Consider the following 57671-nt stretch of genomic DNA (forward strand, 5'->3'; position numbering starts at 1 on the left):
CTCCTGGTGATACCGCTGGTCGTGTACGGCATGAAGGCACTCAGCAGGCTCCAGGTGTGGACCACGCCGCTGTGGCTGCTGCTGATGGTGGGACCGCTGCTCTATCTGGTGAGCACCGACCCGGACTCGGTGCACCGCTTCCTGACGTACGAGGGAACCGGCGGCGACGGCGCGATCAGCATCGGCCCGGTGCTGCTGGGAGCAGGAGTGTGCCTCTCGCTGATCGCCCAGATCGGCGAGCAGATCGACTACTTGCGCTTCATGCCGCCCAAGACGCCCGGCAACCGTGTCTCGTGGTGGGCGGCGGTGCTCACCGCAGGGCCCGGCTGGGTGGTGCTGGGGGCGCTCAAGCAGGCCGCGGGCGTCTTCCTCGCCGTGTACGTACTCGCGGAAGTGGGCCCCGCCGCAGCCACGGAACCCATCGAGCAGTTCCGTGGCGCGTTCAGCGCGATGCTGCCGCCGTGGCTGGTGATTCCCGTCGCCGTGGTCCTCGTCGTCATCAGCCAGGTGAAGATCAACGTCACGAACGCCTACTCGGGATCTCTTGCGTGGACCAACTCCTTCACCAGGGTCACCGGGCGCTATCCGGGCCGGCTCGTCTTCGTCCTGGTCAACCTCGCCATAGCGCTGACACTGATGGAGGCCGACATGTTCAGCTTCCTCAACGCCATCCTGGGCTTCTACTCGAACTGCGCCATCGCGTGGGTCGTCACCGTCGCCACCGACATCACCGTCAACAAGTACCTGCTCCGGCTCTCCCCGAAGACACCGGAGTTCAGGCGCGGCATGCTGCACGCGGCCAACCCGGTGGGTCTCGTCGCGTTCGGCGCGGCGTCCGGACTGTCCATCGCTCTGTACTTCCATGCGTTCGGCGACGCCCTGCAGCCGTATTCACCCCTTGCCGCAGCGCTCATCGCCTTCGTCCTGACACCTGTGACGGCCCTCCTCACCAGGGGCCGCTACTACCTGCGCCGCACCGACGACGGCATCGCCGAACCGCGCCAGGACAAGGACGGCAACCCCAGCGCCGTCGCCTACCGGTGCCACGTGTGCGGGCAGCAGTACGAACGCCCGGACGTGACCGCCTGCCCGTCCCATGACGCTGTCGTCTGCTCCCTGTGCCTCGCAACGGACAGGGCCGGCGACCACGTCCTCGCTCCGGCCACGCCGGCCCGCGGCGCCGCCGTCGATACGTGACGGCTCGGCCCTCGCACCGTTAACGCCGCTGAAATGCTCCCGGCATAGCCTGTCTTGACCTGCGGGCCGCATGCCGGCGTAGGAGAGGCGGGAAGGCGGGGAGTGGAGACTATGCAGCTGACACCGCACGAGCAGGAACGTCTGCTCATCCATGTCGCCGCCGACGTCGCCGCGCGTCGGAAGGAGCGCGGCGTACGGCTCAACCACCCGGAGGCCGTCGCGCTGATCACCTCGCACGTACTGGAGGGGGCAAGGGACGGCCGGTCCGTCACCGAGCTGATGGATTCGGGACGCGAAGTCCTCAGCCGTGACGACGTCATGGAGGGAGTGCCCGAGATGCTGGGCGACGTGCAGGTCGAGGCCACCTTTCCGGACGGAACGAAGCTGGTCACGGTCCACCGGCCCGTCCCCTGACCTGAACCGGGCGAGAGCGGAAGGAGCGTCGTTACGTGATACCGGGAGAGATCCTCCACTGTGACGGCCCGGTGAGGCTCAATGAGGGCGCCGGCGTCACCCGGCTCACCGTCCTCAACACAGCCGACCGGCCCGTACAAGTCGGCTCGCACTACCACTTCGCGGAGGCCAACCCCGGGCTCGACTTCGACAGGGCCGCCGCGCACGGCAGGCGCCTCGCCGTCGCGGCGGGAACGGCCGTACGGTTCGAGCCCGGCGTCCCTGTCGACGTCACGCTCGTCCCGCTCGGCGGCCGGCGCGTGGTCGCCGGACTGCGCGGTGAGACCGGCGGACCGCTCGGTGGCGGCGAGGCGGCGGAGGGGGGAGATACCGGTGACCGATGAGGGTTGCGTGCTTCCCCGCACCGTCTACGCGGACCTGTTCGGTCCCACCATCGGCGACAGGGTCCGGCTCGCCGACACCGATCTCCTCGTCGAGGTCGAGGAGGACCGCTGCGGAGGTCCGGGACGGGCGGGGGACGAGGCCGTCTTCGGAGGCGGCAAGGTCATCCGCGAGTCCATGGGCCAGGCGCGCACGACACGTGCCGAAGGTGCGCCCGACACCGTGGTGACCGGTGCCCTGGTACTCGACCACTGGGGCGTGATCAAGGCGGATGTCGGCATCCGGGACGGCCGGATCACGGTGCTTGCCAAGGCCGGGAACCCCGACACCATGGACGGCGTGCACCCCGGCCTCGTCATCGGGCCGGAAACCGAGATCATCGCCGGCAACGGCAGGATCCTCACCGCGGGCGGCGTCGACGCCCATGTCCACTTCGTCTGCCCGCAACTGGTCGACGAGGCACTGGCCTCCGGAGTCACGACGCTGCTCGGCGGTGGCACGGGACCGGCGGAGGGCACCAAGGCGACCACGATCACGCCCGGTCCGTGGCACCTTGCGCGAACCTTCGCCGCCCTGGACGACTTCCCCGTCAACGTGGCGCTGCTGGGCAAGGGGAACACCGTCTCGCGAGAGGCGCTGCACAGCCAACTGCGGGGCGGCGCCGCAGGGTTCAAGATCCACGAGGACTGGGGAGCGACTCCTGCGGCCATCGATGCGTGCCTCGCTGTCTGTGAGGAGACCGGCTCCCAGCTCGCCATCCACACGGACACGCTCAACGAAGCAGGCTTCGTCGCAGACACCCTGGGCGCGATCGCGGGCCGCGGCATTCACGCGTATCACACCGAGGGCGCGGGAGGAGGCCACGCCCCCGACATCATCACAGTCGTGGGCCATCCGAACGTGCTGCCGTCGTCGACGAACCCGACCAGGCCGCACACCGTCAACACGGTCGACGAACACCTCGACATGCTGATGGTCTGCCACCATCTCAACCCTGCCGTCCCCGAGGACCTCGCCTTCGCCGAGTCCCGCATCAGGCCGTCCACCATCGCCGCCGAGGACGTGCTGCACGACATGGGCGCCATCTCGATCATCTCCTCCGACTCCCAGGCCATGGGCCGGATCGGTGAAGTGATACTGCGCACCTGGCAGACCGCTCACGTGATGAAGCGCCGACGCGGAGCCCTTCCCGGCGACGGCCGCTCCGACAACGCGCGTGCCCGTCGCTACGTCGCCAAATACACCATCAATCCCGCCGTCGCGCAGGGACTCGATGCCGAGATCGGTTCCGTCGAGCCGGGCAAGCTGGCGGACTTGGTGCTGTGGGAGCCTGCCTTCTTCGGTGTGAAGCCTCACCTCGTCCTGAAGGGCGGGCAGATCGCCTACGCGCAGATGGGGGACGCCAACGCGTCCATTCCGACGCCCCAACCCGTGCTGCCCCGGCCCATGTTCGGAGCCACGGGCCGCGCTCCCGCAGCGAACTCGCTCAACTTTGCGAACGCGGCGGCTCTGGAGGACGGGCTGCCGGAACGGCTCGGCCTCGGCAAGCAGTTCGTCGCCGCCCGCAACACCCGTGCTGTGACCAAGGCGGACATGCATGGCAACGATGCGCTACCCGACGTCGCCGTCGATCCCGACACCTTCACCGTCAGCATCGACGGCGAAGCCGTCGACCCGGCGCCGGCCGAGGAACTGCCCATGGCCCAGCGCTACTTCCTCTTCTGACGCGGCCGGCCCGGAGGGATGCGCCCATGACCTGCACAGCAACGACCAGACCACCGGCCAGGGCCGTGGAATGACCACCGCCGCCCTCCTCGTCCTCGCGGACGGGCGCTTCCCCTCAGGAGCACACGCGCACTCCGGCGGCGCGGAGGCCGCGGTGCGGGCCGGCCGCATCGTCGACTCCGCCACGCTCGCGGACTTCTGCCGGGGCCGCCTGCACACGTCGGGCCTGGTCGCCTCGGCCCTCGCCGCTGCCGCCGCCGGCGGTCACGACCCCCTCGTACTGGATGAGGCGGCCGACGCCCGTACTCCATCGCCGGCCCTGCGCCGTACGTCCCGCAAGCTCGGTCGCCAGTTGATGCGGGCAGGGCGGGCGGCCTGGCCGTCAGCGGCGCTCGACGACCTGGCACAGGCACGGCCGGGCGGTGCACACCAGCCCGTGGTACTCGGCCTCGTGGCCCTCGCCGCGGGGCTCACTCCCCTGGAGGCCGCCCACGCCGCCGCATACGAGGCGGTCTCGGCGCCGGCCACCGCGGCGGTGAGGCTGCTCGGCCTCGACCCCTTCGAAGCCTCTGCGGTGCTCGCCCGGCTCGCGTCGGCCGTCACCGGGATCGCCGGCGAGGCGGCACGAGCCGCACGCGGACACATCGGCCAACTCCCCGCAGCCGCCGCACCGCTGCTGGAGATCACGGCGGAGGACCACGCCAACTGGCCGGTACGTCTCTTCGCTTCGTAGATCCTCCCCGGCCGTGCGCGACGGCTCCCCGCCCCACGCCCCGCGCCCAGGGCGCCGATGAGCCACTCCGCAGTCAGCACCCGACGTCACTCGAAAGGCAGGGCCATTGCCATGCACGTTGATCAGCCCGTCCGGATCCCGCACCGGCACACCCACAGCGCCGAGCCGGACAGCGCCGCGCTCGTCCACCGCAGCGGGGCTCGCCGGGCCCTGCGCATCGGCCTCGGCGGGCCCGTCGGCTCGGGGAAGACCGCCACCGTGGCGGCGCTGTGCCGGGCTCTGCGCCGCGAGTTCTCACTCGCCGTGGTCACGAACGACATCTACACGCGGGAGGACGCGGCATTCCTGCTGCGCGCGGCCGTGCTGCCGTCCGAGCGGATCGCCGCCGTCGAGACCGGCGCGTGCCCGCACACAGCAATCCGGGACGACATCTCCGCCAACCTGGAAGCCGTGGAGGGCCTGGAGCAGGCCGCGGCCTCCGGCGGCGGCCTCGACCTGGTACTCGTCGAGTCGGGCGGTGACAACCTCACGGCCACCTTCTCCAGGGGGCTCGTCGACGCCCAGATCTTCGTCATCGACGTGGCCGCCGGCGACGACATCCCCCGCAAGGGCGGCCCCGGGATCACTGCTGCGGACCTCCTCGTGGTCAACAAGACGGACCTCGCCCCGTACGTCGGTTCCGACCTTGCCGCCATGGCCCGCGACGCGGAGGCACAACGGGGCAGCCGTCCCGTCGTGTTCACCTCGCTGAAGGCCGAGGACGGCGTGGCCGCGGTCGCCGACTGGACACGTGCCCGACTCGCGGCCTGGAAGCAGGAGACGGCAACCGCGTGAGCCGCGTTACAGGCGAGACCGGCACAAGGACGGCGGTCGCGGGAGGCCGCGCGGGAGCCGGCGCACTGCCGCTTCGCGCCTCCGCCGTGCGCGGCGGTGCCCGTGTCACAGCTGTCGCGGACGGCCGCGGTGGTACCGCCGTCCCGTTGGCCGGCGGTACGGGACCGCTCACCCCGCGTCTCACACGACCTGCGGACGACGGTGCGGCAGGTGAAGCACGAGTCACCCTCGTCGGCGCGATGAGCGCCCCGCTCGGCGGCGACCGGCTGACTCTGGACGTGCGGGTGGAAGCCGGTGCCAGACTCCGGATGGACACCGCCGCGGCCACCATCGCACTGCCTGGCCGCGGCGGTGACGCCGCCCACTACGACATTCGTCTCACCGTCGGCGAGCACGCACATCTGCGATGGCTGCCCGAACCTGTCATCTCGGCCTCGCGCAGTGACCTGCGCCAGACCGTCCACGTCGACCTCGCGCTCACTGCCTGCCTGGAACTGCGGGAGATCTCCGTGCTGGGGCGCACCGGTGAGGAACCGGGCCGTCTCAGCACCAGGCTCACCGTGAACCGCTGCGGCCGGCCTCTCCTCGACCAGCAACTCGACACCGGCGCGGGCGCGGCCGGGTGGGAGAGCGGTGCCGTGCTGGGCGGGCACCGGGCCGTAGGACAGCTGCTCGTCGTCGACCCGGAGCTGTCCGAGGAGCCCGCACCGCCGTGCCTGCCGGGTCCCGACGCCGTCGCCACCCCGCTGGACGGGCCCGCAGTGCTCGTCACCGCGCTCGGTGCGGACGCCCTGGCAGTGCTGCCGCTGCTGAAACGGCCCCCGACGGCTGCCGACTGACCGGCGCTCCGCGCCGCCGGTTCCGCGGGACCCGGTCGGGTCCGTCCCGCAAGCGTGCGCGGCCGCCGTCAGAACTCGGAGTTGATGACCGCCTCCACCAGCACCTTTCCTTCCGTCGTCAGCCGGACTTCCTCGGCGCCGCGGTCCATGACGGCGAGGCCGCGCTCCTCCAGGGAGCGGAACCGGCCGTGCCAGGGCTCCTCGAACAGTGAGGCCCCGGGGAAGCGCTGCCTGTGCAGCCGGTCGCTGAGGGGGCTCAGCGTGGAGAGGGCCATCTTGACCGCCCTCGCCTCCTGCGCCTCCTCACTGAAGCGGGTCACCGATCCCAGCGGGACCCGGCCCGCCTCGACGGCCTCGGAGTAGCGCTTCCAGTTCACGTCGGTGATCGCTTCCGAGGTGCGGCAGCTGGAGCTGCCGCCCAGGCCGATGGCGACTTCGGCCTCCTGCTTGTCCTGGTCGACCATGATGGCCTTCCACTTCTCCGGGCCCTTGCCGTCCTGCGCGAAGTACATGGTGGGCTGTTCCCGGTATCCGCAGCTCTCGAGGCCCTCGGTGAGCACCTCGCGCATCTGGTACTGCTCGCCGAGAGTCGGCCACCGGTGGCCGTTCTCGACCAACTTGGCGCGGTAGTCGGGCAGTTGCCAGGCGGCGGGCTGCACTCCGGCCACTCCGGTCCTGGTGTCGCTGTAGGACTTCAGATGGAGCTTCGTGCAGACGACCGCGGTCAGTTCGTTCTCGACGACGATGTCGAGGTCCCGGCGCACGCTGTCGACGGTCTGGTCGAGCAGCCCGTACATCAGGTCGATGCTGGTCCAGTCGAAGCCGGTGCGCTGGGCGTTGCGTACGAAGTCCACGCACATCTGCGCGGTGTGCTCCCGGCCGCACTGCTCCAGCACCGGGTCGTCGAAGGACTGCACGCCGCTGCTCAGTTTCGTGCAGCCGAGCCCGGCGAGCAGTTCCAGCTTCTCGGGTGTGAAGGTGCTGGGGTCGCCCTCGAAGCGGATCGCCGTCTCCGGCGTGAAGTTGAAGTTCTCCTTGTAGAAGTCGAGCAGAGCGCGGATGGCGTCCGGCGGCAGCAGGGAGGGGGTGCCGCCGAAGACGTTGAACTCCCCGATCGGTGCCGATGCCAGGTTCGGCACCTCACGCAGCCACAGCCGCGCCTCGCGGATGTTCCAGTCGACCCACTGCCGGGCCTTGCTGTCGGCGACCTCCGGCGCTCCCTTGACGAGCACCACGGGGTACTGGCAGAAGCGGCACCGGTAGGCGCAGGTGGGGATGTAGGACCACAGGTGGATCGGTGCCGTGCCGGCGAGCTGCTCGTCGAGGTCGGCGAGGAAGTCCGCCGGCGTGTGGTCCGGGATGTTGCCGGGGAAGACGTGCGCGCCGAAGGGGTCCTCGGTCACGTACTCCAGGAGATGCCTGTTCTCGGGGGCGGCCAGCGTCTCCAGCACCGACGGTACGGGGTGGCCCGGGTCGGTCTGCCGCAGCGAGGCGACGGAGTCCTCGTAGGTCTGCCTGTGTCCGATCTGCATCAGAAGACACCTCCGTTCCCGAAGTAGTTGTGCGCCTCGCCGGATTCGCGGTCCTCGCAGTAGTACTTCACGAACTCCGTGAACCGTTCCGGCGGTACGTCCCGGAAGCATTCCGGCAGCGGCGGCGGATGGCCGATGTCCTCGCCGACGGTGGCGCGCAGCCGGGCGAATATCTCGTCGGCGAACTCGAAGTACAGCCGGTAGGACGGCGTCTTGTACGAGTGGATGGGCGTGAAGTCGACGACCCGCATCTCGTCCTTGATCTCGGCGATGCGCCTCCCGAGCCGTTCGGCGAGCGACGGGCCGAAGAACTCGATGACGGCGCGGTCGTCGAGGAGGGAGGGAGTGAGCAGCACGGGCAGGACGGTGTTCTTCGGCGTGAAGTCCTTGACGGAGAACTCCCATGCCTGCTGGGCCTGTTGCTCGGTGAGGTCGACGGCGGGAGCTGCGCCTCCGGCCCCCTCGGCGGGTTCCTGCACACGGATGTCGCGCATCACGATGATCCCGTCCGATCCGTAGGCGCGTCCGGTGATCACCTCGTCGATGGCGTGGTTGACCCGGCGGGGGTTGATCTCCACCCGTGAGGCCGGGACGTAGGTGATGTCCTCCCCCGAGCCGCGCACGAGAATCCCGAAGTCCCAGTCGTCGGAGAGGTGGTTGACGAACTTTCCGTCCTGGAGCTGGTAGAAGATCTCGACGCCTCCGACCTTCTCGTACGCGTCGCGGTCGACGGCGAAGCCCTTCCCGTCGGGGAACCCCCCGAAGAGGGCGAACGTCACGGCGCGGCAGCGCAGCGTGCGCTGGATGGCGTCCCACAGCCGGGGCCTCCCGGTGAAGTGCTCCGGCTCGTAGTAGTAGTCGCACACGCCGATGGCGGCCTTGCCCGAGTCCATCGCCGTCAGCAGCTCCCACAGCCACCGCGCGTCGACGCGGCAGTCGGCGTCGGCGGAGACGAGGTAGAAGCGCTGCTCCCCGTCGGACGATTCGCGCCGGGCGCTGCGCCGCGACGCGAAGTCCATGCCGGTCTTCCGCGCGCAGGCAACGCCCTGTTCGGGCTCGGGGATGACGTACAGGGCCAGTTCGGGATGTTCGGCGGCGAAGCGGCGTGCGACGCGCACCGTCTCGTCGGTGGAGTTGTTGTCCACCAGCACGACCTCGTACAGGGACTTGTCCAGCGGGCCGTCCGGACCGCGCTGCCCCCACAGCGAGTCGAGCACCGACGGCAGGTTCTCCGCCTCGTTGTAGACGGGGAGCACGACGCTCATCCTGGTCCGCTCCCCCATGGGCGGCAGTGTGAGCTCGCCGACGACTTCGCCGGCACGGTCCGCGCCGAAGTGCTCCTTGCCGAGCGTGTGGTTGAAGTCCGCCATCTCCTCGCGCTTCCTTTCGTCCAGGATGAGCTCGGCCACGCTGTCCACGAAGGCCGGCGTGGGCAGGTCGCCGTCGGTGAGCTCCATGACGGGCGCGCGGAATCCCTTGTCGCCGTACACCGTGTCGTAGAGCTGGTAGCGGGTGGTCAGGTACGGGACGCGCGACGCGATCGCCTCACCGATCGGGTTCCCGTAGCTCTCGTAGTCGTAGGAGGTCAGGAACGAGGCCAGATCGGCGTGGGCGAGCAGGTCGCGCACCGAGTAGCCGTCGCCGCGTGCCGCTGCGATGTCGGCCTCGTGGGGCGCGAGCGGTCCACCGAAGACGACGCGGTCGCCGACGCCGAGCGAGTCGGCGAGGCGCACGAGCCGCGTGTGTTCCTCCGGGGACTCCCCCGTGTCGCCCGCGACGAAGAGGTGGACGTCGGCGCGGTCCGCGAGCCGGGCCACCAGGTGGACGTCCCGGTCGATCCGCTTCTGCGGGATGATCCTGGTGAAGCGGGCGATCAGCGGCGCGTCCGGGGGAATCCCGAAGTCGCGGCGGAAAGCCGCCCGTTGGCGGTCCCGGATGTCATCGTGGCGTGGCACGGCCGGGATGTGCGTGAAGGTGTTGGGCAGGACGTCGATGTTCTCCAGGCCCGGCACCCATTCGAGGGTTCTCCTGCGCGCCTCCTCGTGCAGCGCGATGTAGCGGATGTACGGCGAGTTCACGGGCGCGACGGTGCCGGGGTACGGAAAGGTGCCGTACTTGGCGATGCCTGGTTCGCTCTGCCACATCAGGTCGTGGTCGCGCCACAGGACGAAACGGCCCAGCCTGTGACGCAGCCCGTAGCGTTCGATGGCCGAGCGGAGCGCCATGGTGTACGTGATGTTCTCGGGCAGCGTCCCGTTCTCCACCAGCACGGCGGAGACACCGAGGCCCTCCCAGGTCTCCACGATCCTCTCGCTGATCGCCTCGGCCGCGGCGTTCACCCGCGGCAGCAGATGTCCGCCGGCACCTTCCTGAACGCATTCGCGCAGAACGTCGGAGACGAACTGCTGGTCGTAGCCGGGGATTTCCCGGAGACCCTCGATCCGGTCGAGGCGTATCCAATGCGGAAGCTGCGCCGCTTCGTCTCTGTAGGGCCGGAAGAACGCGTTCTTGTCCGCTTTGATGTCGTAACCGAGATCGAGATGCACCCGGTAGCCCTGTTCCCGGAAGTGCCGCGCGGTCTTGACGAATTCCACCACCACGCCGGAGATCGGAGTGGCGTCGAACGATATTCCCCACAACACGGTCATGGACTCGCGTACTCCTGCCGTTGTGTGCCGCTCTGCCCGGGTACGCCGCAACCGCCTGGGAACTCACGGCGGAATGCGCGCCCCGACGAGCAACTACCCTTCGCGGGAGCGGGAGAAGACCAGGACTCACTCGTTTTCCAGGCGTTGGAACGCGGATGCCAATAACCTGACCGCCCGCCGCCTGAAGACTCGTCACCGACGGAGGAGGAATCGCGTGGTCTCCCACCGCGCCGCTGTGGCTGTGGTGTTCGTCGTCAACGGCGCCCTTTACGGCGCCTGGGCAGCCCGGGTCCCCGCGCTCGCCGCTCAGGTGGACGCGCAGCCCGGCGGTCTCGGCCTCGCGCTCCTCGGGCCCGGCATCGCCATGATCGTCACCGCGCCGCTCGCAGCACGTGCCTGCGCCGCCCGGGGGGCACGGTTCGTCATCGCGGCGGCGCTGACGTCGGCCTGTCTGGTGCTGCCGCTGGTGGGCCTGACCGGATCGCCGCTCACGCTCGGCCTGGCGCTGGCCGCCCTCGGCGGCCTGATGGGCACCGTCGACGTGGCGATGAACGTTGCCGCCGTCGCCGTCGTCCGGGAGACGGACCGGCCGCTGATGCCGTTCTTCCACGCGGGGTTCAGCGCGGGCGGGCTGCTCGGGTCCCTGAGTGCCGCTCTTGCCGCCGCGCTGACGGTGCCGCCCGCCTGGCACTTCTGCGTGGTGGCGGCCGTGGGTCTGCCGGCGCTGCTCGTCACCGGGCGCGCGCTGCCCGGGGAACGGCCGGAGCCGCATCAGCGGACCGGGGGCAGCTTCCGCGGCGTCGTCGTCCGCGGGCGGCTGTGGCTGCTCGCGGCGGTGGCACTGTGTGCAGCGGTGGCCGAAGGCGTGTGCGCCGAGTGGTCCGCGCTCTTCCTGGTGCGCGAACGCGCCGTCACGGAATCCGTCGCGGCGACAGCCTTCTCGGTGTTCTCCGTGACGATGGCCGCGACCAGGCTCGTCGGGGAACGCGTGGAGAAGCGGTTCGGGCCGCACCGCGTGCTCGCGTGCAGCGGACTCGTGGCGGCGTTCGGGCTGACGGCCGGGGCGGTGATCCCCGCCGGTGCAGTGGCCTACGCCGGGTTCGCGCTCGCAGGCGCGGGCCTGGCGTTCTGCTTCCCCACCGCGATGGCACTCGCCGGGGACGCGGGCCGCCGCGAGGACGGCAGCGGCGGCGAGCGTGAGCTGGGCTTCGTCACGACGATCGCCTACGCGGGACTGCTCGGCGGGCCTCCGCTGGTCGGCGGCATCGCCTCGATGACGGATCTCACCGTCTCGATGGGACTCGTGGGCCTGCTGGCCGCGCTGATCACGCCGGCGGCCCTCGCGGCGCGGGAGCGGGAAGCCCCGCGTTCCGCAGGTCCGGAGCGCACCGCACCGGACCTGCAGAAGGCGGTCCGGGGCGGCGACGGGCCGGCTTGACCCCCATCGCCCGTCGGCTCCGGCGCGGCCGGCCCGTCGCAGCCGGACGCCCGGTGCACGCGCTTGGACGCCCCCGGGCCCTTGCCACGGGGTGTCATCCGGTTCCGGACTCCGTGCCGCATGCTCTCAGATCGGGCTCCACTTCTGGCTGTCGTCCCCTGAGCACTCCCACAGCTGGAGATGCTGGCCGCTGCGGACGTCGCCGTCCCGCACCGCCACGCACTTGTCCGCCTGCGGGTTGACCAGATCGCTCCCCTCGCTGAGACGGAACTGCTGCGCCGGATTGCCGCTGCAGTAGGCGAGTTGGATCACGGTTCCGTTCTCGGACGACCCGTTGGCGACGTCCATGCACAGACCCAGGGCCCGCACCGTGCCGTCGTCCGCGAACCTCCACCGCATCGAGGAAGCGCCCGAGCAGGTGCGGATCTCCAGGAACATGCCGTCGCGGGCCTGGCCGTCGGGGACGTTGATGCACTGGTCCGAGTTGTGGTTCCGGATCTGCACCGTCCCGCCGGAGCCGTTGCCCCCTCCGGAACCATCGGGCGGTCCGTCCCCGGCGGGCGGGGGCTTGCCGTCACCTTCCCGGGGAGGGCGGTCCTTGTCGCCGTCACCGCGGGAGCCGTCGTGCGAACTGCCGCCCGGGGACTTGCTCTTGTCCGGGTCCCTGTCCTCGTCCCTGCCCGGCGTCGACGACTCCTCCGGGGACGGGGCGTGGCCGGGCGCGTCGTTCTCCTGCCCGCCCTGCCACTCGGGGGCGGCTCCGGGGCCCGAGCCGGATATCTCGCCGCGATCGTCGCTGCCGTAGAGGAGATACCCGCCGGTCGACAGCCCGACGAGGGCCAGGGCGGCGACGGCGGCGAGTACGGCCGCGCGTCCCCGGCCGGCCGTCGGGGCCGCAGGTGCCGGGCTGCGCGAACCCGCGGGCACGATCGTGGGGTTCACCGTGGTGACGACACGGCTGACGCCGTCCTCGTCGTCCTCCTCCGCCGCCGTTGAGGCCTGCTCCTCCCCTTTCTCCGCGCGCTGCTGGTCTTCCTGATCCTGCAATGAGGCAGACGTGTCCTCCGAGTCGTGCGCCGGGCCGGCTGATTCCTCGGGGCCGAAATCGTCCTGCTGCCGTTCATCACGGGAACCGGTCATCGCGTCCTCTCGGTCAGGACTGGGCTGAAAGGAAGGAGTGGCCTTGCTCTTTCCGAATCCGGCGGCCCGCCCGCACATTTCGTGACGCGACGGTCGCGGCGGCCGGGGCGTCGGAGCATCACCTTCGCTCCGCGCACACGGATATTCCGTACACCGATGGCGCACGGAAGGCCGGGGACTCAGGTCGTGACGTCCCGGGGGATCTGCGGCCGCAGGGGCGCGGGTTGCCCGCCCGCCTCCAGTCAACAGGGAATCGGCGGGCGCGTGAAAGCTCTTCACGGAAGAAACCGTCCGGAACGTGGGGGGATGGTCCGGCGAATTCCCGTGAATTCCCGGACGGTGAACTCGCTTTTCGCATCGAGGTTTTTGTGCGGCATGTCCTTCCATGTCCGTGCGAACAGCCTCGCGTTACCGGCGACCGGTCGGCGACCGCTGCCGCCCGCGACTCGCCGTCCACGCCCGCCCGCCCGCACCGGCGCAAGCGTGACTCCGGCCGGCCGCGTCACGAAAGACCGCCCGGCAGCGGTGCTTTCCGGCCGAGATGAGACGGCCGGGAAGCACGCGGACCGGCATCTCCGCAGCTCAGGAAGAAGTTTCCGGTTGAACGACAACCGATTTGCCCTACATGACGGACACAGGCGGGAGACCCGGATATTCGGGTCGACCTGGACCTATCCCCTTCCGGTCACGCTCCGCAGTTCGTGCGTCGACCGAAAGTGATCGATCGACGTGCGTTCTCGTCCAGCTTGCGTCAGAGTCCTGTCCGTCCGATATACGAGATCCCAACGCAAGGAGTGTTCGATATGCGGTTCAGCGTCAAGATTCTGGGGACGGCGGCCACGGTCGCGGCTGGTTGCCTCGCCGGCCTCGGAGGCGGTGTCGCGCACGCGGACTCCGTCGGCGCGGACAGCGTCTACGCACCGTCGGCACTCGTCCTGACCGTCGGCAAGGGCCCGGACGCGGCGAGCGCCGCCGTCCAGCGTGCCGTGGTGCTGAACTGCGCCCCGAAGCCGAGCGGCAGTCACCCCGTCGCCGCCCGGGCCTGCGCCGACGTGAACGCCGTGGGCGGCCGGTTCCAGGAGCTCGTGGCCTCGGGTACTCCCGGGATGTGCACGAGGATCTGGGACCCGGTCGTCGTCACCACGGACGGCGTGTGGAAGGGACAGCGGGTGGCCTGGCAGCACACCTTCGCCAACTCGTGCACGCAGAAGGCGGGCGGGAGTGTCTTCGACTTCTGATCCCCGGGAGTCGGGGAGCCGGCCGGCGGACCCGACGGCCGCCGCCGACTGATCGGACCCCAGCTGCCGTGCGGTGGAAGGGAGTTCACCCTTGCGGTCACCCTTCCACCGCCGGGCATGCCGGGGCCTCGGCCACGGGCCCCCGGGCCCCGGCCGGAGTGCGGTCCGTCCCCGGTCCGCCGGGAAGCCGGGAAGCCGGGAAGCCGGGAAGCCGGGCCGGGCTCAACGCAGCGGGCTTGAGGGCGACGCCCGCCCAGACGGGGATGGTGGTCCCGTCCAGCACGCCGCGGTCGCCGGCCTCGATCCGGACCGGGTCGGGACGCCAGTGCTGCGGGGCCCGGAGGCCGGGGTCGACGAATTCCAGGCCGTGTGCGCATGCGGTGGCGGCCATGCCGGCGACGACCGTCCGGGCGCTCCGCCGCCCCAACGACGTGACCAGGGCCACTGTTCGCCGCGCCGCCCGGCCGGGTAGGCACTCCGCCGGCCTTCCCCAGGAGTCCCGGCTGACCCGGCACGGAGAGAGATCCAGTGATCACCCCTCGCCAGCTGCCCCCGCCACGGCGCGAGTTCACCGCTCCGAGGCAGGTCTGGTATGCGGCCTTCGGCTCCAACATGCACCTCTCCCGCCTCAGTTGCTACCTGCGCGGCGGCAGACCCGAGGGTGGGCTCCGGGCGCAGCCCGGCTGCCGTGACCCGCGACCCCCGGAGCGCGCGTTGCCGGTCATGCTTCCGGGCGAGCTGTACTTCGCGCTCGAGTCGCCGGTGTGGACGGGGGGTTCGGCTTTCTACGACCCCGCCGGCGAGGGACGTACCGCCGCCCGCGCCTGGCTCGTCACGGCCGGGCAGTTCTCCGACATCGCCGCCCAGGAGATGCGCCACGAGCCGGGCACGGACCTGGATCTGCGGGAGGTCCTCTCCTGCGGCAGGGACGAGATGGGCCCGGGGCGGTACGAGACGCTGGTGTGTGCGGGCGTCATCGACGACCGTCCCGTTCTGACGTTCACCGCCCCCTGGGGACGCGAGAGCGTCGAGGGGAATCCGCCGGCCGGCGCCTATCTCCGGCATCTGGCGTCCGGACTGGCCGAGTCGCACGGCTGGTCGTCAGACCGCATCGCCGGATACCTCGCCACGCGCCGGGGAGCGGAGGGGCACTGGAGCCGGGAGGCTGTCGCCGGGCTCCTGGAATCACCGTCGGACGACGCCGTACGGAGCTGACCGCCCGCCTCGGAACGGCGGCCGCCGACCGCCGGTCCTACGGGCGGGAGGCGATGCTTCCTGGACGAGCGCGGACCTGCGGCGTACGGGCGCTCCGCCCGGCGCACCCGCAATCGCCCTGGGAACTGCCGTGAACCGGCCTGAAGTTGAGGGGCTCGGATCATGGCGCATACGTTCCGGTGACTGATGGGCGGCTCCGCCTCGCCGCCACTGCGACCGACTGGCCGGTTCCTGTCGCAGCGCGCCCGTAATTCGCGCAGCCACGCCGGTCATTCCTTTCCGGCCCGGGAAGAACGCGTTTCTGGTTCTGCGGCACTCAATGACCCGGCGGACCCTGCCGATTCGCAATGCCTTCGCTCAGTTCGTGGGTCACCGATGCCGGGCGGAACGGCTGCGCGTACCGGCGTCGCGAGTCGTAGTCATCACCGTGACGCCGAGCGGCCCGCGCACGGGGCCCGCCGTTGTCGCCGCCCCGGCCGCCCGGGCCGGGGTCGCGCGAGGGCACGCGCACCGGACCGTCCGGCCATGTCCCGTCACCTGCTGCGGAGTCGACGGCACCCGGCCACGGCCTCCTGCGCGGGCACGCGCCATGCGGCCCCGGATCGCGGCGGCTGCGCACCCGGGACACAGCTCGCCCCGAAGCACGCTCTGCGGTCGGGAAGATGCCCGTGATCCAGGGGATTCGGTGTGTGCGACTCGGCCGGCAATTCACTGCCGCCCCATGGCAGTTGGGACATGAGGCGGCAGCCCGGCAGATGTGCTGAGGCGCGTGACGGATTCAGCCGAGCAGACCGTCGAGATGGGGCAGGCTGTGGTCGAGACGCTTCCGCTTGGCCAGCAGATAGCGGTGGTTCTCCTTGTTCGGAGGAATCAGCAGTGGTATGCGCTCGGCGATTGTTATGCCATTTGCCTCGAGGGCGTCCCGCTTTCTGGGATTGTTCGACAGGAGACGCACGGACTCCACGCCCAGATCGTTGAGGATTTCGACGGCGATTGTGTAATCGCGGTCATCGACCGGAAGACCGAGGGCGAGATTGGCCTCAACCGTGTCGAGCCCCTCGGCCTGCTGAAGATGCATGGCTTTCAGCTTCGCCAGCAGACCGATTCCCCGGCCTTCGTGGCCCTGGATGTAGACGAGGATGCCGGAACCGTCCGCGACCATCATCCGCATCGCCGCGCCCAGTTGGTCTCCGCACTCGCAGTGGTTCGACCCGAACACCTCGCCGGTCAGGCACTCCGAATGCACGCGGGTGAGTGCGCCGTGAGGCGCAATGTCGCCGTGCACGAGCGCGACTTGCTCCTGGTTGGTACGGCGGTCCATGTATCCGATGGCTCGGAATTCTCCATGGACCGTGGGCAGCCGGGCCTCCACCACCCTCTCGACAGCGGCGGTTTGCCGCGGGGAGCCGTTCACAGAGAGTTCCTGGTACGCCATGCGCCGAGCATACCCGCCGTTCACCTGCCCATCGGTTTTTTTAGAAGAATCCACAACCGGGTTGCGTGCAGGTGGAATTGATTGCAGAGAGTCGAGGCGAGTGTGTGCCTTACCGGGCATTTCGTCTTCCATCGCGCCGGATCAGCCTCCGTTCCCGCCAGTCGCGGGAGAGCCTCCGCCCCGTGACGCCACGGCGAGTTCGAGGGCGCCTTCGGCGATGACAGGCAGTGTGCGCACGTGCCACAGCCAGGCGATGTCCCGCCCGAAGGACCACACCAGAGCCGACAGCGCACCGCCTGCCACGAATACCGCAACCGGTCCGGGCACCAGTCCGGATCCGGCCACAACCAGTGCGATGCCCTGGAGAGCTGCGACCGTCTTGCGGGCCCGGCTCGGCGGCAACGGCCCGCGCAGCCAAGGCAGCACCCGCTGTGCGGCGAGGAACGCGTACCGGATGGCACCGATGGCCAGCACCCACATGCCCACGAACAGGCCGACGTAGACGCTGAGTACGAATATCAGGAACGCGTCGACCTCCATGTCGAAACGCGCGCCGAGTGCCGAGGCCGTCCCCGTGCGCCGGGCCACCAGCCCGTCCACCGCGTCGAGTACGAGCGCGACGCTGGCCACGACCGCGACGACGACCATGGAGGCGTCCCGCCCCTGGTCCGCCACGAGCGCGGCCGTGCCCCCGGCGAGTGCCGCCCTGCTCAGCGTCACCAGGTCCGCCGGCCCCAGCGAATCCTTCCCCGAACGCAGCAGGATGAGGCAGACGGTCGCGCCGCACGCCGTTCCGACGACCCAGCCCACCGGTCCGAGTCCGCTCACGCCCCACAGCACTCCCAGGAGCACCAACTGCCCGGCCATTCCGATCGAAATCTGCAGTTTCAGCTGGTCAGTGGCCCGGTCGTCCTGCCTGTGCTGGTTGCCCATCACGCCTCCAGGAGCATATGGCGGAGTCGAAGGGGGCTGATTATGGTACGAGTGGGCTCTGAGATGTGAAGGCTTAGCAGTTGTCGCCATACCCGGAGGACACATAGATGGAGCGCACCGCCCACGCGTACTGGCTGCGCTCCCCGGGTTCGGGCGAGATCCGTACCGTGACCCTGGACCCGCCCGGGCCCGCCGAAGTCCTCGTCCGTACGCTCTTTTCGGGCGTCAGCCGCGGAACGGAGACCCTCGTCTTCGACGGCCGGGTGCCGGAGAGCCAGTACGGCGTGATGCGGGCGCCCTTCCAGGAGGGCGAGTTCCCCGGGCCGGTGAAGTACGGGTACCTCAACGTCGGCGTCGTCGAGGAGTGCGGAGCGGACGCGGACCCCGGGTTGACGGGCCGCACGGTCTTCTGCCTCTACCCCCACCAGACGCGGTACGTGGTGCCGGCGGATGCCGTGACGCCCGTACCGGAGCCGGTGCCCGCGAGGCGTGCGGTGCTCGCCGGAACGGTGGAGACGGCGGTGAACGCCGTGTGGGACGCCGCTCCCTCGCTGGGCGACCGGATCGCCGTCGTCGGTGCCGGAATGGTGGGCTCCTGCGTGGCCTCCGTGCTCTCCCGGTTCCCCGCCGCACGCGTGGAGCTGATCGACGCCGATCCGGGACGGAAAGCCGTCGCCGAAGCGCTCGGCGTCCCCTTCGCCCTGCCCGCGGAAGCCACCGGGGAGTGCGACATCGTCGTGCACGCCAGCGCATCCCAGGAGGGACTCACCAGGTCGCTCGAACTGCTCGCACCGGACGGGGAGATCATCGAACTCAGCTGGTACGGCGACCGCCGGATCAGCATCCCGCTGGGAGAGGCCTTCCACTCGCGCCGGCTCGCGCTGCGCAGCAGCCAGGTGGGCGCGCTGCCGCCGGCGCGCCGGGCCCGCCGCACCTTCGCCGACCGGATGGCACTCGCGCTCGATCTCCTCGCCGATCCCGCGCTGGAGGCGCTTCTCACCGGCGAATCCCGGTTCGCCGAACTGCCCGAGGTGATGCCGCGCATCGCGGACGGGCGGCTGCCCGCCCTGTGCCACCTCGTCACCTATGACGGCGCCGACGCCGGCCGGACGCGGGCCGGCTGAACGGAACCCCCGGCCGGACACCAGGAACCGCCCGTACACGGACGTACGGGGACGCACAGGCACGTACAGGAAAGTGAGCCGATGTACAGCATCACCGTTCGTGACCACATGATGATCGCCCACAGCTTCCGTGGTGACGTCTTCGGCCCGGCACAGCGCCTGCACGGTGCCACGTTCGTCGTCGACGCCACGTTCCGGCGCTCCGAACTCGACGCCGACGGCATCGTCGTGGACATCGGCGCCGCCACGCAGGAGCTCAGCTCCGTTCTCGCGGACCTCAACTACCGCAACCTCGACGAGGAACCCGACTTCGCCGGGGTCAACACCTCGACGGAGATGCTGGCCAGGGTCGTCGCCGACCGGATCGCCGGGAGGATCGAGGCGGGGGCACTGGGTGAGGGCGCCCGCGGCCTGGAGGGGCTCGTCGTGACGCTGCACGAATCGCATGTCGCATGGGCGAGCTACGAGCGGTCGCTTTGAGCGGTGAGGCCGGCCCGTCCGCACGGCCCGTCCATGTGGTGATGCCCGGGGACGTCGGCGATCCGCGGTCCGTCAGCGGCGGCAACAACTACGACCTGCGCATCTGCCGGGAGCTGGTAGCGGCGGGAACGCCCGTGCACCAGCGGGTCGTCGGGGGGACGTGGCCGCGGCCCGGCAGGGCGGCGCGTGAGGAACTCGGCGCCCTGCTGGCGGAGTTGCCCGACGGGGCGGTCGCACTGATCGACGGGCTGGTCGCCTGCGGCGTCCCCGACGTGGTCGTGCCGCACGCGGGCAGGCTGCGTCTTGCGGTGCTGGTGCACCTGCCGCTCGCGGACGAGACGGGCCTCGCCCCCGCGGAGGCGGCGGAACTCGAGCACCTGGAGCGGCGGACCCTGCACGCCGCGGCCGCCGTCGTCGTGACCAGCGACTGGGCGGCGCACGAGGTCGCCGCACGGCACGGACTGGAGGCGGCACGCGTCCACTCCGTACTGCCCGGCACCGACCCGGCACCGCTCGCACGGGGCACGGACGGCGCCTCGCGGCTGCTGTGCGTGGCGGCGCTCACGCCGCGCAAGGGCCAGGATCTGCTGGTCGACGCGCTCGGCGGCGTCCGCGGCCTTCCCTGGACCTGCGAGCTGACCGGCCCGCTGGACCGTGCCCCCGGGTTCGTCGCGGAGGTGCGCCGCCGCATCGCCGCCAACGGGCTGACCGGGCGGGTGCGGCTGACCGGTCCGCGGCAGGGCGGTGAACTCGCCGCCGCCTACGACTCCGCGGATCTCTTCGTGCTCGCGTCCCACACGGAGACCTACGGCATGGTGCTCACCGAGGCGCTCGCCCGTGGCATCCCGGTGCTCGCCACCGAGGCGGGTGCTGTTCCCCGCACCGTCGGCACCGCACCCGACGGGAGCATTCCCGGCATTCTCGTCCCCCCGCGCGACGCCGCAGCGCTAACCGCTGCGCTCCGCGGATGGCTGGAAGATCCCGGAATTCGTTCGCATCTGACAACATCCGCCCGCGGGCGGCGCGCCAAGCTGCAAGGTTGGGCCGAAAGCTCTCGTCAGCTGGCCAGGGTGCTGGAGCGCCTTCGGCTCGAATAACGGAGTGGCGCTTGAACACTGTCGGCTCGCCCCGCTACGCCCCCGAGTGGCTCGCGCTGCGCGAGGACGCGGACACCCGCGCCCGCTCCGAGCAACTCCTCGGCCCCCTGCGCGACTTCCTCGCGCGGACCACCGCGCCGGGCGGTCTGCTGACAGTCCACGATCTGGGGTGCGGCACGGGTTCGATGGGCCGCTGGCTCGCCTCCCGGCTGAACGGGCCGCAGCGCTGGTTCATGCACGACCGCGACCCGGCCCTGCTGGAGAACATCGCCGCCCGGATGCCGCGGGAGGCCGCGGACGGCAGCCCGCTCGAAGTGGTGCCGCAGCAGCGGGACATCACACGTCTCACCGGCGACGACCTGGCCGGCACCTCGCTGGTGACGGCTTCGGCGCTGCTGGACCTGCTGACCGCCGACGAACTGGAGTCGCTGGCGGCGAGCTGCGCATCGGCCGGCTGCGCGGTGCTGCTGGCCCTGTCCGTGGAAGGGCACGTGGAGATCGAGCCGTCCGATCCGCTGGACGAGGAGTTCGCCGCGGCCTTCGACGCCCACCAGCGCCGCACCGACGGCGGGCGCCGGCTGCTCGGACCGGACGCCGTCGAAGCGGCGACGGCGGCCTTCGAGCGCAACGGCGCCACCGTGCTCACGCACTCCAGCCCGTGGCGGCTCGGCCCCGACGACAGCGGGCTGACCGCGCAGTGGCTGCTGGGCTGGGTCGCGGCGGCGTGCGCGCAGGAGCCGTCGCTGGAGGCCTCCAGCGAGGAGTACATGCGGCGCAGACTCGACGCGTGCGAGGCGGGTTCGCTGCGGGCCGTGGTCCACCACCGCGACCTGCTGGCGCTGCCCGCGAACCCGGCCGGGACCGACGCGACATGAAGGGCACTCTCTGGCGCCGTCTGCGCGCCCCCATAGCACTGATCATCCTCGGTGTGGTCGTCCACCGTCTGGGAACCTCCGCGCTGCTGGGGGCCCTTGACCGCATCGACGCACAGGCCGTCGTGATCACCTTCGTCCTCAGCGTCCCCGCGACCGTCTTCAGCGCATGGCGGTGGCGCCTCGTGGCGGGCCGCCTCGGGATCAGTCTGCCGCTGCGCACGGCCGTGGCCGACTACTACCAGGCGCTCTTCCTCAACGCGACGCTGCCCTCGGGCGTACTGGGCGACGTGCACCGCGCCGTCCGCAACGGCCGCGAGGCCGGCGACGTCGGACGGGGCGTGCGCGCGGTGATATTGGAGCGCACCGCGGGACAGGCCGTCATCGTGGCGGCGGGTGTCGTGGTGCTGGTGGCGGCGACCCCGCCCCTTCCGGTGCTGGACGCCCTCGAACTGCCGCTCGCCACGGCCGCTCTCGCGGTGGGCGCGGTGGCGGCCGTCGCCGGGGCTTTCCTCGCGGGACGTGGCGGGCGCGCCGCGAAGTGGCGGCGCGACCTGGGGGTCTTCTTCGCCGACGCGAGGACGGCGCTGTTCGCCCGTGCAAGCTGGCCGGGCGTGCTGGCCCTGTCCGTCCTCGCCCTGGCCGGGCACCTGGGGCTCTTCCTCGCCTCGGCGCGGGTGGCCGGTTCCTCCGCGCCGCTCACCGCGCTGGTGACGCCGCTGCTGATGGCACTGCTGGTGATGGCACTGCCCGTCAACGTCGGCGGGTGGGGCCCCCGTGAAGGCATGTGTGCGCTGGCGTTCGGCGCGGCGGGTCTGGGGGCGGCCCAGGGCCTGGCCTCCGCGGTGGTGTACGGGGCGCTGGCGCTGCTGTCCAGCCTGCCGGGGGCCGGTGTGCTGGCCTGCCGCCTCCTGGCGGCGCGGCGTTCAGGCCGTGCCGTCGAGGAGGTCCAGGAGGTCGAGTTCGAAGAGCATGTCCGCGCCGAGGCGGAAGGCACGGGTCCGGGGCCGCAGGGCCTCCCCCATCCGTACGGGCCCTGGGAAGCGGAGCCCGGGTACGCCGTCTCCGAGGAGAACCGGCGCGACCGTGACGTACAGCCGGTGCAGCACTTCCGCCCGGAGGAACCCGGACACCGTCGCGCCGCCACCCTCGACAAGTATCCGGCCAAGGCCGCGGCGGGCAAGGGTCTCCAGTACTAGCCGCGGCTCGAACCCCGCCTCGCCGCAGGGGAGTTCGAGGACCTCCTCGTCACCCCGCCCGGCCGCGGCGGAGCCGGCGTCCGCGCCGACGAGCCGCAGCGTCCGTGCCTGTCCGTCGGTGAAGACCCGCGCGCCCGGCGTCCGGTTCCCCGCTCGGCCGCGCGGATCGAGCACGACGCGCACGGGGTTGGTGCCGGCGCAGGCACGCACCGTCAACTGCGGGTCGTCGGCGATCGTGGTACCCGCCCCGACGAGGACCGCGTCGCACAGGGCCCGCAACCGGTGCAGATGGAGGCGGTCCTCCTCCCCGGTGACGTAGTTGGAGTGGCCGGTGCGTGTGGCGATGAAGCCGTCGACGCTCTGGCCGAGCTGGGCGAAGGCGAAGGCTGAACCGCCCAGGCAGAGCGGGGTGTAGAGCGATGCGAGGGTGCCGGCCTCGCAGGAGGCGGGCAGGCGCCAGCGCCACACACCGTCCTCGCCCTGTACGAGCCCCGTCCGCTCCGCCTCCGGGACCGTGCGCACAGCCAGCAGCTTCTCCCATGCCGCTTCGGCTCCCAGAACGGCACCGCCGGCGCCGTCGTCGCCGCCGCGGGGTATGTGCGCCTCGGACTGGGCCCGCGCGGGCCGGTCCGCCGCCGTCACCACGACTCCAGGACGCGCAGATGACCGGCGAAGGCGGCGGTGAGCGCCGTGAGCACCGCGTCGCCCTTGCGTTCCGTGGCGAGCGAGGGCCTGCCGACCACGCCGGAGGCGGTGTAAGGGCCGAGCCCGAGTGTGTGCAGGTGCCTGCGGTCGTCGCTGATCAGGTCCGCCTTCTCGTATCCCTCGCGTACGCAGTCGGGCCGGGTGTGCAGCAGGATCGACGTCTCCAGTTCCCCGGCGTGCATGTCGCTGCGCGCGGGGGTCTCGATGCCGGCCTCGGCGGAGGCCTCCTCCCAGTCCGCGGCGACGGGGAAGAGCGCCATGTGGTGCCCCTCGGCGGTGGCCTCCTGCACGATGTTGCGCAGCACGTAGTTGCCGCCGTGGCCGTTCACCAGCACCAGACCGGGCACGCCCGAGCGCCGCAGCGAATGCGCGATGTCCCGTACGACGGCGCCGAGGGTGCCGGCCGTGATGCTGACGGTGCCCGGCCAGCGCGAGTGCTCCTGCGAGCAGGAGACCGTCAGCGGCGGAAGCGGCTGCACCGGGTACGCGGCGGCGACGCGTTCGGCCACGGAGCAGGCGATGAGCGTGTCCGTCGACAGGGGCAGGTACGGCCCGTGCTGTTCATAGCTGCCGACGGGCAGAAGAGCCACCGTGGCCTTGCGGTCGGCCGCGTCGCCGGTGGTCTCCGTCGGGAGCGCGCGGACGGCGTGGGCGGGGGTGTCCATGGGTGGTCGTTTCCTCCGGTGCGGTGCGCCGGGCGCGGCGCCGCTCGCGAGCGGCGCGCGCGACGGCTGGTCGTGCGCCGCGATCACGCTTCCACAGAATCCGCACAGCCACCAGTCCGGGTGGCCGGGCAGCCGCGCCGGCTGCCCCTCAGCCCGTCCGGTCGGGCACGACCGGGACGCGCCGGGTCATCAACCGCACGTGCTGCGGACCGAGTTCGGAGACGCTTGTGACACCGAGCAGCTTCATGGTGCGCTCGACCTCGGCGGAGAGGATGCCGATGGCGTGGGCCACTCCCGCTTCGCCTCCGGCCATGAGCCCGTAGAGATAGGCCCGGCCGACGAGCGCGAAGTCCGCTCCCAGGGCCAGCGCCGCCACGATGTCGCCGCCGTTCATGATCCCCGTGTCCAGCATGACGGTGCCCCGCTCCCCCACCGCCTCGGCGATGCCGGGCAGCAGGTGCAGCGGGACGGGCGCCCGGTCCAGCTGGCGGCCGCCGTGGTTGGAGACGATCACGCCGTCCGCGCCGTGCGCCATGACGGTTTCGGCGTCGCGCACGGTCTGGATGCCCTTCACGAGGATCGGGCCGTCCCACACCTCCCGTATCCAGTCCAGGTCGTCGAAGGTGACGGTCGGGTCGTAGAGCTTGCTGACGAGCTCGGTCAGGGCGCCGTGGCCGTCCTTGTCGAAGGCGAAGGTGTAGGGCTCGGTGGTCAGGAAGTTCAGCCACCACTCCCACCGGTACGACGCGTCGAGGAACGTCCTGAGCGTCAGCTGGGGCGGGATCGTCATGCCGTTGCGCAGGTCGCGGACACGGTTGCCGTTGACGGGCACGTCGACGGTGACGATGAGCGCCTCGTAGCCCGCGGCCTTGGCGTTCGCCACGAGCTCGCGCGAGAGGTCGCGGTCCCTCCACAGGTAGAGCTGGAACCACTTGCGGGCCGACGGCGCCGTCTCGGCGACCTGCTCGATCGAGGTGGTGCCCACCGTCGACAGCGCGTACGGGATCCCCGCCCGCTCGGCCGCCGCGACGACGGCCCGTTCGCCCGCGGAGTGCATCATGCGTGTGAACCCGGTGGGCGCCAGGCCGAAGGGCAGCTGAGAGCATCCGCCGAGCACCGTCGTGGAGGTGTCGGCGCTCTCGACGTTGCGCAGCACGCCCGGCCTGAACTCCAGGTCCTCGAAGGCCTCCCGGGCGCGGCGCACCCCGACTTCGCCGTCGGCGGCGCCATCGGTGTAGTCGAACGGGCCCGCCGGTGTGCGGCGCTTCGCGATGCGCCGCAGGTCCCAGATGGTGTGGGCGTCGGCGAGCCTGCGCTCCACGGCACCGCGGTGCCGGGTCTTCAGCTTCAGCAGGGGCGCCAGGTCCTTGGGGCGCGGGAGTCGCCGTTCGAGTCGGGTCATGTGGCTGCTCTCCGTGTGGTGCCGGTGGTGCTGTTGCCGCCCGCGGCGGATGCCGCGGCTGTCTGTGAAGTGCCCGCGTCCTCGATGCCGCCGCGTGCGGATTCCGCCGTGGTGTCCTCGCCGTCGAGCAGCAGGACCACCTTGCCCGGCACGGCCGGGTCGGCGGCGGTCTCCATGGCCTCGACCGCGTCACGCAGCGGGAAGGTCCGGGTGATGACGGCCTCCGGACGGCCGGAGGCCGCGAGCATGGCCAGGGCTGTGCCGAGTTCGTGCTCGAAGCGGAAGGTGCCGCGCACTTCGATCTCCTTCGCGACCACGGGACCGAAGGGGACCTTGACCGTCCCCGCGGGCGTGGTGCCCAGCTGGACCATCACGCCCCGTCTGCGGATCGCGTCCATCACGGCCGCGGGCGCGGAGGGGGCGCCCGACGCCTCGACGACGACGTCGAAGTGCTCGGCGGGCTCCCGGCCCGCCAGGACGGTGGTGGAGGCCCCGGCACGCTCGGCGATGCGCAGCTGCGGTTCACGGATGTCGCACGCCCACACCTCCTCGGCGCCCCAGGCCGCGGCGGCTCCCGCGGTCAGTGCCCCGATCGGGCCGGCGCCGTTGACGAGGACGCGGGCACCGGCGACACCGCCCGCCCGGCGAAGGGCGTGCAACGCCACCGCCAGGGGTTCCGCCAGTACGGCTCTGGAGAGGGGCAGTTGCGCCGGCAGGACGTGCAGCCGGCCGGAGGGGACGGCCAGTTGCCCGGTGAAGCCGCCCTGCTTGTGGGGGAATGTGGCAGCGGACCCCAAGTACCGTGTGTCGCGGCAGACTTGGGGATGGCCCTCGCGGCACTCCTGGCACATCCCGCACGAGGTGCCGGGGTGGACGGCCACGGGAGTCCCGGGGCGGAGCCGCCCCGCAGGGTCCTCGGCGACGCGTCCCACGACTTCGTGGCCGAGGGCGAGCGGCTCACGCACCGCGGAGGAACCCACCGCGCCCTCGCGGTAGTAGTGCAGGTCCGAGCCGCAGATGCCGCCGTGCGTCATCGCCACCAGCACCTCGCCCGGCTGCGGAACGGGAGCGGGACGGTCCTCGACCCGCAGGTCGCCCGCGCCGTGCACGACCACCGTCCGCACCGCTCACCTCCTTCGCTCCACCCTGCGCGGCTTCGCCGCATCCGTTCCGGCTGGGCCCCGCTCTCCCGTCGGTGGACGGCCTGCCGTCCATGGCGCGTGCTGTCCGCGGCCCCGGCTCTGCCTGCCTGCCTGCCTGCCTGCCTGTCTGCCTGTCTGTCTGTCTGTCTGTCTGTCTGTCTGTCAACTGTCCTCTGCCGTCTACGGGCTCTGCGTACCCCGGGCTCCAACGCCGTCCCCTCCCGGCGAGGTCGCGCCCGCCGGCGTCGCGTGCGCCGCCGGGGCCGGTGGTGCGGGCGCGCCCGGAGGCGGGCCGCCGCCGCACACCGCGCGGAGGGCCGCGGCCGGTCCCCCGCTCTCCAAGAGGTCCAGCAGTTCGGCGACCTGCTCCACGAACTCGCCCTGCTCCGCGATCTGCTGACCCAGTACCGCCTGGTCGCACAGGGACGCCCGCGCCAGGCTCCGGGCGCGCTGCGCGCTGCCGCCCGCGCCTCCGGTCCGCCCGGCCAGTGCTCGTATCCGCTCACCGTTCGGGTCCACCGGCACTCCGGTACGGCCGGCGTCCAGCTGCTCCGGGTACGCGGTGCAGCGCAGCCATGCGGCGACTGTCAGGGCGAGCGCGGCCGGAACGCGGCCACGCTCCAGATGCCACAGGGCGGCCCCGGGCACACGCTGGGCGAGCTTCAGCGACCCGTCGGCGCCGACCTGCGTGGTGCGGTGGGCCAGCCGGCGGTTCGCGAACCGCTCGCCCAACTGCTCGCGGTAGGCGGCCACATCGAAGCCGTCGGGAAGCGTGAGCGTGGGCTCGTACTCGTCGCCGAGCAGGCGCACCGCACGGGCGATCGCCGGGTCGACGGCGGCGTCGGCGATGAGGGAGCGGCCGGTCAGCAGTCCGAGGTAGGCGAGGAGCGAGTGACTGCCGTTCAGCAGCCGCACCTTGACCGTCTCGTAGTCGTGCACGCGGTCCGTCATGACCGCACCTGCCCTGTCCCAGGCGGGCCGTCCGGCAGCGAAGCGGTCGCGCATCACCCACATCCGGAACGGCTCGGCGGGCACGGGCACCTCGTCCTGGTGGCCCGCTTCGGCGGCCAGGCGTCTGTGGACGTCGGTCGTCGCGGGCACGATGCGGTCCACCATGGTGTCCGGGCAGGTCACCGACTCGTCGAGATAGCCGAGGAGTTCGGCTCCGTCCTGGAGCGGCAGGGCGGCGGCGAAGTCGCGCAGCAGTCCCGCCAGGGTGGTGCCGTTGGCTGTGATGTTGTCGCAGCTGAGCAGAGTCACCGGGGCGCCCGACTCGCGTGCGCGGCGCAGCAGTCCGGCGGCGAGCCGTCCGATCGTGCTGCGGGGCGCGGCTCCCCCGTCGAGGTCGCCGCGGATCCCCGGCGCGTCCAGGTCGAGACGACGGGTGAGGGGACTGATGTCGTACCCCTTCTCGGTGACCGTCAATGACAAGACGCCGGTGCGCGGATCGGCGATCTCCCGCGTCACCCGGTGCGGTTCGTCCGCGGCCACGAACGCGTCGGTGATGCTTGCCACTTGGCGTACGGAGGTCTGCTCGGGGCCGAGCGTGACCACGCTGTAGCGCATCCGCTGACGGTGCAGCGCTTCGACGACGTGGCGGCTGCTGCCGGCGACGCCGGTGATCTCCCAGCGGTCACCGGAGAGCCCGGCGTCCTCGGTGCACAGCGCCTGGTGGGCCCGGTGGAAGTTGCCCAGACCCAGGTGCAGGATGCGGGGCGCACCGCCCTGTGCGCTCAAGAGCCCTCCCCCGCCGGGTACTTCGGTGACCAGCCGATGCGGCGGCCGGTGTCCCTCCCGTGCTCAAACAGGACGTCTCCGGCGGCGGCGTCCGAGAGGTGTCGTACCTCCGCGTGCGCGGTCATGCCCCTCCTCGCGTCTGCCGCTTCCGCAAATTCCGGCTCCCGGAATGGGATTCCGTGATCTAGAATCCTGCCGCAACCTATGGAGAGTCCCTGGTGGTGTCAATGCCTTCTGCCGGCCCGGCTTCGTCCGACTCCCCTGTCAGCGGCGGGGAGTTCCCACGCCCTGCCTCCGGCGGGGAGACGCAGGGCCCTCCCGCCGGCGGGCACGTCCCCGGTCCCGGCACCACCGGCGGGCAGGCCCCTTCGGGCGACGGAGCCGCCCCGCGACGGCTGCTCCGGCTGATCGACGCGCTCTGCTCGGCCCAGGTGCCCGTCCCGCTCGCCGCACTCGCCGCCTCCGCGGGCCTGTCGAAACCGACCGCGCACAGGTTGCTGCGTGTGCTCACCGAAGAGGGGTGGGCCGTCGCTCACGAGGGCGGCAACTACAGCATCGGTCCCGCCGTGCGCGCCCTGGGCGCGGCCATCGCCGGCTCGGGAAGCCGCGACAGCATCGAGCGAGTGATCGTCGAACTCCAGAAAGAGGTACGCCAGACCGTCCATGTGGGGGTGCGCAGCGGCGACCGCATCATCTACACGCACAAGGTCGAGGGGGACCAGCCGTTCGCAATGGCCTCACGGGTGGGCATGTACCAGCCGCTGCACTCCACGGCGATCGGGAAGTGCATCCTGTCCGGCCTGGACGCCGGGGCACTGGACGCACTGGTCGAGCGAGCGGGCCTCGGACGCCGCACCGACGCCACGATCACCACGCGGGCCGCCCTGGACGAGGAGCTCGCGCGCGTGCGGGAGGAGGGCTTCGCGCTGGACGAGGAGGAGAACGAGGCCAACGTGCGATGCATCGCCGTCCCCCTGCACACCACGGGCCGGCAGGTGGTCGGCGCCGTCAGCATCTCGACGGTGACCTTCGTGGTGGCGCGCGAGGAGGTGCTGGCGCTGCGCGGCGCGCTGACGCGGACGGCGCACAGGCTGGAGCCGCTCTTCGGCAGCTGAGTCCCGACAGGGGAACCATGTGTCCGACGGCCCCCTGGAGCGGGTACACATCGCACCCCGGCCCGGTTCCCACGCGCGGGCTGTAACCACCGATCCGGCTGCTTGCGGAGGCCCCCCATGACCCCGTCCGAGACGAATACGGAGAAGGCCGTGTGGCGGGAGCGCGGCGCCCCGCTCCTTGCCCCGTCGGGCAGCGGGCCGCTGAACGGCCTGCGCCTCGCGGTGAAGGACGTGTACGCGATCGCCGGGCAGCGCATCGGCGCGGGCAATCCCGACTTCCTCGACGAGGCGGGACCGGAGACCACGCACGCGTGGGCCGTCGCCGCGCTCCTCGACGCGGGTGCCGAGATCACCGGCATCGCGCAGACCGACGAGCTGACCTACAGCCTCGACGGCACCAACCCCCACTACGGCACCCCGCCCAACCCCCAGGCTCCCGACCGCATTCCGGGCGGTTCCTCCAGCGGCCCGGCCGCCGCCGTCGCGCTCCACGACGCGGACGCCGGGCTCGGCACCGACACCGCCGGCTCGATCCGCGTACCGTCCTCCTACTGCGGGCTGTACGGCATGCGCCCCACCCACGGAGCCGTTCCCGTCACGGGAATGCTGCCGCTGGCCCCCGACTTCGACACCGTCGCCTGGCTCGCACACGACGCCTCGACGCTGGCCCGGGTCGGCGACGTGCTGCTGCCCGAAGTGGACGGGGCGCAGGACCCGGGCCCCTTCCGCACCCTGCTCGTCTCGCCGGACCTCGCCGCCCCGGCCGAGCCCCGGGTGCGCGAGGCGTTCGCGTCGGCCGCCGCTGGGCTGGCGGTCCGGCTCGGACTGCGCAGGCAGGAGTGGGCCTTCGGCGGCGACCCGGAGGAGCGTGCGACCGCCTTCTCCGTCGCCCAGGCCGTGCAGGTGTGGGAGAGCGACGGGGAGTGGGTCTGCGCGCACCCCGGCTCGCTCGGGCCGGAGGTGGCGCGCCGTTTCTCCTGGGCGTCCGGAATCGGCAGGGAACGCGCGGCACGGGCACGCGAGTCCGTGAGGACGACGGCCCGCGCGCTGCGCGCGGCCCTCTCCCCCGGGACGGTACTGGTGCTGCCTGCGGCGCCCGGCCCGGCCCCGATGAGGGACTCGGGCGCAGAGGAGCGCGACGCGGTCAGGAGCGCGGCCCTTCAGCTCACCTGTCTGGCGTCGGGGGCCGGACTGCCGTCCCTGGTGCTTCCCCGCATGACGGCCGGGGGTCTGCCCGTAGGCCTCTGCCTGGTCGCGGGCCCCGGCAGCGACCGCGCGCTGCTGGACCTCGCGGTCGCCGAGAGCCGCCGGTGATCCCGGCGAGCACCCCCGGGTGCGGCGCATGCCGCCGGGGGCGCCCCCGCACCACGGCCCGGCGCGGGGCGGAGCCCCCTGTGACGCCGGTGCCCGGGCCTACGGCGTTCCGGGCACCGCTTCCGCGCCTTCCATGGCCTCCCGGCGCAGTTCGACCTTGCGCACCTTGCCGCTGACCGTCATGGGGAACTCCGTCATGACGCGCAGGTAGCGCGGGATCTTGTAGTGCGCCAGCCGGCCCTCGCAGAACGCGGCGATCTCTTCCCGCGTGGGCGGGTCGCCGGCCTCGTTCGGGATCACGCAGGCCAGGATCTCCTCTCCGAACCGTTCGTCGGGCACGCCGACCACCTGCACGTCGGAGACCTTGGGGTGGGTGTAGAGGAACTCCTCGATCTCGCGGGGATAGACGTTCTCCCCTCCCCGGATGATCATGTCCTTGATGCGTCCCGTGATGGCCACGTACCCGTCCTCGCGCATCACCGCGAGGTCGCCGGTGTGCATCCAGCGGCTCGGGTCGATGACCTGATCGGTCTGCTCCTGGTCCTCCCAGTACCCGAGCATCACCGAGTAGCCGCGGGTGCACAGCTCCCCCGGCTCACCCCGCGGAAGCGTCACGCCGCTGTCCGGGTCGATGACCTTCACCTCCAGGTGCGGGAGGACCCTGCCGACGGTCTCCGTGCGCCGCTCCACGTCGTCGTCGGTGCGGGTCTGGGTGGAGACCGGTGACGTCTCGGTCATGCCGTAGCAGATCGCCACCTCCTCCATGTGCATCTCGGCGACGACCCGCTTCATGACCTCGACGGGGCACGGCGAGCCGGCCATGATGCCGGTACGGAGCGAGCCGAGGTCGTAGTCCGCGAAGTCGGGCAGTCCGAGCTCGGCGATGAACATGGTGGGCACCCCGTACAGGGAGGTGCACCGCTCGTCCTGCACCGCCTGCAGCGTGGCGGCCGGCTCGAAGCTGGGCGCGGGGATGACGACGCAGGCACCGTGGCTGGTGGCGGCGAGGTTGCCCATCACCATGCCGAAGCAGTGGTAGAAGGGCACCGGCAGGCACACCCGGTCCTGCTCGGTGTAGCCCAGCAACTCGCCGACGAAGTAACCGTTGTTGAGGATGTTGTGGTGCGAGAGGGTCGCACCCTTCGGGAAGCCCGTCGTCCCCGAGGTGTACTGGATGTTCACCGGGTCGTCACAGCTCAACTTGGCTTCCGCGGCCCGCAGTTGTTCTTCGGTGATCTCGTTGCCGGCGTTGAACAGCACTTCCCAGTAGGGCGTGCCGATGTGGACGGTCTCCAGCAGCTGCGGGCATTCGCAGGCCACATCACGTGCCATGGCGCGGTAGTCGCTCGTCTTGTACTCCGTGGACGCGACAAGCAGGCGCACCCCCGACTGACGCAGTACATAGGCCAGTTCATGTGTACGGTACGCCGGGTTGATGTTGACCATCACGGCACCGATGCGCGCCGTCGCGTACTGGACGAGCAGCCACTCCGGGCAGTTGACGGCCCAGATGCCCACCCGGTCACCCTTGCCGATGCCGCGCGCCAGCAGCCCTCGCGCGAGCTGGTCGACATCGGCGACGAACTGCGCGTACGTCCAGCGCCTGCCCTCACGGACGTCGACGAGGGCCTCACGGTCGGGGTACGCGGCAGCGTTCCGGTCGAGGTTGCGGCCGATCGTCTCACCGAGCAGCGGCGTGGTGGCGGTCCCGCTCGTGTACGAGAGCGCCGTGGAATCTGCGGTCACCGGGACCTCCTCGTCCTTGAGCCATCGCCTTAGCATCGTGTGTGAGTGATCTGCGCCTCACCACCCCCGAACGGGGGTGACGTCGTGCGGGGAACGCGAGAGGGGACTGCGATGACGGATCCGGCCGAATCGGGCGCGATACGGGCGGCGCTGTCCAGGCTGCGGCGCAACACGGAGATCCCGGTGGCCTTCGCGGGCATGACCGGCGAGGGACGCGGGTTCCGCATCACCGAGATGACCGGCACCACCACGCAGGCCCTGCGCGGCCTGGCGATCGCGCCGGGCAACGGGCTCGGCGGCAAGGCCGTCGCGCTTGCCAGGCCCGCCTCCGTCACCGACTACCACTCCTCGCGTGTGATCAGCCACGAGTACGACGCCGCCGTGGCCGCGGAAGGGCTGCGTTCGGTGCTGGCGGTGCCCGTCGTGGTACGCCGCCGAGTGCGCGGCGTGGTGTACGCGGCGCTTCGGGAGTCGCTGGCGCTCGGCGACCGCGCCCTGGACACCGCCTCCGACGCCGTACGGGAGCTGGAGCAGACCCTCGCCGTCCGCGAGGAGGCGCAGCGGCTGACCCAGGCGCGCCAGGCTCCCGTCGACGACCCCCGCGCCTGGGAGGAGGTGCGGGAGGCACACGCCGAACTGCGCACTCTCGCCCACCGGTTGCCCGAGGGCGAGCTCCGGCAGGAACTGCTCGACGCCTGCGGCCGGCTGGCGACGGCGTGCGGGCCGCAGAGGTCACCAAAGGGCGCGGCGGAGGCGGTCTCGCTCACCCCCCGGGAAGTGGACGTGGTCTCCTGCGTCGCCGGCGGCGGGACGAACGCCGCTGTGGCCGCACGGACCGGGCTGAAGCCGGAGACCGTGAAGGCCTATCTCCGATCCGCCATGCGGAAGTTGGGCACACATACGCGGATGGAGACGGTGGTGGCCGCGCGCCGCTCGGGCATCATTCCCTGACGCCGGGTCCCGAGGGAGCCGCCCTGGTGGCCGGTGCGTGACCGTCCCGACGTCCGCGCGCCGTCCGGCTCACTCGCGGCCTGCCGTCGCCGGGCCGTTCAGCCGCGCACGGCGTGCAGCACGAGGATCGCAAGATCGTCCTCGACCGGCTCCGTTCCGAAGTCGTGCGCGGCCTGGCGCACCCGCTCCGCCACCGCCATCGCCCCCATGCCTCCGCAGGTGGCCAGGATCTGCGCGAGCCCGTCGCCGTCGTCCAACTGCCGCTGCCCGCTGCGCCGTTCGGTGACGCCGTCGGTGACGCACAGCAGTGTCTCCCCCGGCCTCAGATCGAAGCCGTAGGCCGAGAACTCGGTGCCCTCGTCGATGCCCAGCAGAATCTGCGACTCCACCACGGGCGTCACGCCGTCCTCGGACAGCTTCAGCGGCGCCGGATGTCCGGCGCTGGCGACGGAGCAGTGCGCCCCGCCCCTCTCCATGTCCGGCTCCAGCTCCCCGTAGACGAGGCTGAGGAAGCGCGGCTGCGCGCTCTCGCCTCCCACGGCCACGGCCTCGGCTCCCTCCTCGGCCATGGCGGCGTTGAGTCTGCCGAGCACGGACTCCACTCCGTGGCCCTCCCGCGCGAGCAGCCGGACGAGATGCCTGGTCAGCCCGGTCACGGACATCGCCTCCGGGTCCTTGCCCTGCACATCGCCGAGCAGGAAGGACCACCGGTTGTCTCCCATGGGAAAGAGGTCGTAGAAGTCGCCGCCGACGGTCTGGCCCAGGGCGTGCGGCTCGTAGACGATCGCCGTCTCCACGCCGGGCAGGCTGGCCAGCGACGGGGGCAGCTGTCTGCGCTGGAGCGCCCGGCTGATGCTGGTCTGGCGCGCGTACTGGCGGGCGGTGACCACGGCCTGTGCCACGCGGCGCGCGACATCCTCGACCGTCCGCGCCACGGAGTCCGTCATCTCCGTCGGCCCTGACCTGCCGATCACCAGCGAGCCCAGACAGGCGCCGCCCGCGACGAGGGAGAACGCCAGCGCCGAACCGCCCCTCCCGGACTCGTCGACGCTCTCCGGCCAGGGCCAGGGGATGCCCACGGTGCGCAGGCCGGCGGGCGGCGGTTCCGCCTCCATGGCGTAGCGCAGCGCGTCGACCTTGCGCTCGTCGACGTCCCACACGCGGGACAGGCGCATCCCGCCGGTCTCGTCGGTCAGCCACACGGCGCACCAGTCGGCCAGCCTCGGCACGAGGAGCTGCCCGGCCAGTGCGGCGACCATGTCCTCGTCCAGCTGCCCCGAAAGCAGCTCGCTCGCCTCGGCCAGGAACGCGCCGCCGCGGTCGGCCCACTCCGCGGTGCGACGGCGGTCGGCCTGCCCGGATGAGGAGAAGATCTCCGCGGCCTCCAGTTCGCGGTGCATCGCCTCGCTGAGCGACCCGGACGGCTTGCCGACCATCTCGGAGACGGCCAGGCGGAACCACACGACCTTCTCGGTGCGCCGGTAGGTCACCCCCCAGGACTGGGCCAGGGCCCCCACGATCTGGAGCCCGAGGCCCCGGCCTCCGCGTCCTGCCGCGGTCTCGCCGGTGACCCGGCCGGTGGGCTGTCTGTCCACCACCTCGACCAGCACCGCCGCGATCTCCACCGGTCCGCTCGCCTCGGTGGGATCGTCCGGCCCGGGCGGGTCCGTCTCGATGCCGCAAGCGACCTCGATCCGGGTTCCGGCGTGCATGAGGGCGTTGCTCACGAGTTCGCTGACGAGGAGCTCCGCATCGTCGGCCAGGCGCTCGGTCACCGACCCCGGGGTCACGCTCGCCCGTGCCCACTTCTCGATCTCCGAACGCACGAGCGCACGAGCCGTCGAGGGTGCGAGCTGGCCTGTTGGCAGGGCTCTGCGCGACTCGGGATCGCTCAGGCCGGCTGACGGCAGTCGCACAAGCCACTCCTGACTCGGCTGTCTCTGCAATAAAGCCTCTACAATAGGATAAAGCTACACATCCAGGATGCTTGGGATGGGATGCCATGGACGACCCCCAGGGCCAGCCGATACGTGAGGCGGACCTGCGTCGCCTGCTGGGAGCCATGAGGTCTCTCAACGACGGCGACTTCTCGGCGCGTGCGGCGACCGAGAGCGAAGGAGTTCTGGGCGAGGTGGCGGGGGTCTTCAACCAGATCGTCACGCGGAACGAACATCTGGCCACGGAACTGAGGCGCGTACGCCGGGCCGTCGCCAAAGAAGGCCACCTCGACGAGCGGATCTCGGCAAGCCCGGGTCCGGGCTCATGGGCCACCAACGTCGACGAGACGAACCAGCTCATCGAAGCTCTGGGGACCCCTGTGACGAAGGCGACCAGGGTGCTGGAGGCAATCGCCGACGGGGACCTGACGCAACACATGGAGCGGCACAACGGCAAGCACGGCGACCTCGGGCGGCTGGACAGCGGCCTGAACCGTCTCGTGGACCAGCTCTCCATGTTCACCGGAGAGGTCACCCGAGTCGCCCGTGAGGTCGGCACCGAAGGAAACCTCGGCGGCCGTGCGGACGTCGGGGACCTGTCGGGCGACTGGCGCCGCGTGACCGAGGCCATCAACGACATGGCGGAGCGGCTCACCGGGCAGGTGCGCGACATCGCCGGCGTGACGACGGCGGTCGCACGCGGTGACCTGACGCAGAAGGTCATGGTCGAGACCTCGGGTGAGCTGCTGGAGCTGAAGCTCACCGTGAACACCATGGTCGACCAGCTCTCCGCCTTCGCCGACGAGGTCACACGCGTCGCACGCGAAGTCGGCACCGAAGGAAACCTCGGCGGACAGGCCGAGGTGCGGGGTCTGTCCGGGGCGTGGCGTGATCTCACGGACAACGTCAACCTCATGGCCTCCAACCTGACCTCGCAGGTGCGCAACATCGCCCAGGTCTCCACGGCCGTCGCGCAAGGTGACCTCAGCAAGAAGATCACCGTCGACGCGAAGGGCGAGATCCTCCAGCTGATGAGCACCGTGAACACCACGGTCGACCAGCTCTCCGCCTTCGCCGACGAGGTCACACGCGTCGCACGCGAAGTCGGCACCGAAGGAAACCTCGGCGGACAGGCCGAGGTGCGGGGCGTCTCCGGTGTGTGGCGCGACCTGACGGACAACGTCAACCTCATGGCCTCCAACCTGACCTCGCAGGTGCGCAGCATCGCCCAGGTCGCGACCGCTGTGGCGCAGGGCGACCTCAGTCAGAAGATCACCGTCGACGCGAAGGGCGAGATCCTCCAGCTGAAGACCACCCTCAACACGATGGTCGACCAGCTCTCGGACTTCGCCGACGAAGTCACACGCGTCGCACGCGAGGTCGGCACCGAGGGAAACCTGGGCAGGCAGGCTCAGGTCAGGGACGTCTCCGGCGTGTGGAAGGACCTCACCGACAGCGTCAACTCCATGGCGCTGAACCTGACGTCGCAGGTGCGCAGCATCGCCCAGGTGACCACCGCGGTCGCCAACGGAGACCTCTCCAAGAAGATCGACGTCGACGCACGCGGCGAGATCCTGGAGCTGAAGGACACCGTCAACACGATGGTCCACCAGCTGCGGGCGTTCTCGGACGAGGTCACACGCGTCGCACGCGAGGTCGGCACCGAGGGCAACCTCGGCGGCCGCGCACAGGTCCACGGTGTCTCCGGCGTGTGGAAGGACCTCACCGACAACGTCAACTTCATGACCACGAACCTGACGTCGCAGGTCCGCAACATCGCCCAGGTCGCAACGGCGGTCGCCAACGGAGACCTCTCCAAGAAGATCGACGTCGACGCACGCGGCGAGTTCCTGGAGCTGAAGACCACCCTCAACACGATGGTCGACACGCTCTCCTCCTTCTCCTCGGAGGTCACCCGCGTCGCCCGCGAGGTCGGCAGCGAGGGCCAGCTGGGAGGCCAGGCACGCGTCGAGGGCGTCTACGGCACCTGGAAGGGACTGACGACGAGCGTCAACGAGCTCGCCCTGAACCTGACCACGCAGGTCCGTGCGATCGCCGAGGTCGCAAGCGCCGTCACCCAGGGCGACATGTCCCGCTCCATCCAGGTCGACGCCCGCGGCGAGGTGGCGGAGCTGAAGGACAACGTCAACGTCATGGTCGCCAACCTGCGCGAGACCACCCGCACCAAGGACTGGCTGGAGTCGAACCTGACCCGTATCGCCGGCCTGATGCAGGGACAGCGGGACCTGGTCGAGGTCGCCGACCTGATCCTGCGGGAGCTGACGCCGCTGGTGAACGCCCAGGCCGGCGCGTTCTTCCTGGTCGGCTCCGGAGGGAAGCCCGGCGAGGAGCTGGAGTACATCGCCGGCTACGGCACCAGCGGCCGGGAGGACCCGGGCGGGCCCGACTCCCCGCTGCGCGGTTTGATATCCCAGGCGGTCGCCGAGAAGAAGCGCATCCTCATCGAGGACGCCCCGCCGGACTACGTGAGGGTGGAGTCGGGCCTGGGCTCGGCGCCCGCGGCGAACATCCTCATCCTGCCGATCCTCTTCGAGGACAGGGCACTCGGTGTGATCGAGGTCGCCTCGTTCAGCAAGTTCAACGAGATCTACCTGACCTTCATCGACCAGTTCGTGCACACCATCGGCGTCTCGATCAACACGATCCTGGCCAACGCCCGTACGGAGGTTCTGCTCTCCGAGTCGCAGCGGCTGACCAAGGAGCTGCGCCAGCGGTCGGACGAACTGCAGCGCACCAACGCCGAACTCGAGGACAAGGCGGCGCTGCTCGCGACGTCGTCCCAGTACAAGTCCGAGTTCCTGGCGAACATGTCGCACGAGCTGCGCACCCCGCTGAACTCGCTGCTCATCCTGGCGCGGCTGCTCGCCGACAACCCCGACGGCAGGCTCTCCGAGCAGGAGGTGGACTTCGCCACCACGATCTACCGCTCGGGATCGGACCTGCTCCAGCTCATCAACGACATCCTCGACCTGTCGAAGGTCGAGGCCGGACGGATGGACGTGCGGCCGCGTTCGCTGCCGCTGACGAAGCTGCTGGACTACGTGCACGCGACGTTCCGGCCGATGACGATCGACCGCGGGCTGGGGTTCGAGATCGCGGTCGGCGAGAACGTGCCGCGCGAGCTGTACTCCGACGAGCAGCGCATCCAGCAGGTGCTGCGCAACCTCCTGTCCAACGCCGTGAAGTTCACCTCGTCCGGCGGCATCGAACTGCGCGTGGAGCGCGTCGCGGACAAGGCCTTCGACGAGGCGACGCTCCGCGATGCGGAGTCCGTGCTCGCCTTCTCCGTCAAGGACACCGGAAGCGGCATCCCTCCGGAGAAGCTGTCCGTGATCTTCGAGGCGTTCCAGCAGTCCGACGGCACCACGAGCCGCCGGTACGGCGGGACCGGCCTCGGGCTGTCGATCAGCCGGGAGATCGCGGGGCTGCTCGGCGGTCGGATCGACGTCGAGAGCCAGGAGGGCGTGGGCTCGCGCTTCACCCTCTTGATCCCGTCGGTCTACCCGGGCAGCGGGCCCATGGGCCCGCCGGAACGCGTGACGGCGCCCGCGAGTCTCAGCAGCCGCGACATCGAGGGCGGCACAGCGGTCGCATCGGCTCCGCCGCCGGCCGCACTGCCCGAGCCGGAGCCGCTCGGCCCGGCCGGTGGCGCGACGCCCGCGGAGCCGGAGACGGCGCCGCCCACCCGTCCCGTGGAACCGGAACGGCCGGAGAGGGCCGAGCCGGCGAAGCCCCGGGACGCGGGCGAGGCACCGGCACCGCCGACTCCCACGGCATGGCCCGAGCCGTCCGCACCGGCCTCCGAGGCGTCACCGCGGGTGGAGACCGTGGGGCCCGAGCGTCCCTCGGCCACCGAACCGCGGGCGGCGGAGGGCCACGAGGAGACCTGGCCGGAGACGACGCAGCTCAAGCAGTGGCTGGGCGGGGAGCGCGGCCAGGTGCTGGCGGGGACCAACGTGCTCATCGTCGACGACGACATCCGGAACGTCTTCGCCCTCACCCATGTGCTGGGACGCGTGGGCATCTCCGTGAAGTACGCCGAGAACGGCCGCGAAGGCCTGGACGTGCTGGACCGTTCGCCCGAGGTGTCGGTCGTCCTGATGGACATCATGATGCCGGAGATGAACGGCTACGAGGCGATCCAGAAGATCCGGCGCACACCGCGCCTGGCGGGCCTGCCCGTCATCGCGCTCACCGCGAAGGCCATGTCCGGCGACAGCAAGAAGGCGCTCGACGCGGGCGCCGACCTCTACGTCGCCAAGCCCGTGGACCTCGACGAACTGCTGCAGTCCATCTACGACCTGCTCAAGCAGAGCCACGGGGCGCAGCCGCCGAGCGGAGGCGCCACGGCCCCGGCCGCGCCGCCCCGGGCGGCACCGAGGACGGCGGCGGATCCGAACGGGTCCGGACCGGCACACGAATCCCCCGAGGAATCCACGGAGCAAGGCGCGGAGCCGCACGGCACAGCCTCGCCGGACGGCACCGGCGCCCGGGAGCACCACATCGGTTCTCGCGGGGACGGCACCGGCACCGAACCGCGGGACGGATGACATGAGCGCCGCGGTGCCCGACCGGTCCAGCATCCTGATCGTGGACGACATGGAGGAGAACCTGGTCGCGCTGGAGGCCGTACTCGGCCCGCTGGACCAGCAGTTGGTGACGGCGCGCTCCGGTGAGGACGCGCTCAAGGCGATGCTCCGCCAGGACTTCGCCGTGGTGCTGCTCGACGTGCTCATGCCGGGGATGGACGGGTTCGAGACCGCGGGCAACATCAAGCGTCTGGACCAGACGAAGGACGTGCCGATCATCCTCCTGACCGGCACCGACGTGGACGCGGACTACGCCTACCGCGGATACTCGCTGGGCGCCGCCGACTTCCTCTCCAAGCCCATCGATCCGTGGGTACTGCGCACGAAGGTCAACGTCTTTCTCGACCTGGACCGCAAGAACCGTCAACTCGCCGTCCAGGCCGAACAATTGCGACGTCTCCTGGTCGCCGAGCACTCGCCCCGCGCCGGCGGCCAGGGCACCGCGGCCGCAGACGGACCGCTGGAGGGCACCCGGCCGGAGGACATGGGAACCGGCAGAAGCGCAGCCGAGCAGCTCGCACACATCACGGAGATGCTCGTGCAGATCGAGATGATGCTCAGGGACGGCGAGAACGCCGCGTCGGCCGAGTTCGCCGGCCGCATCGCGGAGCTGGAGAAGTCCGTACGCCGGCTGGGGTCGGCGAGCGGGAACGCCGTCTGAGGAGCAGCCGCGCGGGAGGCACCCCGCACGACTGCTCCTGTTCCACTTGCTCTGCGGCTTTCCCCGCTCTGTGTTCTTCCTGTGCTGCGCCTTGCTTCCTGCTCTCTCCGTGAGGCCCGTCAGGCCCGTTCGGCCGCGCGACGGGGCACCTCGGCCGGCGCCTCGGTGCTCCCTCCCGCGGGCAGTCCGAGGTCCTCGGTGGGGAGATGGGCGGTCTCCCGTGCGGTCAGCGCGGCGAGCGCGGGCGGCACGCAGAGCGCTGCGGTGAACAGCGCGACGCGTGCCCAGCCGTCTCCCTCCGGCCCGGCGATGCCGGCGGCGAACGTCACCGCGAAGCCTGAGACGGCGAAGCCGATCTGGGTGCCGACGGCCATGCCCGACAGCCGCACCGACGTCGGGAACATCTCCCCGTAGAAGGAGGGCCAGATGCCGTTGGCGGCGCTGTAGACGACGCCGAAGGCGAGGACTCCGCTCAGCAGCGTGAGGGGGTAGCTGCCGGTGGAGATCGCCCACAGGTACAGGAACATCGTGACGGCGCTGCCCAGCGCTCCCGCGAGGAAGACCGGCCTGCGGCCCACCCTGTCCGACAGGCGCGCCCAGAGCGGGATCGCCGCCAGCGCGGCCGCGTTGGCGAGTGCGCCGACCCAGAGCATTCCGGAGCTGTCCATGCCGACCGCGTCGCTCGTCGCGTACGACAGCGCCCAGACGGTGAAGATCGTGCTGACGGAGGCGATCAGCGCACCGCAGATGACCCGCAGCAGTGCTCGCCAGTGCCCGCGCAGGAGGACGGCCAGGGGCATCTTCGCGACCTGTCCGGCCTCTGCCTGGCGTGTGAAGACGGGCGTCTCGTGCAGGGTCCGCCGGATGAACCAGCCGACCAGGGCGACCGCGGCGCTCAGGAGGAACGGTATGCGCCATCCCCAGGTGAGCATCTGCTCCTCCGGGAGGGCCGCGACGGGGATGAACACGAGCGTCGCGAGGAGCTGTCCCGCCTGGGTGCCGTTGAGGGTGAAGCTGGTGAACCAGCCGCGCCTGTGCGGCGGCGCGTGTTCCAGGGTCATCGAGTTGGCGCCGGCCTGCTCCCCGGCGGCCGATATGCCCTGCATGACGCGCAGCAGCACCAGCAGGGCGGGCGCCGCCCCTCCGATCTGGGCGCGGGTGGGCAGGCAGCCGATGAGGAAGGTCGCCGCTCCCATCAGGAACAGCGTGAACAGCATGATCTTCTTCCGCCCGAAGCGGTCGCCGACGTGGCCGAGCAGCAGGGCGCCGAGCGGGCGGACGGCGTAGGCGACACCGAAGGTGGCCAGGGAGAGCAGGGTGGCGTCCGCCGGGTCCGAGTCGTCGAAGAAGATCTTCGGAAAGATCAGCGCGGCCGCGCTGCCATAGATGAAGAAGTCGTAGTACTCCAGTGCGCTCCCGACCGCTGCGGCGACAGCGGCCTTACGCGGCTGTGCCGTTGCGGCGGCAGAGCCGGACTCGTTCTCGGCGGTCACAGCGTGCTCCTTCGGGCGTCCCTCGCGGCTCTAATTAACCCACCAGATAGTTAATAGCGGGTGGCTACGGATGCTGGGGCCGTACTCCTCCCATGTCAAGAGGTCAGGGCCGGGGATTCCGCGCCGGGGCTCCGCTCAGCCCTTCTCACCCGTCGTCAGATACGCGATCACCATGTCCGCGAGCATCGTCCGGTAGTGCTCGCGGCGCTTCTCGTCCAGCAGGTCGCGCTCGAAGAGAGCCCGGAAGGTGTGGCGGTTGGCGACGCGGAAGAAGCAGAACGAGCTGATCATCGCGTGCAGATCCACCGCGTCCACGTCGGCGGTGAAGACCCCCTGGGCCCGCCCGGCGTCCAGGATGCGCCGGATGACGTCGATCGCGGGCGAGCTGAGGCGGCGCAGCTCCTCGGAGCCGGCGATGTGCTCGGCCTCGTAGACGTTCTCGATGCTGACGAGCTGGATGAAGTCCGGGTGCGCCTCGTGGTGGTCGAACGTGACGGCGGCGAGGCGGCGAATGGCCGCCACGGGGTCCAGATGCTCGACGTCCAGCTGCTGTTCGGCTTCGCGGATGACCGAGTAAGCCCGCTCCAGCACGGCGGTGAACAGCTGCTCCTTGCCGCCGAAGTAGTAGTAGATCATCCGCTTCGTGGTGCGCGTGCGGGCGGCGATCTCGTCGACCCGGGCTCCCCCGTAGCCGGCACGGGCGAACTCCTGGGTGGCGGCGTCCATGATCTCCGCCCGGGTGCGGGCGGCGTCACGTACACGTCCGGCGGACTGCGCCGGGTCTTCCGCGGTGGTCATCCGGCTCCTCGGCGGGGGTCACTGCAGTCCAGCGATTGTAGGGCGAGCGAGGCGCGCACCGTCCTGCCGGGCTTCACAGCAGGGGCACCGGCTTGATATCACTAACGAACCAGTTCGTACATTGATGGGAAGCGACCGATGCCCCACTCCGCCGATCTCCCGGACGAGATCCCCGTGCTCGTCCTGAACGGCCCGAATCTCAATCTGCTCGGCCTGCGCGAGCCCGGCATCTACGGCAGGGAGACGCTGGCCGGCATCGAGGAGCTGTGCCGCGAGACCGCCGCGGCGCACGGGCTGCGGGCGGACTGCCGGCAGAGCAACCACGAGGGCGTGCTCATCGACGCGATCCACGAGGCCCGGACCGCGCACCGCGCGATCGTGATCAACCCGGCGGGGTACAGCCACACCTCCGTGGCGCTGCGCGACGCGCTCGCAGCGGCGGAATTGCCCGTCGTCGAGGTGCATCTCTCCAACATCCACAAGCGGGAGGCGTTCCGCCACCACAGCTACGTCTCCGCCGTCGCCGACACCGTGATCTGCGGCGCCGGCGCCCACGGGTACGCCCTGGCGCTGGCCCACGCGGCCACGCTGGTGCGGGAGAAGCGGTGAGCGGCGGCCGTACGTACCTCGTCGGCCTCATCGGCTCCGGCATCGGCCCCTCCCTCAGCCCCGCGCTGCACGAGCGGGAAGCGGAGCGGCTGGGCCTGCGCTACGTGTACCGGCTCATCGACCTCGACGGCACAGGGGCATCTCCCGGGCCGCCAGGCCCAGGGGCAGCCTCCGCGGAGCGGACGGGCGAGCTCGTGCGCGCGGCCCGCGAACTCGGCTTCGACGGGCTGAACATCACGCACCCCTGCAAGCAGGCCGTCATTCCGCATCTCGACGCGCTGGCTCCGCAGGCGGAGGCGCTCGGCGCGGTCAACACGGTCGTCTTCGACGGTTGCCGGTCCGTGGGTCACAACACGGACGTCACCGGCTTCGCCTCCTCCTTCGCACGCGGGCTGCCGGACGCCACCGTCGACGACGTGGTCCTGCTCGGGGCCGGAGGGGCGGGTGCCGCCGTCGCCCACGCCATGCTCGGGCTGGGCACGGAACGCCTCACCGTCGTCGATGCCGAGCCGGGCCGGGCCTCCGCCCTGGCTGGTTCGCTGGCCCGGCACTTCGGCGACGGACGGGCAACCGTGGCCGAACTCCAGGACGTGAGCGCGCGGTTGGCGCATGCCGACGGTCTGGTGCACGCCACTCCCACCGGGATGGCGGCCCACCCCGGACTGCCCGTTCCGGCCGATGCGCTGCACCCCGGACTGTGGGTCGCCGAGGTCGTCTACCGGCCGCTGCGGACCGAACTGCTCGGCGCGGCACGCGCCCTGGGCTGCCGTGTCCTGGACGGCGGCGGCATGGCGGTCTTCCAGGCGGCCGACGCGCTGCGCCTGTTCACCGGTCTGGAACCCGGACGCGGGCGCATGCTCGCGGACTTCGAGGAGCTGACGGAGGCGCCCGGCGTGCACCTGTGAGGCACCGCCCCGGGCCCCGAAACGCGGGGACCGGGGCCGCACCGCCACGGGCCTCTGCCCGTCCCGAGCACCGAAGTGCCGGGCGGGCGGGGGCCGTTCAGTATCGCCGCTCGCCCATGTACGGCGCGGTGGAGCCGGTGCGCATGTCGCGGGCGCCACGGGCCCGGCGCCGGGCCTCCCGCGCCTCGGTGGCGGCGGCAGCCTCGATGCGCAGACCGTCGGCACTCGTGACGTCGCGACGCCGGTTCCTGCGGACGAGGACCCACACCAGTGTGGCGATGATCAGCAGCAGCACCGCGTCGACAACCAGAAAGAAAGCCATCAGACACCCCCGTTGTCCGGATGAGCCTCGATTGTCCGGCACACGGCGACCGTCCGCCAGAGGACCGGGGCCTTCCGCTACTGGCCTCCGGTCCCCCGAGGGGCGGCGGTCCTACGGCACGGGCGCCGAGGCCTCCACCGTCACCGCACCGTCCGCGAAGCCGGACACCCGCGGCGTGCCGTCCGCGTCGACCGCGACCTCGAACTCCCGCTCCCCCAGCCGCAGTCCGCGCGCCCGCAGCGGCACGTAACCGCCCGCCATGCGCGGACGGACCGTGAGCCGGCCGGACGGCACGTCGGCCTGAAGTCCCAGCACCGCCTGGAGCACCGCAACCGCCGAAGTCGCGGCCCAGGCCTGCGGCCGGCAGGACGCCGGATAGGGAGCGGGCCGGGTGTCGGTGCCCTTGCCGTGACCGGCGAAGAGCTCCGGCAGCCGCCCGTCGAAGGAGACCGACGCGCTCACCAGCCCCGCCGCCAGCGACTCGGCGACCGCGTAGTGACCGTCGCGTGCCAGGCCCTGGACGGCGATCGCCGTGTCGTGCGGCCACACGGTGCCGATGTGGTAGCCGAGAGGGCTGAAGCCGCCGGAGTCGGCGGCGAGCGTGCGCAGCCCGAAGCCCGAGTCGAGGTGCGGACCGGCCAGACGCGCGGCGACGAGACGGCTTTCCTCCTCGTCCAGCAGGCCGGTCCCCAGCAGGTGGCCGATGTTGGAAGTCAGCGCGTCCAGCGGCTGCTTGTCGCTGCCGAGCGCGATGGCGGGGTAGGGGCCGTCGGCGTCCTCGACCCAGAACCGCTCGCGGAAGCGGCCGCGCATCCGCTGCGCCCACTCCTCCCAGCGGTCGGCGTCCGGACGGCCGAAGGCACGCAGCAACTCGGCGGCGGCCAGGGCGGCTTCGTGTGCGTACGCCTGCACCTCGCAGAGGGCGACGGGCGGTTCGGCGAGGCGGCCGTCGCGGTGACGCACGGAGTCACCGGAGTCCTTCCAGCCCTGGTTGGACAGTCCGCGCCCGGTGCTGTCGACGTACTCGAGGAAGCCGTCCCCGTCGGCGTCACCGTGCTCGTCCATCCACACCAGCGCCGACTCGGCGTGCGGCAGGAGGCGTTCGACCTCTTCGGCGGGCATTCCCCAGCGCCAGGCGTCGTGCAGCAGTGTCACCCACAGCGGGGTGGCGTCGACCGTCCCGTAGTAGCAGGGCGGTACGGACAGGCCGTCGCCGAAGTCCAGCCCGTCGCGGCGTATTTCGTGGAGGATCTTGCCGGGCTGCTCCTCGGTCGCCGGGTCGCTCACGGCTCCCTGACGGCGCGCTAGGGTCCGCAGCGTACCGGCGGCGAGCCCGGTGCCCAGCGGGAGCAGCATGCGGGCCGCCCAGATCGAGTCCCGCCCGAAGAGGGTGAGGAACCACGGGGCACCGGCGGCGAGGAAGGTGTCGTTCTCCTCCAGCGGGTCGGCGAGCAGCAGCGACCGCAGGTCCGAGCACGACCGGGCGAACCAGTGGTCGAGCCCGCGGTCTGCCGTGGTCAGAGCGGCACCGGAGGCGAAGTCGGCGCGTGCACGTGCGGTCACGGGGAGGAACGCCGCGCCCTTCTCGTCCTCGATGACGCAGCGCACGGTCGCCTGCCAGCTCTCGCGTGCGCCGAGTTCGATGCTGTAGCGCAGCTCGGCCGTCCCGGCGGGCGCCTGTTCGACGGCATCGGGTGCGGGTGTGCACGACAGGCGCGAGGTCAGTTCGCCGTCGCTCCAGCTGAGTCCGTCCTCCTCCCGTACGGGGGTGATTTCGGCCACGCTGTGCCCGGACTTGATGGTCTCCATCGAGGCGAGGTCGCTCCCGGCGCGCAGCGTCAACAGCACCTGCACGGCGGTCAGGCCGGCGTTGTGGAGAGTGATCGTCTCGTTCAACTCGCCCGGTTCCACGGCGCGTCGGCGCTCCAAGGTGACCGCGGGGTCGGGGCTGTGCTCGGCCAGGCCGCGCAGCACCGTACGGAACGAGGCGCGTTCCGCGCTGTCGGGTCCGCCGCTGATGGGCGCGTTCGGCACGTCCTCGGCGCGAACGGTCAGCAGCGACAGGCCGCGGCGGTCCCCGTGGTAGAAGCCGTCGCAGCCCTCGCTGATCTGGCCGTCAGGGCGGGAGACCGCCATGCTCGGCGCACGGAGGGTGATGCACGCGTCGTGCAGGAACGGCTGGAGTTCCGCCGGCGGGGCGGAGGTGCTCGGCGCACCTGTGCCGTCCTGAGTCTTGACAGTTGTCTCCACGTGGGCGCAACCTCTCAGCCATTGGATCGATAAAACCGACCATAGCAAAGAGGTCAAGAGCCCAAATTGCCCTCTACGCCCGGTAGATCGTCCATGCCTGCCAGCCTTCGCCCCCGGGAGACCGCTTCATGCCGTCACGATCCGCTCCAACGCCGCCCGTGCCGGGCCAGGGTTCGGGTGCCGGTTCGGGCTCCGGCACGGGCCGGGACTCCGGTTCGGGCTCCGGTTCCGGCACGGGCCGGGACTCCGGTTCCGGTTCGGGCTCCGGTTCGGGTTCGGGCTCGGTCACGATGGCGATGGTCGCGCGGCGGGCCGGGGTCTCCACGCAGACGGTCTCCAACGCGCTCAACACCCCGGACCTCCTGCGGCCCGAGACCCTGGAGCGGGTGCGGCGCGCCGTGGACGAGATGGGCTACCGCCCGCACCGCGCGGCCCGTTCACTGCGCACGCGAGCGAGCAGGCTCATCGGCTTCGGGATCGCACCGGCGGGCCCCGGCAACATGGTCCTCGACCGGTTCCTGCACGCGCTGTCCGAGACGGCGGACGCTGCCGGGTACCGGCTGCTCCTGTTCGCCGCGGAGTCCGGGCAGCGCGAACTGGCCGCCTACGAAGAGCTCCTGGGCGAGCACGGCGTTGACGCCTTCGTGCTGAGCAACACCGCACACGGCGACCCCCGGCAGGTCTGGCTGGAGGAACGCGGCATCCCTTTCGTCGCCTTCGGCCGGATGTGGTCCGAGCAGGAGGTGGGCGACTGGGTCGACGTCGACGGCGCCGCCGGTACCGGGGCGGCCGTCGAACGGCTTGTCGCCGACGGGCACCGGTGCATCGGGTTCCTCGGCTGGCCGCCCGGTTCCGGTTCCGGCGACGACCGCGCGGAGGGCTGGCGCCGCACGCTGCTCGCTCACGGCCTGCCGACCGGGCACCGCGTGGACAGCGTGGACGACGTCGGCTCCGCCGCCCGCGCCGTCCAGCCGCTGCTCGACGCCGGTGTGACGGCGGTGGTCGCCGCCAGCGACACACTGGCGCTGGGCTGCTACCGGGCCGTCTCCAACTCGGGGGGCGTGCCCGGCCGCGACGTGTCCGTGGTCGGCTTCGACGACTCCGCCGTCGCCCCTCTCCTCTCCCCGCCGCTGGCCAGCGTGGCGCAGCCGCTCGGCGACGTGGGAAGGGAGGCGATGCGTCTGCTGCTGGCCCGCATGTCCGACCCGTCGAAACCTCCCGAGCGTGTGCTGCTGCCGCCCGCTCTCGTCGTACGAGCAAGCCTCGGTGCCGCCTCCGGCTGAATCCGCAGCCGGAGGCTGCACCCCACCGCACCGTCACCTCGAATCTCCGCATCAACTCCTCCAGGAGGCCCACATGTTCCGTCGCTCCACCGTGGCACTCACCGCCTGTGCGGTGCTGGCCACCACCACGACCGCGTGTTCGTCCGGCTTCGACAAGAGCAAGGACGGACCCGAGCAGGACAGCGGCAAGAGCCAGTCGCTGCGCGTGCTGATCGCCACCTCCGGTGACGCCGAGACCAAGGCCGTGAAGTCGGCGACGTCGGCCTGGGCGAAGAAGACCGGCCACAAGGTCACCGTCCAACTCGCGAAGGACATGGACCAGCAGCTGGCACAGGCCTTCGCGGGGAACCGGCCGCCGGACGCCTTCTACGTCAACTCCGACCAGTTCGCGAACTACGCCAGGGGCGGCTCGCTGTACCCGTACGGAGACAAGATCCCCGACGCGGAGGACTTCACCCCCGAGCTGCGCAAGGCCTTCACCTACAACGGCAAGCTCGTCTGCCTGCCCAAGGACTCCTCCACTCTCGGTCTCGTGATCAACACCGACAAGTGGAAGGACGCCGGGCTGACGGAGAAGGACTACCCCACCACCTGGGACGAACTGGAGAAGACGGCCGACAAGCTGACTTCCGGCAAGACCACTGGCCTGGTGACCACCAACGAGTACCAGCGGCTCGGGGTGTTCATGAAGCAGGCCGGCGGCTGGATCACCAACTCCGACGAGACGAAGATGACCGCCGACAGCAAGGAGAACGCCGAGGGGCTCGGCTTCGCGCGGAAGCTGCTGCGTTCCGGGTCGATGAAGTTCGCCAAGCAGGTGGACACAGGCTGGGCCGGTGAGGCGCTCGGCAAGGGCAAGGCAGCCATGATCATCGAGGGCAACTGGCTGGCCGGCGCGATGAAGGCCGACTTCCCCGACGTCGACTACAAGGTGCTGCCGCTGCCGGCGGGCCCCGAGGGCAAGGGAACCCTGGCCTTCAGCAACTGCTGGGGCGTGGCGAAGGAGAGCACGCACCACGAGGCGGCCGTCGACATGATCCGTCATCTCACCTCCAAGAAGGAGCAGTTGGCCTCCTCCGACGCGGTCGGCGTCATGCCCTCGCGCGGCAGCATCATGAAGACCTTCGCCGAGGAGCACCCGGAGTCCAAGGGATGGGTGGAGGGCAACTCCCACTCCCAGAGCCCCGTGACGGTCCCCGGATTCACCAAGGTCCTCGACCAGTTCAACGCCGATCTGCAGGGGCTGCGCACCGGCTCCCCCGCGGACATCCTCTCCACGCTGCAGCGCAACGGCGAGCAGGCGATCAAGAAGGGCGACTGACCCCGCATGCCGACCACTGTCACCGAGCGCCCGGCGCCGCCGCCCGCCAGGCGGCGGCCCGGCCTCCCGGGACTGCCCGGGCGCTCCCGGTCCCGTACGACCCGCGGACGTGAAGGACTGTGGGGCTGGCTCTTCGTGAGCCCCATGGTCGTCGGCCTCGGCCTCTTCATGGCACTGCCGATCCTGATGGCGGCGTGGGTCAGCCTGCTGAACTGGAACGGGCAGTCCAACCCGTTCACCCCGGACGCGGACTTCGTGGGGTTGGACAACTACCGCAGCCTGCTGGCCGAGGACGGGCTCGCGCGCTCGCTGCTCGCCACGTCGCTCCGGAACAACGCGTACTACGTGCTGCTGACCGTTCCGCTGCAGACCGCGCTCTCCCTCACCCTGGCGATCATCGTCAACCAGCGGATGCTGCGCGGCCGCGGCATGCTGCGCACGACGTTCTACTTCCCGTCCGTCACCAGCTCGATCGCGGTGTGCACCGTCTTCCTGTTCCTCTTCCAGGGCAGCGGAGCGGTGAACCAGATGCTGGGCTGGATCGGCCTCAAGGGACCGAACTGGTTCCAGGACTCGCGCGGAGTCCTGTGGGTGCTGATGGACAAGCTGGGCATCATCGACGGCAGCAGCCCGGGCGGTTTCCTCGCCGAGCACCGGATGATGGGGCTGCCCTTCTCGGAGTGGCTGGCCGGGCCGTCGGTCGCGATGTGCACCCTCATCCTCCTTGCCGTGTGGACGACTTCGGGCACGTTCATGCTGATCTTCCTCGCGGCGCTGCAGAACATCCCGCGCGAACTGGAGGAGGCGGCGGCCCTGGACGGAGCCGCACGGCGGCACGTTCTGCGGCATGTGCTGCTGCCCGCGCTGCGTCCGGTGCTGTTCCTGGTGACGACGCTCGGTCTGATCGCCACCTGGCAGGTCTTCGACCAGGTGTACGTGCTGGGGCAGGGCGAGCCCGCCAACACCACGCTCACGCCGGCGTTCCTCTCGTACTCGTACGGGTTCGACAACGCCGAGTTCGGCCAGGGGGCCGCCATTTCGTTCATCCTGCTGGGAATCGTGCTGCTGATGACGGGAGTTCAGCGCTTCCTGCTGCGCGAACGCGGAGGAGGCCGGGAGGCGCGGCGCATCGCCGCGTCTGCCGTGAAGCAGCCGGTCGCCGGCGAGGGGAAGGAGGCGCCGGGTGCGCACCACTGACAAGTCGCTCTCCACCGACGAACGACCGGTACTGGCCCGCTTCCCCCGCCCCGCGCGGCTGGCGGGCTACACCCTGCTGCTCGCCTTCGCCCTGCTGTACGCGCTGCCGTTCCTGGTGCAGCTCGCAACGAGCTTCAAGACGGACCCGGAGGCCGCCTCCCGCCCGCTGTCGCTGCTTCCGCACGCCCCGACGATCAGCGTCTTCGAGCAGCTGACGGGCTCGGACGACTCGGGGAAGGGTGTGCCGTTCCCCCGATGGCTGGGCAACAGCACCCTGGTCACCGTGGTCGTCACGCTGGGCCGCGTCCTCATCGACTCGGCGGCCGGCTACGCACTGGCACGGCTGCGCTTCCGCGGCCGGGCGCTGCTCGTCGGCTTCGTCATCGCGGTGATGGCGGTGCCGCCAGTCGTGCTGCTCATCCCGAAGTTCCTGGTCCTCAACACCTTCGGAATCTTCGACACCTACACCGGGATGATCGTGCCGCTGCTGTTCGACGCGGCGGGCATCTTCATCATGAAGCAGTTCTTCGAGTCCATACCGAAGGAGGTCGAGGAGGCCGCCCGGATCGACGGCGCGGGCATCGGGCGGATCTTCTGGTACGTGGTGCTGCCGATGTCGAAGCCCGCGCTGATCACCGTGACCCTGCTCGCGTTCCAGGGGTCGTGGAACGAGTTCACGCACTTCCTGGTGTCGACGCAGTCCAGCGAATACGAGACCCTCACCACCGGGCTCGCGCGGTTCGTCTCCGGCAGTCTGGGCGCCGGCACGCAGTATCCGCTGAAGCTGGGCGCGGCACTGCTGTCCACGATTCCGGTGGCGGTGCTCTTCTTCTGCTTCCAGCGCCACTTCATCCGCGGGGCGAACGCCGGTTCCGTGAAGGAGTGACCGCGGAGCGACGCACGGCGCTCCCGTCCCTGTGTGCGGGGGCGGGAGCGCTGAGCTGAGCTGAGCTGAGCTCAGCTGCGGTCAACAGGCCGGTGAGCGGCCCGGGTTGCGCCTCAGTCCGTCAGGTTGTTCGGACGGTAGGGCTTGTACTCGCTGCCGGAGTCCAGGCCGTAGTCCAGTACACGGTGGTCCGTGCCGTGGCCGCCCCGCTGCTCGAACGCCGAGTAGGCAGTGTGCGAGTCGTCGGTCCACTTCTCGAAGATCACCACGTGGCGCGTGGTGTTGGAACCGTCGGCGTCGATGAGCAGGTCACCGGGCTTGAGGTCGCCCAGGTTGATCGGCGTCGTCAGGTCCCGGTTGCCCGCCAGCTCGACGGTGTTGGGACCGGACTTCCACAGCCCCAGCGTCATCGACACGTAGCCGGAGCAGTCCTGCCGGTACCCGTCCGACCAGACCTCGGTCTGGCTGTAGGGGACCTGCGCGCCGCCGTTGGCGGTCAGCCAGGTGGCCGCGCGCTCCAGCATCTGAGCACGTGTGACCGCATCGGCCTTGGCGGACTTCTCGCTCTGGGCGGCCGCGGCGGGCTTCCCGGCGGGCGTCGCCGTCGCGGACGACGGCATGACCGCGAAGCCCAGAACGGCGGCGCTGCCGGCGGCCGCAGCGGCGAGCGATATTCGCGCCCTCCGGCTGAGGGACGTCAAAGACATTGTGCTCCTCTTGGTGGGGGGAGATGTGCTCGCTCCGGGCCACCGGCCCGAAGCACGCACATCCTGGTGCCGCCCTCCTCACGAACACCGCCACCGCATACGAACGTTCACCCGATGAGCACAAGTGGAATCGGGCATCGGAGCAGGAGTGCGTCTTGTACTGACACACATTCACCGCAGGTTCCGCAGGTTGACCCAGTGGAGCCGACACGGACTCCGGGGACGCCCGCGGCCGTCTGCTTCCGGCGTTTCTTTCGGACCGTCAGGGTCCCGACCTCAGACCGTCAGGGTCTCGACGGAGATCTGCCACAGCCTCGCGGCCGCCTCCGGATCGACCGCGAAGGGAGCGACGCCGCGCGCCGAGCCGGGTTCGCTGACCGGCGCCTCGTTGCAGTCCTCGAAGTAGCGGCCGCCGACGCCTTCCAGCAGTGAGGACGTCGCGAGGAGCACACCGGTCGCCGCGCCCTGACCGGCCGTCTTCCAGCCCGGAACGTCGCTGCCGGCCCCGGCCCGCAACCGCTCGACCTCCCCCTCGCCGACGTGACGCTGCAGACGGGTGCGGACGGCGCCCGGCATCGCGGAGTTGACGGTGATGCCGTCGCTCTCCCAGCGCTCCCACGCGCCGACGGCGAAGAGGGCGTTGGCCGTCTTCGACTGCGCGTAGGCGGCCCACGGGTCGTATCCGCGACTGCGGAAGTGGATGTCCTCGAACCACACGGGCGAGTTCAGATGCGAGCTGGAGGTGACGGAGACCACCCGCGAACCGCCCGCCTCCGCCAGCGCCCGGTGAAGTCCCACGGTGAGCGCGAAGTGGCCGAGGTGGTTCGTGGCGAACTGCAGCTCCCAGCCCTCCGGCGTACGCACCAGGGGCGAGGCCATGACTCCCGCGTTGTTCACCAGGATGTTCAGCGGTCCCTCCCACGCCGCCAGGAACCCCGCGACGGACTTGCGGTCGGTCAGGTCCAGCGGGGCGACGCGGACGTGTTCGTTGCCGGTGGCGGCGACGATCTCCGCGGCCGTGCGCCGGCCCGCCTCGACGTCGCGCACGGCGAGGGTCACCTGCGCCCCGGCACCGGCCAGCGTGCGGGCCGTCTCCGCGCCGATGCCGGAGGCACCGCCGGTGACGATGGCCCGGCGTCCGGTCAGGTCGATGCCCGCGACGACCTCGTCGGCGGTGGATTCGGCGGTGAAGGGAGTGCTGACAGGGGCGGTGTCGGTCATGGTCTTCCCGTCTCGCGCGGCGGTCCGGAACGGGAGGCCCGGCACTCTTCGGCACGCCGGAACTCCTCGGGAACCACTTCACCGGAGCCCACCCCGATCATCAAACGGGCCTGTCCGCCGGCCGGGCGAACGCGCACCTGTACGGATCAGCACCGTCCGGTCGCCGCAGGGCACCGGCCGGCACCGGCCGACCGGTGCCGAGGACGCCCGCGCGGCGCCGCAGCGGCACGGCCGCGGATTGACAGCGCTCCCCCCGGTGCGAACCTGGAAGAGCCGCTGCTCCTGCCCGGGACGAGGGCGGTCACGGCCGGCCGGCGGTGCCCCGCAGGGCATGCCGCTCAGAGGCCGGGCAGGAGCCCGTTCCCCCGACCCGACGGGAGCCACCCGATGGCACACACGACGCACAGCGCCCCGGGCAACGCCCGCACCGGTGCGGCCTCCGCAGTCGGGCCGATGAGGGCACCCCTGGCGATCTACCTCAACGACCACCTCGTCGGGGCCACCCTCGGGAGCGAACTCGCGCGCCGTGTGGCGAAGCAGCACGCGATGTCCGCCGCGGGAGCGACGCTGGTCCGCCTGGCCGACGAGATCGCGCAGGACCGTTCCACGCTGCTGCTGATCATGCGGGACCTGGGCGTACCGGTGCGCCGGTACAAGATGGGCGCCGGCTGGCTGCTGGAGAAGGCGGGCAGAACCAAGACGAACGGCTTCCTCGTGCGGCGGGCCCCGCTCAGCAGCGTCATCGAACTGGAGAGCCTGCGCCTCGGGGTCGAGGGGAAGCGGCTGATGTGGCTGGCGCTGCGCGCGATGGGAGGCCCGCAGTCAGCCGTCCTCGACGACGAGCAGCTGAGCCGGCTCCTCGACCGGGCGCAGGAGCAGTCCGGCACCCTGGAAGAGCTGCGGCTCAGGGCAGCCGCGGACGTTCTCTCGCGGTACTGAACCGCTGCTCCACGCTGACCAGTGGATTTCGCGTCACCCGTCGCGGTCGGGTCTTCGGTCCCACCGCCGGACCGGCCCGCGCGGTCTGAACGCCGGGCTGAACCACCGGGCTGAACCGCCAGACTGAGCCACCGGATCGGGCCGCCGGATCGGGCCTTCGGTGACGGCCTGCCCTCCCGCGGCTCGTCTCACTCCCGCTTCGCCGGGGGTGGCGGCGGGGCGGGAGCGCCCCGGGGAGGTGCGATCTTCGCGTGGCCGGCGCCGGTGCCCGCGGACTGTGCCGGGAGCTTCCCGGCGGCTCCGGCCGCCGCCGGCTCGTCCCCCCTGTTCTGCTGCGGCGGCAGCAGGGCGTCGCGGCGGGCCCCGGGGTCCCAGCCGCGGTCGACGACGCGCACTTGCATCAGCACCGCACCGCCGAGCACGAGCGCGCCGATGAGCAGCATCAGCACGACGCCGGCGGCCTCGCCCGCCTTGGCGGCGTTGCCGATGAGGGTTCCGAACCACCCGAAGTCCGCGTCTCCGAACGTCGTGTTCTCCTCGCCGAAGGCGCCGAGCACCTTCAGCAGCAGCGCGGGCAGGAAGCTGATCAGCACCCCGTTGAGGAAGGCGCCGATGACCGCTCCGCGCCGTCCGCCCGTCGCGTTGCCGTAGACGCCGGCCGCGCCGCCGGTGAAGAAGTGCGGCACGAGGCCCGGCAGTACGAGCGCGAGGCCGAAGGCGGGCCCGAAGACGGCGGTGAGCAGTCCGAGCGAGGCGAGGCCCCCGGTGAAGCTGGCGATGAACCCGATCAGCACGGCGTTCTGCGCGTAGGGAAAGACCATCGGCGCGTCCAGCGAGGGCACCGCACCGGGAACGACCTTCGAGGCGATCCCCTGGAAGGCGGGGACGAGTTCGCCGAGGATCGTGCGGACGCCGAAGAGGATGACGGCGACGGAGATGCCGAACTGCAGACCCTGCATGACGGCGCTCATCACGTAGTTGCCCGCGTCGGTCGCCGCCTCTCCCCCGCCGGCCGCGAACACCTTGAACGCGGCCTTCTCACCCGCCCTCGCAAGGTGGACCAGCGCCATCACGACGTAGATCAGCAGCATGGACAGGGCGGTGGCGACCATCGAATCGCGCAGGAAACGCAGCCCCTCGGGCAGGTTCATCTCCTCGGTGCTGCGGCTGCGCCGGCCGAAGAGCTGACCGGCAGCGCCCGCGGTGACGTAGCCGGCGGTGCCGAAGTGCCCCATGGCGATGCTGTTGTTGCCGGTGATGCGCTTCGTCCACGGGTGCGCGAAGGCCGGCATGGAGACGAGCATGACGGCCAGCAGCACACCGCCGAGGAGGACGACCACGAGCGACGTGAGTCCGGCCGTGGCGAGCACCATCGTGATCAGCGTGGCCATGAACAGGATGTGATGGCCGGTCAGGAAGACGTAGCGCAGCGGCGTGAAGCGCGCCAGCAGCAGGCTCAGCGCGAACCCGGTGATCATCAGCCAGGCGACGCGGGCTCCGAACTCCTCCTGCGCGATTCCGACGATCGCCTCGTTGGTCGGGATGACGCCGTGCGCGCCGGTCGAGCCCTGGATCATCTCCCCCAGCGGTGCCAGGGAGTCGACGACGAGGCCGGCGCCGGCGTTGATCAGCAGAAAGCCGAGGGCCGCCTTGATGGCGCCTCCGACGACCTGCCCGGCGGGCTTCCTCAGCGCGATGAGACCTGTGGCCGTGATCAGGCCGATCAGAAACGGAGGCCGGCTGAGGATCTCGTTCACGAGGAACTCAGCGGTGGAGATGAGCGGGCCCATGGGTGCCGCCTGCTCCCTTCCCGTCGTCAGACGTCGTAGGTGTCGCGGAGAGCACCGTCGACCTCGGCGGTGCTGGTGAAGTCTTCGATGACCCGGACGGGGACGCTGATGCCCGCCAGGGCCGAGGCGATCTCGCGTGAGGTGAAGACGGCGACGGCCTCGGACGCCTTGCCCTTCGCCGAGACGGTGTCGGTCGCCTCGACGGTCACGTGGGTACTCCAGCCCCAGCGCTGGAGTACCTGCTCCAGGGTGTTCTTCAGGAACAGGCTCGTGCCGAGCCCGTTGCCGCACACCGTGAGGATCTTGTGCATGCCCGCCGCGCCGCTCCGCCGTGCCGTCGTGCCGGAGCCCCCCGCGTCCTCCTCGTCCACGCGGGTGCCGGTCCCGGAGTCGGTCCCGGAGCCGGCGGTCTCGGGGCTCCCGGGGCTGCCGGGCTCGGAGCCGGCGTCCTCCCGGCGGCCGGCGAGCACGGCCAGCAGCGCGTCCGGTGTGGCGGCGTCCTTCAGGGCCTGCGCGGCCGCCGGGTCGGCCAGGAGCTTCGCCAGCCCGGCCAGCGCCGCCTGGTGGGCGCCCTGGTCCTCGGCGGCGAGTCCGACGACCAGTTCCACGGGGTCGTTGGACTCGTGCCCGAACTCCACGGGTTCGGCGAGCCGCACCCATGACATCCCGGTTCTCAGCACCGCGGGTGACGGGCGGGCGTGCGCGAGCGCGAAGCCGGGCGCGATGACGATGTACGGGCCGTTCTCCTCGACGTTCCGGATCATCTCCGCGGTGTAGTCGGCGGTGCCGGTGCCCGTCCGTGCCATCAGCTCGCCGGCGAGCCGCACGGCCGCGCGCCAGTCCCCGGCTTCGGCGTCCAGCAGCACGGCGTCACTGGGGAGGAGTTCACTCACTGTCGCCATGAGCGGATGGTTGCACGTTCACCGAGCTGCGGAAACGGCGGGTCCGGCAGACGGAACTCCCGTTCGGGAGGCCGCCTCAGCGGGCCCGCCAGCCCGTCCAGCGTTCGACGGCGATCTCCACGACCGGCCCCTGCGGAGGCGCCGGTCCGTACTGGCTCACGTACCTCTGCGCGAGCAGCTCCGCGTACGCGGAGGACGCCGGTGAACTCCCGGCGGGCGGCAGGACGCGCCCCTTGCCATCGGCCCGCGCCCACCACAGCCGCTCCCAGTCCTCGTCGTAGGAATCGACGAGGAGTGAAAGTGCGGGATTGGACCGGATGTTGGCGAGGCGCTTCAGCCGGTAGGACCGCTTCGGCTTGTGGTCGACGGCGAATACGACGACGTCTCCGGTCATGGCGAAGGTGACGGGGACGAGGTGCGGACGCCCGCCCGCGTCAGCGGTGGCCAGGACGGCGGACCGTGCCTGGGCGAAGCGTTCGCGCGCCTCGTCACCCGTCATGTCCGGCATGCCGCGCGGCCCCTCAGCCGAACCGTCCGGCGAGGGCCGCGAGCCGGTCGAGCACCTCGAGCGACTCGCCTTCCGGACGCG

The 57671-nt window shown here is 71.1% G+C and carries 49 protein-coding genes and 1 pseudogene (2 of these 50 only partly in view); 27 read left to right on the forward strand and 23 right to left on the reverse strand.

All coding sequences use genetic code 11. The annotated features are described in order from the left end of the window. The 7 genes from EV375_RS25180 to EV375_RS25210 all read left to right on the forward strand — a co-directional run. Window positions 1-1197 carry the 3' portion of a purine-cytosine permease family protein gene (locus tag EV375_RS25180; protein ID WP_486588796.1) on the forward strand. The gene continues 495 nt to the left of window position 1, outside the view, so 1197 of the gene's 1692 nt are visible here — the last part of the coding sequence; its start codon lies off the left edge, out of view; its stop codon occupies window positions 1195-1197. Between the two features lie 111 nt (window positions 1198-1308). Next, window positions 1309-1611, forward strand: a complete 303-nt coding sequence (locus tag EV375_RS25185; RefSeq protein WP_130302246.1) for an urease subunit gamma — start codon at window positions 1309-1311, stop codon at window positions 1609-1611. Between the two features lie 35 nt (window positions 1612-1646). Then, window positions 1647-1994, forward strand: coding sequence for an urease subunit beta (locus EV375_RS25190; protein WP_130302247.1), 348 nt, complete (start codon window positions 1647-1649; stop codon window positions 1992-1994). After that, a complete protein-coding gene (locus EV375_RS25195; RefSeq protein WP_486588797.1) occupies window positions 1984-3717 on the forward strand; it encodes an urease subunit alpha in 1734 nt (577 codons plus the stop codon). Before EV375_RS25190 ends, EV375_RS25195 begins: the two co-directional genes overlap by 11 nt. 70 nt (window positions 3718-3787) lie before the next feature. Continuing rightward, the gene (locus EV375_RS25200; protein ID WP_130302248.1) at window positions 3788-4450 is read left to right on the forward strand and encodes an urease accessory UreF family protein; all 663 of its coding nucleotides are present in this window, start codon (window positions 3788-3790) and stop codon (window positions 4448-4450) included. Between the two features lie 111 nt (window positions 4451-4561). After that, a complete protein-coding gene (ureG, locus tag EV375_RS25205) occupies window positions 4562-5284 on the forward strand; it encodes an urease accessory protein UreG (protein WP_130302249.1) in 723 nt (240 codons plus the stop codon). 65 nt (window positions 5285-5349) lie between these two features. Next, window positions 5350-6123, forward strand: a complete 774-nt coding sequence (locus tag EV375_RS25210) for an urease accessory protein UreD (protein WP_130302862.1) — start codon at window positions 5350-5352, stop codon at window positions 6121-6123. A 68-nt stretch (window positions 6124-6191) separates the two neighbouring features. Here the strand turns inward: EV375_RS25210 and EV375_RS25215 are convergent, their stop codons facing one another. After that, on the reverse strand, window positions 6192-7655 hold the full coding sequence (locus EV375_RS25215; protein WP_130302250.1) for a radical SAM protein: 1464 nt from the start codon (window positions 7653-7655) through the stop codon (window positions 6192-6194). Continuing rightward, on the reverse strand, window positions 7655-10303 hold the full coding sequence (locus EV375_RS25220; RefSeq protein ID WP_207228447.1) for a glycosyltransferase: 2649 nt from the start codon (window positions 10301-10303) through the stop codon (window positions 7655-7657). Before EV375_RS25220 ends, EV375_RS25215 begins: the two co-directional genes overlap by 1 nt. A gap of 214 nt (window positions 10304-10517) precedes the next feature. Between EV375_RS25220 and EV375_RS25225 the strand changes: the two genes are divergently transcribed. Next, window positions 10518-11741: an MFS transporter gene (locus EV375_RS25225; RefSeq protein WP_207228449.1), complete on the forward strand. Its 1224-nt coding sequence runs from the start codon at window positions 10518-10520 to the stop codon at window positions 11739-11741. Between the two features lie 126 nt (window positions 11742-11867). On the opposite strand, the gene EV375_RS25230 is transcribed toward EV375_RS25225, so the two are convergent. After that, the gene (locus EV375_RS25230; RefSeq protein ID WP_165434850.1) at window positions 11868-12788 is read right to left on the reverse strand and encodes a ricin-type beta-trefoil lectin domain protein; all 921 of its coding nucleotides are present in this window, start codon (window positions 12786-12788) and stop codon (window positions 11868-11870) included. Between the two features lie 896 nt (window positions 12789-13684). Between EV375_RS25230 and EV375_RS25235 the strand changes: the two genes are divergently transcribed. Next, a complete protein-coding gene (locus EV375_RS25235) occupies window positions 13685-14119 on the forward strand; it encodes a subtilase-type protease inhibitor (protein WP_130302253.1) in 435 nt (144 codons plus the stop codon). Between the two features lie 97 nt (window positions 14120-14216). On the opposite strand, the gene EV375_RS25240 is transcribed toward EV375_RS25235, so the two are convergent. After that, window positions 14217-14510, reverse strand: coding sequence for a class I SAM-dependent methyltransferase (locus EV375_RS25240; RefSeq protein WP_130302254.1), 294 nt, complete (start codon window positions 14508-14510; stop codon window positions 14217-14219). A gap of 137 nt (window positions 14511-14647) precedes the next feature. Here EV375_RS25240 and EV375_RS25245 point away from each other — a divergent pair, with 137 nt between their 5' ends. Continuing rightward, the gene (locus tag EV375_RS25245; protein ID WP_207228451.1) at window positions 14648-15334 is read left to right on the forward strand and encodes a histone deacetylase; all 687 of its coding nucleotides are present in this window, start codon (window positions 14648-14650) and stop codon (window positions 15332-15334) included. Between the two features lie 778 nt (window positions 15335-16112). On the opposite strand, the gene ribA is transcribed toward EV375_RS25245, so the two are convergent. Beyond that, entirely contained in the window at window positions 16113-16769 is a 657-nt protein-coding gene (ribA, locus tag EV375_RS25250; protein ID WP_130302255.1) for a GTP cyclohydrolase II, read from the reverse strand. Between the two features lie 141 nt (window positions 16770-16910). Next, window positions 16911-17702: a CDP-alcohol phosphatidyltransferase family protein gene (locus EV375_RS25255; protein WP_207228453.1), complete on the reverse strand. Its 792-nt coding sequence runs from the start codon at window positions 17700-17702 to the stop codon at window positions 16911-16913. A 107-nt stretch (window positions 17703-17809) separates the two neighbouring features. On the opposite strand from EV375_RS25255, the gene EV375_RS25260 reads away from it, so the two are divergent. The 5 genes and pseudogenes from EV375_RS25260 to EV375_RS29960 all read left to right on the forward strand — a co-directional run. Then, window positions 17810-18826 carry a zinc-dependent alcohol dehydrogenase gene (locus EV375_RS25260; RefSeq protein WP_130302256.1) on the forward strand — a complete coding sequence of 339 codons (1017 nt, stop codon included), beginning with the start codon at window positions 17810-17812 and terminating at the stop codon, window positions 18824-18826. A gap of 81 nt (window positions 18827-18907) precedes the next feature. Beyond that, on the forward strand, window positions 18908-19306 hold the full coding sequence (locus EV375_RS25265; RefSeq protein WP_130302257.1) for a 6-carboxytetrahydropterin synthase: 399 nt from the start codon (window positions 18908-18910) through the stop codon (window positions 19304-19306). After that, window positions 19279-20403 (forward strand): glycosyltransferase family 4 protein, encoded by a 1125-nt coding sequence (locus tag EV375_RS25270; protein WP_130302258.1) that lies wholly within the window; start codon window positions 19279-19281, stop codon window positions 20401-20403. Before EV375_RS25265 ends, EV375_RS25270 begins: the two co-directional genes overlap by 28 nt. An 11-nt stretch (window positions 20404-20414) precedes the next feature. After that, window positions 20415-21278 (forward strand): class I SAM-dependent methyltransferase, encoded by an 864-nt coding sequence (locus tag EV375_RS25275; protein WP_130302259.1) that lies wholly within the window; start codon window positions 20415-20417, stop codon window positions 21276-21278. After that, a pseudogene (locus EV375_RS29960) lies at window positions 21275-22096 on the forward strand (lysylphosphatidylglycerol synthase transmembrane domain-containing protein); the annotation flags it as partial. The gene EV375_RS25275 and the pseudogene EV375_RS29960, both read left to right, overlap by 4 nt. Before the next feature lie 105 nt (window positions 22097-22201). Here the strand turns inward: EV375_RS29960 and EV375_RS25285 are convergent. The 5 genes from EV375_RS25285 to EV375_RS25305 form a co-directional block, all read right to left on the reverse strand. Then, window positions 22202-23116, reverse strand: a complete 915-nt coding sequence (locus EV375_RS25285) for a RibD family protein (protein WP_486588798.1) — start codon at window positions 23114-23116, stop codon at window positions 22202-22204. Then, window positions 23113-23844: a creatininase family protein gene (locus EV375_RS25290; protein ID WP_130302261.1), complete on the reverse strand. Its 732-nt coding sequence runs from the start codon at window positions 23842-23844 to the stop codon at window positions 23113-23115. The genes EV375_RS25285 and EV375_RS25290 overlap by 4 nt, the downstream gene beginning before the upstream one ends. 148 nt (window positions 23845-23992) lie before the next feature. Continuing rightward, window positions 23993-25246 carry an alpha-hydroxy acid oxidase gene (locus tag EV375_RS25295; protein ID WP_130302262.1) on the reverse strand — a complete coding sequence of 418 codons (1254 nt, stop codon included), beginning with the start codon at window positions 25244-25246 and terminating at the stop codon, window positions 23993-23995. Further along, entirely contained in the window at window positions 25243-26370 is a 1128-nt protein-coding gene (locus EV375_RS25300; protein WP_130302263.1) for an alcohol dehydrogenase catalytic domain-containing protein, read from the reverse strand. Before EV375_RS25300 ends, EV375_RS25295 begins: the two co-directional genes overlap by 4 nt. A 198-nt stretch (window positions 26371-26568) precedes the next feature. Further along, complete coding sequence (locus EV375_RS25305) at window positions 26569-28125, reverse strand: mannitol dehydrogenase family protein (protein ID WP_130302264.1); 1557 nt, start codon at window positions 28123-28125, stop codon at window positions 26569-26571. 227 nt (window positions 28126-28352) lie between these two features. On the opposite strand from EV375_RS25305, the gene EV375_RS25310 reads away from it, so the two are divergent. Both EV375_RS25310 and EV375_RS25315 read left to right on the forward strand, forming a co-directional pair. Beyond that, complete coding sequence (locus EV375_RS25310) at window positions 28353-29240, forward strand: IclR family transcriptional regulator (RefSeq protein WP_486588868.1); 888 nt, start codon at window positions 28353-28355, stop codon at window positions 29238-29240. A gap of 117 nt (window positions 29241-29357) precedes the next feature. Continuing rightward, window positions 29358-30554 carry an amidase gene (locus tag EV375_RS25315; RefSeq protein ID WP_130302266.1) on the forward strand — a complete coding sequence of 399 codons (1197 nt, stop codon included), beginning with the start codon at window positions 29358-29360 and terminating at the stop codon, window positions 30552-30554. Between the two features lie 99 nt (window positions 30555-30653). On the opposite strand, the gene EV375_RS25320 is transcribed toward EV375_RS25315, so the two are convergent. Then, window positions 30654-32300: an AMP-binding protein gene (locus EV375_RS25320; protein ID WP_207228455.1), complete on the reverse strand. Its 1647-nt coding sequence runs from the start codon at window positions 32298-32300 to the stop codon at window positions 30654-30656. Window positions 32301-32411: 111 nt separating this feature from the next. Between EV375_RS25320 and EV375_RS25325 the strand changes: the two genes are divergently transcribed. Then, the gene (locus tag EV375_RS25325) at window positions 32412-33251 is read left to right on the forward strand and encodes a LuxR family transcriptional regulator (protein WP_130302268.1); all 840 of its coding nucleotides are present in this window, start codon (window positions 32412-32414) and stop codon (window positions 33249-33251) included. A 98-nt stretch (window positions 33252-33349) separates the two neighbouring features. Here EV375_RS25325 and EV375_RS25330 read toward each other — a convergent pair whose 3' ends face one another. Beyond that, window positions 33350-35167, reverse strand: coding sequence for a SpoIIE family protein phosphatase (locus tag EV375_RS25330; RefSeq protein WP_486588799.1), 1818 nt, complete (start codon window positions 35165-35167; stop codon window positions 33350-33352). An 86-nt stretch (window positions 35168-35253) separates the two neighbouring features. Between EV375_RS25330 and EV375_RS25335 the strand changes: the two genes are divergently transcribed. Together EV375_RS25335 and EV375_RS25340 are read left to right on the forward strand one after the other, a co-directional pair. Then, window positions 35254-39759, forward strand: a complete 4506-nt coding sequence (locus tag EV375_RS25335; RefSeq protein WP_165434851.1) for a HAMP domain-containing protein — start codon at window positions 35254-35256, stop codon at window positions 39757-39759. A gap of 1 nt (window position 39760) precedes the next feature. Beyond that, window positions 39761-40459: a response regulator gene (locus EV375_RS25340; RefSeq protein ID WP_130302269.1), complete on the forward strand. Its 699-nt coding sequence runs from the start codon at window positions 39761-39763 to the stop codon at window positions 40457-40459. 119 nt (window positions 40460-40578) lie between these two features. Here EV375_RS25340 and EV375_RS25345 read toward each other — a convergent pair whose 3' ends face one another. Both EV375_RS25345 and EV375_RS25350 read right to left on the reverse strand, forming a co-directional pair. Next, window positions 40579-41952 (reverse strand): MFS transporter, encoded by a 1374-nt coding sequence (locus EV375_RS25345; protein ID WP_130302270.1) that lies wholly within the window; start codon window positions 41950-41952, stop codon window positions 40579-40581. A gap of 135 nt (window positions 41953-42087) precedes the next feature. Beyond that, on the reverse strand, window positions 42088-42750 hold the full coding sequence (locus EV375_RS25350; protein WP_130302271.1) for a TetR family transcriptional regulator: 663 nt from the start codon (window positions 42748-42750) through the stop codon (window positions 42088-42090). A 138-nt stretch (window positions 42751-42888) separates the two neighbouring features. On the opposite strand from EV375_RS25350, the gene aroQ reads away from it, so the two are divergent. Both aroQ and EV375_RS25360 read left to right on the forward strand, forming a co-directional pair. Further along, window positions 42889-43359 (forward strand): type II 3-dehydroquinate dehydratase, encoded by a 471-nt coding sequence (gene aroQ, locus EV375_RS25355; RefSeq protein ID WP_130302272.1) that lies wholly within the window; start codon window positions 42889-42891, stop codon window positions 43357-43359. Further along, window positions 43356-44264, forward strand: coding sequence for a shikimate dehydrogenase (locus EV375_RS25360; protein WP_130302273.1), 909 nt, complete (start codon window positions 43356-43358; stop codon window positions 44262-44264). The genes aroQ and EV375_RS25360 overlap by 4 nt, the downstream gene beginning before the upstream one ends. Window positions 44265-44361: 97 nt before the next feature. On the opposite strand, the gene EV375_RS25365 is transcribed toward EV375_RS25360, so the two are convergent. Together EV375_RS25365 and EV375_RS25370 are read right to left on the reverse strand one after the other, a co-directional pair. Next, window positions 44362-44586: a hypothetical protein gene (locus EV375_RS25365; RefSeq protein WP_130302274.1), complete on the reverse strand. Its 225-nt coding sequence runs from the start codon at window positions 44584-44586 to the stop codon at window positions 44362-44364. Between the two features lie 111 nt (window positions 44587-44697). Further along, a complete protein-coding gene (locus EV375_RS25370; RefSeq protein ID WP_207228457.1) occupies window positions 44698-46836 on the reverse strand; it encodes a glycogen debranching N-terminal domain-containing protein in 2139 nt (712 codons plus the stop codon). Window positions 46837-46964: 128 nt separating this feature from the next. Here EV375_RS25370 and EV375_RS25380 point away from each other — a divergent pair, with 128 nt between their 5' ends. The 4 genes from EV375_RS25380 (at window position 46965) to EV375_RS25395 (ending at window position 51523) form a co-directional block, all read left to right on the forward strand. Continuing rightward, the gene (locus tag EV375_RS25380; protein ID WP_486588800.1) at window positions 46965-48119 is read left to right on the forward strand and encodes a LacI family DNA-binding transcriptional regulator; all 1155 of its coding nucleotides are present in this window, start codon (window positions 46965-46967) and stop codon (window positions 48117-48119) included. Window positions 48120-48192: 73 nt separating this feature from the next. After that, window positions 48193-49440: an extracellular solute-binding protein gene (locus EV375_RS25385; RefSeq protein ID WP_130302277.1), complete on the forward strand. Its 1248-nt coding sequence runs from the start codon at window positions 48193-48195 to the stop codon at window positions 49438-49440. A gap of 6 nt (window positions 49441-49446) precedes the next feature. Further along, window positions 49447-50637 (forward strand): carbohydrate ABC transporter permease, encoded by a 1191-nt coding sequence (locus EV375_RS25390; protein WP_486588801.1) that lies wholly within the window; start codon window positions 49447-49449, stop codon window positions 50635-50637. Then, a complete protein-coding gene (locus EV375_RS25395; protein WP_207228458.1) occupies window positions 50624-51523 on the forward strand; it encodes a carbohydrate ABC transporter permease in 900 nt (299 codons plus the stop codon). The genes EV375_RS25390 and EV375_RS25395 overlap by 14 nt, the downstream gene beginning before the upstream one ends. A gap of 113 nt (window positions 51524-51636) precedes the next feature. Here the strand turns inward: EV375_RS25395 and EV375_RS25400 are convergent, their stop codons facing one another. Then, a complete protein-coding gene (locus EV375_RS25400; RefSeq protein ID WP_130302278.1) occupies window positions 51637-52230 on the reverse strand; it encodes a hypothetical protein in 594 nt (197 codons plus the stop codon). 276 nt (window positions 52231-52506) lie between these two features. Next, on the reverse strand, window positions 52507-53451 hold the full coding sequence (locus EV375_RS25405; RefSeq protein ID WP_130302279.1) for an SDR family NAD(P)-dependent oxidoreductase: 945 nt from the start codon (window positions 53449-53451) through the stop codon (window positions 52507-52509). Window positions 53452-53838: 387 nt separating this feature from the next. Here EV375_RS25405 and EV375_RS25410 point away from each other — a divergent pair, with 387 nt between their 5' ends. Then, window positions 53839-54390: a hypothetical protein gene (locus EV375_RS25410; RefSeq protein ID WP_486588802.1), complete on the forward strand. Its 552-nt coding sequence runs from the start codon at window positions 53839-53841 to the stop codon at window positions 54388-54390. Window positions 54391-54578: 188 nt separating this feature from the next. On the opposite strand, the gene ulaA is transcribed toward EV375_RS25410, so the two are convergent. From ulaA to EV375_RS25430, 4 genes are all read right to left on the reverse strand, one after another. Then, on the reverse strand, window positions 54579-56180 hold the full coding sequence (gene ulaA / locus EV375_RS25415) for a PTS ascorbate transporter subunit IIC (RefSeq protein WP_130302280.1): 1602 nt from the start codon (window positions 56178-56180) through the stop codon (window positions 54579-54581). Window positions 56181-56206: 26 nt separating this feature from the next. Next, on the reverse strand, window positions 56207-57082 hold the full coding sequence (locus EV375_RS25420) for a PTS sugar transporter subunit IIA (RefSeq protein WP_130302281.1): 876 nt from the start codon (window positions 57080-57082) through the stop codon (window positions 56207-56209). A 76-nt stretch (window positions 57083-57158) separates the two neighbouring features. After that, the gene (locus EV375_RS25425) at window positions 57159-57590 is read right to left on the reverse strand and encodes a TIGR03668 family PPOX class F420-dependent oxidoreductase (RefSeq protein WP_130302282.1); all 432 of its coding nucleotides are present in this window, start codon (window positions 57588-57590) and stop codon (window positions 57159-57161) included. Between the two features lie 13 nt (window positions 57591-57603). Then, window positions 57604-57671, reverse strand: the final stretch of a protein-coding gene (locus EV375_RS25430; protein ID WP_130302283.1) for an LLM class F420-dependent oxidoreductase. The gene runs 757 nt beyond the window's last position; the window shows 68 of its 825 coding nt (coding positions 758-825); its start codon lies off the right edge, out of view — the gene reads right to left on this strand; the stop codon is at window positions 57604-57606.

The organism is Streptomyces sp. CNZ301 (genome assembly GCF_004217425.1).

Coding starts and splice junctions, on each gene's coding strand:
- EV375_RS25200 (WP_130302248.1), top strand. CDS start 3,788: ATGACCACCGCCGCCCTCCTCGTCCTCGCGGACGGGCGCTTCCCCTCA.
- EV375_RS25255 (WP_207228453.1), bottom strand. CDS start 17,702: ATGGGCAACCAGCACAGGCAGGACGACCGGGCCACTGACCAGCTGAAA.
- EV375_RS25310 (WP_486588868.1), top strand. CDS start 28,353: ATGCCTTCTGCCGGCCCGGCTTCGTCCGACTCCCCTGTCAGCGGCGGG.
- EV375_RS25185 (WP_130302246.1), top strand. CDS start 1,309: ATGCAGCTGACACCGCACGAGCAGGAACGTCTGCTCATCCATGTCGCC.
- EV375_RS25265 (WP_130302257.1), top strand. CDS start 18,908: ATGTACAGCATCACCGTTCGTGACCACATGATGATCGCCCACAGCTTC.
- EV375_RS25235 (WP_130302253.1), top strand. CDS start 13,685: ATGCGGTTCAGCGTCAAGATTCTGGGGACGGCGGCCACGGTCGCGGCT.
- EV375_RS25405 (WP_130302279.1), bottom strand. CDS start 53,451: ATGACCGACACCGCCCCTGTCAGCACTCCCTTCACCGCCGAATCCACC.
- EV375_RS25390 (WP_486588801.1), top strand. CDS start 49,447: ATGCCGACCACTGTCACCGAGCGCCCGGCGCCGCCGCCCGCCAGGCGG.
- EV375_RS25425 (WP_130302282.1), bottom strand. CDS start 57,590: ATGCCGGACATGACGGGTGACGAGGCGCGCGAACGCTTCGCCCAGGCA.
- EV375_RS25325 (WP_130302268.1), top strand. CDS start 32,412: ATGACGGATCCGGCCGAATCGGGCGCGATACGGGCGGCGCTGTCCAGG.
- EV375_RS25400 (WP_130302278.1), bottom strand. CDS start 52,230: ATGTCTTTGACGTCCCTCAGCCGGAGGGCGCGAATATCGCTCGCCGCT.
- EV375_RS25420 (WP_130302281.1), bottom strand. CDS start 57,082: ATGGCGACAGTGAGTGAACTCCTCCCCAGTGACGCCGTGCTGCTGGAC.
- EV375_RS25365 (WP_130302274.1), bottom strand. CDS start 44,586: ATGGCTTTCTTTCTGGTTGTCGACGCGGTGCTGCTGCTGATCATCGCC.
- EV375_RS25380 (WP_486588800.1), top strand. CDS start 46,965: ATGCCGTCACGATCCGCTCCAACGCCGCCCGTGCCGGGCCAGGGTTCG.
- EV375_RS25270 (WP_130302258.1), top strand. CDS start 19,279: ATGGGCGAGCTACGAGCGGTCGCTTTGAGCGGTGAGGCCGGCCCGTCC.
- EV375_RS25260 (WP_130302256.1), top strand. CDS start 17,810: ATGGAGCGCACCGCCCACGCGTACTGGCTGCGCTCCCCGGGTTCGGGC.
- EV375_RS25295 (WP_130302262.1), bottom strand. CDS start 25,246: ATGACCCGACTCGAACGGCGACTCCCGCGCCCCAAGGACCTGGCGCCC.
- EV375_RS25340 (WP_130302269.1), top strand. CDS start 39,761: ATGAGCGCCGCGGTGCCCGACCGGTCCAGCATCCTGATCGTGGACGAC.
- EV375_RS25350 (WP_130302271.1), bottom strand. CDS start 42,750: ATGACCACCGCGGAAGACCCGGCGCAGTCCGCCGGACGTGTACGTGAC.
- ureG (WP_130302249.1), top strand. CDS start 4,562: ATGCACGTTGATCAGCCCGTCCGGATCCCGCACCGGCACACCCACAGC.
- EV375_RS25410 (WP_486588802.1), top strand. CDS start 53,839: ATGGCACACACGACGCACAGCGCCCCGGGCAACGCCCGCACCGGTGCG.
- aroQ (WP_130302272.1), top strand. CDS start 42,889: ATGCCCCACTCCGCCGATCTCCCGGACGAGATCCCCGTGCTCGTCCTG.
- EV375_RS25215 (WP_130302250.1), bottom strand. CDS start 7,655: ATGCAGATCGGACACAGGCAGACCTACGAGGACTCCGTCGCCTCGCTG.
- ribA (WP_130302255.1), bottom strand. CDS start 16,769: ATGGCGTACCAGGAACTCTCTGTGAACGGCTCCCCGCGGCAAACCGCC.
- EV375_RS25335 (WP_165434851.1), top strand. CDS start 35,254: ATGGACGACCCCCAGGGCCAGCCGATACGTGAGGCGGACCTGCGTCGC.
- EV375_RS25385 (WP_130302277.1), top strand. CDS start 48,193: ATGTTCCGTCGCTCCACCGTGGCACTCACCGCCTGTGCGGTGCTGGCC.
- ulaA (WP_130302280.1), bottom strand. CDS start 56,180: ATGGGCCCGCTCATCTCCACCGCTGAGTTCCTCGTGAACGAGATCCTC.
- EV375_RS25220 (WP_207228447.1), bottom strand. CDS start 10,303: ATGACCGTGTTGTGGGGAATATCGTTCGACGCCACTCCGATCTCCGGC.
- EV375_RS25315 (WP_130302266.1), top strand. CDS start 29,358: ATGACCCCGTCCGAGACGAATACGGAGAAGGCCGTGTGGCGGGAGCGC.
- EV375_RS25290 (WP_130302261.1), bottom strand. CDS start 23,844: ATGGACACCCCCGCCCACGCCGTCCGCGCGCTCCCGACGGAGACCACC.
- EV375_RS25240 (WP_130302254.1), bottom strand. CDS start 14,510: ATGGCCGCCACCGCATGCGCACACGGCCTGGAATTCGTCGACCCCGGC.